General features: G+C 54.4%; 63 protein-coding genes (2 of these 63 cut by a window edge). 20 read left to right on the top strand and 43 right to left on the bottom strand.

Going from position 1 to position 56319, the window contains the following annotated elements; translation table 11 throughout:
• The 6 genes from ACXI0A_RS09805 to ACXI0A_RS09780 all read right to left on the bottom strand — a co-directional run.
• Positions 1 to 314, bottom strand: the 5' end (the start) of a protein-coding gene (locus ACXI0A_RS09805; protein WP_476149141.1) for a transketolase C-terminal domain-containing protein. Its footprint begins 631 nt before the window's first position; the window shows 314 of its 945 coding nt (coding positions 1–314); the start codon lies at positions 312 to 314; its stop codon lies beyond the left edge, outside the window.
• Entirely contained in the window at positions 307 to 1137 is an 831-nt protein-coding gene (locus ACXI0A_RS09800) for a transketolase (protein ID WP_224929102.1), read from the bottom strand. Before ACXI0A_RS09800 ends, ACXI0A_RS09805 begins: the two co-directional genes overlap by 8 nt.
• Positions 1138 to 1333: 196 nt before the next feature.
• Entirely contained in the window at positions 1334 to 2434 is a 1101-nt protein-coding gene (locus tag ACXI0A_RS09795; protein ID WP_224929105.1) for an ABC transporter permease, read from the bottom strand.
• Between the two features lie 2 nt (positions 2435 to 2436).
• A complete protein-coding gene (locus tag ACXI0A_RS09790; protein WP_224930284.1) occupies positions 2437 to 3951 on the bottom strand; it encodes a sugar ABC transporter ATP-binding protein in 1515 nt (504 codons plus the stop codon).
• Positions 3951 to 4562, bottom strand: a complete 612-nt coding sequence (locus ACXI0A_RS09785) for a DUF2291 family protein (RefSeq protein WP_476149143.1) — start codon at positions 4560 to 4562, stop codon at positions 3951 to 3953. The genes ACXI0A_RS09790 and ACXI0A_RS09785 overlap by 1 nt, the downstream gene beginning before the upstream one ends.
• A gap of 13 nt (positions 4563 to 4575) precedes the next feature.
• Positions 4576 to 5517, bottom strand: coding sequence for a substrate-binding domain-containing protein (locus ACXI0A_RS09780; protein ID WP_476149145.1), 942 nt, complete (start codon positions 5515 to 5517; stop codon positions 4576 to 4578).
• 184 nt (positions 5518 to 5701) lie between these two features.
• Here ACXI0A_RS09780 and ACXI0A_RS09775 point away from each other — a divergent pair, with 184 nt between their 5' ends.
• Entirely contained in the window at positions 5702 to 6649 is a 948-nt protein-coding gene (locus ACXI0A_RS09775; RefSeq protein WP_200571400.1) for a sugar-binding transcriptional regulator, read from the top strand.
• Positions 6650 to 6720: 71 nt separating this feature from the next.
• On the opposite strand, the gene emtA is transcribed toward ACXI0A_RS09775, so the two are convergent.
• Positions 6721 to 7350 (bottom strand): membrane-bound lytic murein transglycosylase EmtA, encoded by a 630-nt coding sequence (gene emtA, locus ACXI0A_RS09770; protein WP_224929113.1) that lies wholly within the window; start codon positions 7348 to 7350, stop codon positions 6721 to 6723.
• A gap of 163 nt (positions 7351 to 7513) precedes the next feature.
• Between emtA and ldcA the strand changes: the two genes are divergently transcribed.
• Both ldcA and ACXI0A_RS09760 read left to right on the top strand, forming a co-directional pair.
• The gene (gene ldcA / locus ACXI0A_RS09765; protein WP_224929116.1) at positions 7514 to 8437 is read left to right on the top strand and encodes a muramoyltetrapeptide carboxypeptidase; all 924 of its coding nucleotides are present in this window, start codon (positions 7514 to 7516) and stop codon (positions 8435 to 8437) included.
• A 23-nt stretch (positions 8438 to 8460) separates the two neighbouring features.
• Positions 8461 to 9123 carry an MBL fold metallo-hydrolase gene (locus ACXI0A_RS09760; RefSeq protein ID WP_224929119.1) on the top strand — a complete coding sequence of 221 codons (663 nt, stop codon included), beginning with the start codon at positions 8461 to 8463 and terminating at the stop codon, positions 9121 to 9123.
• Here the strand turns inward: ACXI0A_RS09760 and ACXI0A_RS09755 are convergent, their stop codons facing one another.
• The 4 genes from ACXI0A_RS09755 to ACXI0A_RS09740 form a co-directional block, all read right to left on the bottom strand.
• Complete coding sequence (locus ACXI0A_RS09755; RefSeq protein ID WP_224929122.1) at positions 9124 to 9537, bottom strand: GNAT family N-acetyltransferase; 414 nt, start codon at positions 9535 to 9537, stop codon at positions 9124 to 9126.
• Positions 9538 to 9559: 22 nt separating this feature from the next.
• Positions 9560 to 9943 (bottom strand): hypothetical protein, encoded by a 384-nt coding sequence (locus ACXI0A_RS09750; RefSeq protein ID WP_224929125.1) that lies wholly within the window; start codon positions 9941 to 9943, stop codon positions 9560 to 9562.
• A 132-nt stretch (positions 9944 to 10075) separates the two neighbouring features.
• Positions 10076 to 10297, bottom strand: coding sequence for a YgdI/YgdR family lipoprotein (locus ACXI0A_RS09745; RefSeq protein ID WP_038647524.1), 222 nt, complete (start codon positions 10295 to 10297; stop codon positions 10076 to 10078).
• A gap of 177 nt (positions 10298 to 10474) precedes the next feature.
• Positions 10475 to 10654: a hypothetical protein gene (locus ACXI0A_RS09740; protein WP_045813892.1), complete on the bottom strand. Its 180-nt coding sequence runs from the start codon at positions 10652 to 10654 to the stop codon at positions 10475 to 10477.
• Between the two features lie 202 nt (positions 10655 to 10856).
• On the opposite strand from ACXI0A_RS09740, the gene ACXI0A_RS09735 reads away from it, so the two are divergent.
• Both ACXI0A_RS09735 and ACXI0A_RS09730 read left to right on the top strand, forming a co-directional pair.
• Positions 10857 to 11186 carry a hypothetical protein gene (locus tag ACXI0A_RS09735; protein ID WP_034821995.1) on the top strand — a complete coding sequence of 110 codons (330 nt, stop codon included), beginning with the start codon at positions 10857 to 10859 and terminating at the stop codon, positions 11184 to 11186.
• A gap of 60 nt (positions 11187 to 11246) precedes the next feature.
• Positions 11247 to 11798, top strand: coding sequence for a hypothetical protein (locus tag ACXI0A_RS09730; RefSeq protein ID WP_476149149.1), 552 nt, complete (start codon positions 11247 to 11249; stop codon positions 11796 to 11798).
• Between the two features lie 25 nt (positions 11799 to 11823).
• Here the strand turns inward: ACXI0A_RS09730 and ACXI0A_RS09725 are convergent, their stop codons facing one another.
• Complete coding sequence (locus tag ACXI0A_RS09725; RefSeq protein ID WP_476149151.1) at positions 11824 to 12030, bottom strand: DUF2767 family protein; 207 nt, start codon at positions 12028 to 12030, stop codon at positions 11824 to 11826.
• A 184-nt stretch (positions 12031 to 12214) separates the two neighbouring features.
• Here ACXI0A_RS09725 and ACXI0A_RS09720 point away from each other — a divergent pair, with 184 nt between their 5' ends.
• Complete coding sequence (locus tag ACXI0A_RS09720; RefSeq protein ID WP_034822005.1) at positions 12215 to 12463, top strand: DUF883 family protein; 249 nt, start codon at positions 12215 to 12217, stop codon at positions 12461 to 12463.
• A gap of 64 nt (positions 12464 to 12527) precedes the next feature.
• Here ACXI0A_RS09720 and ACXI0A_RS09715 read toward each other — a convergent pair whose 3' ends face one another.
• Both ACXI0A_RS09715 and ACXI0A_RS09710 read right to left on the bottom strand, forming a co-directional pair.
• On the bottom strand, positions 12528 to 12725 hold the full coding sequence (locus ACXI0A_RS09715) for a hypothetical protein (RefSeq protein WP_476149153.1): 198 nt from the start codon (positions 12723 to 12725) through the stop codon (positions 12528 to 12530).
• A 100-nt stretch (positions 12726 to 12825) separates the two neighbouring features.
• On the bottom strand, positions 12826 to 13023 hold the full coding sequence (locus ACXI0A_RS09710) for a DUF6404 family protein (protein WP_414004067.1): 198 nt from the start codon (positions 13021 to 13023) through the stop codon (positions 12826 to 12828).
• Positions 13024 to 13228: 205 nt separating this feature from the next.
• On the opposite strand from ACXI0A_RS09710, the gene ACXI0A_RS09705 reads away from it, so the two are divergent.
• A complete protein-coding gene (locus tag ACXI0A_RS09705; RefSeq protein ID WP_476149154.1) occupies positions 13229 to 14485 on the top strand; it encodes a mechanosensitive ion channel domain-containing protein in 1257 nt (418 codons plus the stop codon).
• A 62-nt stretch (positions 14486 to 14547) separates the two neighbouring features.
• Here ACXI0A_RS09705 and icd read toward each other — a convergent pair whose 3' ends face one another.
• Entirely contained in the window at positions 14548 to 15798 is a 1251-nt protein-coding gene (gene icd, locus ACXI0A_RS09700; RefSeq protein WP_224929142.1) for an NADP-dependent isocitrate dehydrogenase, read from the bottom strand.
• Positions 15799 to 15899: 101 nt separating this feature from the next.
• Between icd and rluE the strand changes: the two genes are divergently transcribed.
• From rluE to ACXI0A_RS09660, 8 genes are all read left to right on the top strand, one after another.
• Entirely contained in the window at positions 15900 to 16568 is a 669-nt protein-coding gene (gene rluE, locus ACXI0A_RS09695) for a 23S rRNA pseudouridine(2457) synthase RluE (protein WP_476149156.1), read from the top strand.
• A 44-nt stretch (positions 16569 to 16612) separates the two neighbouring features.
• Positions 16613 to 17086, top strand: coding sequence for an NUDIX domain-containing protein (locus ACXI0A_RS09690; protein ID WP_476149158.1), 474 nt, complete (start codon positions 16613 to 16615; stop codon positions 17084 to 17086).
• A gap of 41 nt (positions 17087 to 17127) precedes the next feature.
• Positions 17128 to 18240, top strand: coding sequence for a tRNA 2-thiouridine(34) synthase MnmA (gene mnmA / locus ACXI0A_RS09685; protein ID WP_224929151.1), 1113 nt, complete (start codon positions 17128 to 17130; stop codon positions 18238 to 18240).
• Positions 18241 to 18275: 35 nt separating this feature from the next.
• Complete coding sequence (hflD, locus tag ACXI0A_RS09680; RefSeq protein WP_476149160.1) at positions 18276 to 18917, top strand: high frequency lysogenization protein HflD; 642 nt, start codon at positions 18276 to 18278, stop codon at positions 18915 to 18917.
• 44 nt (positions 18918 to 18961) lie between these two features.
• Positions 18962 to 20332, top strand: coding sequence for an adenylosuccinate lyase (purB, locus tag ACXI0A_RS09675; RefSeq protein ID WP_224929156.1), 1371 nt, complete (start codon positions 18962 to 18964; stop codon positions 20330 to 20332).
• Positions 20333 to 20563: 231 nt separating this feature from the next.
• The gene (gene phoP, locus ACXI0A_RS09670) at positions 20564 to 21232 is read left to right on the top strand and encodes a two-component system response regulator PhoP (protein ID WP_034822036.1); all 669 of its coding nucleotides are present in this window, start codon (positions 20564 to 20566) and stop codon (positions 21230 to 21232) included.
• A gap of 3 nt (positions 21233 to 21235) precedes the next feature.
• Positions 21236 to 22696 carry a two-component system sensor histidine kinase PhoQ gene (gene phoQ, locus ACXI0A_RS09665; RefSeq protein WP_224929159.1) on the top strand — a complete coding sequence of 487 codons (1461 nt, stop codon included), beginning with the start codon at positions 21236 to 21238 and terminating at the stop codon, positions 22694 to 22696.
• Between the two features lie 57 nt (positions 22697 to 22753).
• Positions 22754 to 23875, top strand: coding sequence for a ribosomal protein uL16 3-hydroxylase (locus ACXI0A_RS09660; protein WP_337023221.1), 1122 nt, complete (start codon positions 22754 to 22756; stop codon positions 23873 to 23875).
• 143 nt (positions 23876 to 24018) lie between these two features.
• Here ACXI0A_RS09660 and pepT read toward each other — a convergent pair whose 3' ends face one another.
• From pepT to lolC, 5 genes are all read right to left on the bottom strand, one after another.
• Positions 24019 to 25245: a peptidase T gene (gene pepT / locus ACXI0A_RS09655; RefSeq protein ID WP_476149162.1), complete on the bottom strand. Its 1227-nt coding sequence runs from the start codon at positions 25243 to 25245 to the stop codon at positions 24019 to 24021.
• A 119-nt stretch (positions 25246 to 25364) separates the two neighbouring features.
• Complete coding sequence (gene cobB, locus ACXI0A_RS09650) at positions 25365 to 26198, bottom strand: Sir2 family NAD+-dependent deacetylase (protein ID WP_476149164.1); 834 nt, start codon at positions 26196 to 26198, stop codon at positions 25365 to 25367.
• A 149-nt stretch (positions 26199 to 26347) separates the two neighbouring features.
• Positions 26348 to 27592 (bottom strand): lipoprotein-releasing ABC transporter permease subunit LolE, encoded by a 1245-nt coding sequence (gene lolE, locus ACXI0A_RS09645; protein WP_224929172.1) that lies wholly within the window; start codon positions 27590 to 27592, stop codon positions 26348 to 26350.
• On the bottom strand, positions 27592 to 28293 hold the full coding sequence (lolD, locus tag ACXI0A_RS09640; RefSeq protein WP_476149167.1) for a lipoprotein-releasing ABC transporter ATP-binding protein LolD: 702 nt from the start codon (positions 28291 to 28293) through the stop codon (positions 27592 to 27594). Before lolD ends, lolE begins: the two co-directional genes overlap by 1 nt.
• Positions 28286 to 29485, bottom strand: coding sequence for a lipoprotein-releasing ABC transporter permease subunit LolC (lolC, locus tag ACXI0A_RS09635; protein WP_476149169.1), 1200 nt, complete (start codon positions 29483 to 29485; stop codon positions 28286 to 28288). Before lolC ends, lolD begins: the two co-directional genes overlap by 8 nt.
• 240 nt (positions 29486 to 29725) lie before the next feature.
• On the opposite strand from lolC, the gene ACXI0A_RS09630 reads away from it, so the two are divergent.
• Together ACXI0A_RS09630 and mfd are read left to right on the top strand one after the other, a co-directional pair.
• Complete coding sequence (locus ACXI0A_RS09630) at positions 29726 to 29935, top strand: hypothetical protein (protein WP_476149170.1); 210 nt, start codon at positions 29726 to 29728, stop codon at positions 29933 to 29935.
• A 93-nt stretch (positions 29936 to 30028) separates the two neighbouring features.
• Positions 30029 to 33472, top strand: a complete 3444-nt coding sequence (mfd, locus tag ACXI0A_RS09625) for a transcription-repair coupling factor (protein WP_476149172.1) — start codon at positions 30029 to 30031, stop codon at positions 33470 to 33472.
• A 157-nt stretch (positions 33473 to 33629) separates the two neighbouring features.
• Here mfd and ACXI0A_RS09620 read toward each other — a convergent pair whose 3' ends face one another.
• The 8 genes from ACXI0A_RS09620 to hinT form a co-directional block, all read right to left on the bottom strand.
• Positions 33630 to 34172: a glycine zipper 2TM domain-containing protein gene (locus ACXI0A_RS09620; protein ID WP_224929186.1), complete on the bottom strand. Its 543-nt coding sequence runs from the start codon at positions 34170 to 34172 to the stop codon at positions 33630 to 33632.
• Between the two features lie 296 nt (positions 34173 to 34468).
• Positions 34469 to 35773, bottom strand: coding sequence for an NAD(P)/FAD-dependent oxidoreductase (locus ACXI0A_RS09615; protein WP_200571328.1), 1305 nt, complete (start codon positions 35771 to 35773; stop codon positions 34469 to 34471).
• A gap of 213 nt (positions 35774 to 35986) precedes the next feature.
• On the bottom strand, positions 35987 to 36529 hold the full coding sequence (gene ycfP, locus ACXI0A_RS09610; RefSeq protein WP_200571325.1) for an alpha/beta hydrolase YcfP: 543 nt from the start codon (positions 36527 to 36529) through the stop codon (positions 35987 to 35989).
• Positions 36530 to 36568: 39 nt separating this feature from the next.
• Positions 36569 to 37612 (bottom strand): beta-N-acetylhexosaminidase, encoded by a 1044-nt coding sequence (gene nagZ / locus ACXI0A_RS09605; RefSeq protein WP_476149175.1) that lies wholly within the window; start codon positions 37610 to 37612, stop codon positions 36569 to 36571.
• Positions 37613 to 37627: 15 nt separating this feature from the next.
• Complete coding sequence (gene thiK / locus ACXI0A_RS09600) at positions 37628 to 38443, bottom strand: thiamine kinase (protein WP_476149177.1); 816 nt, start codon at positions 38441 to 38443, stop codon at positions 37628 to 37630.
• Complete coding sequence (gene lpoB / locus ACXI0A_RS09595; RefSeq protein ID WP_034822075.1) at positions 38430 to 39026, bottom strand: penicillin-binding protein activator LpoB; 597 nt, start codon at positions 39024 to 39026, stop codon at positions 38430 to 38432. Before lpoB ends, thiK begins: the two co-directional genes overlap by 14 nt.
• Before the next feature lie 10 nt (positions 39027 to 39036).
• Positions 39037 to 39402 carry a DUF1425 domain-containing protein gene (locus ACXI0A_RS09590; protein ID WP_476149180.1) on the bottom strand — a complete coding sequence of 122 codons (366 nt, stop codon included), beginning with the start codon at positions 39400 to 39402 and terminating at the stop codon, positions 39037 to 39039.
• Positions 39403 to 39420: 18 nt separating this feature from the next.
• Positions 39421 to 39771 carry a purine nucleoside phosphoramidase gene (gene hinT / locus ACXI0A_RS09585; protein ID WP_224929195.1) on the bottom strand — a complete coding sequence of 117 codons (351 nt, stop codon included), beginning with the start codon at positions 39769 to 39771 and terminating at the stop codon, positions 39421 to 39423.
• Between the two features lie 357 nt (positions 39772 to 40128).
• Between hinT and ACXI0A_RS09580 the strand changes: the two genes are divergently transcribed.
• Entirely contained in the window at positions 40129 to 41733 is a 1605-nt protein-coding gene (locus ACXI0A_RS09580; protein WP_476149182.1) for an MFS transporter, read from the top strand.
• Complete coding sequence (gene bglB, locus ACXI0A_RS09575) at positions 41730 to 42869, top strand: beta-galactosidase BglB (RefSeq protein ID WP_479485252.1); 1140 nt, start codon at positions 41730 to 41732, stop codon at positions 42867 to 42869. Before ACXI0A_RS09580 ends, bglB begins: the two co-directional genes overlap by 4 nt.
• 370 nt (positions 42870 to 43239) lie before the next feature.
• On the opposite strand, the gene ptsG is transcribed toward bglB, so the two are convergent.
• From ptsG to yceD, 14 genes are all read right to left on the bottom strand, one after another.
• Positions 43240 to 44676: a PTS glucose transporter subunit IIBC gene (gene ptsG, locus ACXI0A_RS09570; RefSeq protein WP_224929204.1), complete on the bottom strand. Its 1437-nt coding sequence runs from the start codon at positions 44674 to 44676 to the stop codon at positions 43240 to 43242.
• 283 nt (positions 44677 to 44959) lie between these two features.
• On the bottom strand, positions 44960 to 45751 hold the full coding sequence (locus ACXI0A_RS09565; RefSeq protein ID WP_034830707.1) for a metal-dependent hydrolase: 792 nt from the start codon (positions 45749 to 45751) through the stop codon (positions 44960 to 44962).
• A gap of 17 nt (positions 45752 to 45768) precedes the next feature.
• The gene (gene holB, locus ACXI0A_RS09560) at positions 45769 to 46758 is read right to left on the bottom strand and encodes a DNA polymerase III subunit delta' (RefSeq protein ID WP_476151093.1); all 990 of its coding nucleotides are present in this window, start codon (positions 46756 to 46758) and stop codon (positions 45769 to 45771) included.
• The gene (gene tmk, locus ACXI0A_RS09555) at positions 46755 to 47390 is read right to left on the bottom strand and encodes a dTMP kinase (protein ID WP_476149186.1); all 636 of its coding nucleotides are present in this window, start codon (positions 47388 to 47390) and stop codon (positions 46755 to 46757) included. Before tmk ends, holB begins: the two co-directional genes overlap by 4 nt.
• Complete coding sequence (gene mltG, locus ACXI0A_RS09550) at positions 47380 to 48399, bottom strand: endolytic transglycosylase MltG (protein WP_476149188.1); 1020 nt, start codon at positions 48397 to 48399, stop codon at positions 47380 to 47382. Before mltG ends, tmk begins: the two co-directional genes overlap by 11 nt.
• Positions 48396 to 49208, bottom strand: a complete 813-nt coding sequence (gene pabC / locus ACXI0A_RS09545; RefSeq protein ID WP_476149190.1) for an aminodeoxychorismate lyase — start codon at positions 49206 to 49208, stop codon at positions 48396 to 48398. Before pabC ends, mltG begins: the two co-directional genes overlap by 4 nt.
• Before the next feature lie 122 nt (positions 49209 to 49330).
• The gene (gene fabF, locus ACXI0A_RS09540) at positions 49331 to 50572 is read right to left on the bottom strand and encodes a beta-ketoacyl-ACP synthase II (protein ID WP_476149192.1); all 1242 of its coding nucleotides are present in this window, start codon (positions 50570 to 50572) and stop codon (positions 49331 to 49333) included.
• Between the two features lie 86 nt (positions 50573 to 50658).
• Entirely contained in the window at positions 50659 to 50895 is a 237-nt protein-coding gene (acpP, locus tag ACXI0A_RS09535) for an acyl carrier protein (RefSeq protein ID WP_007885774.1), read from the bottom strand.
• A 153-nt stretch (positions 50896 to 51048) separates the two neighbouring features.
• The gene (gene fabG, locus ACXI0A_RS09530; protein WP_100702799.1) at positions 51049 to 51783 is read right to left on the bottom strand and encodes a 3-oxoacyl-ACP reductase FabG; all 735 of its coding nucleotides are present in this window, start codon (positions 51781 to 51783) and stop codon (positions 51049 to 51051) included.
• A 10-nt stretch (positions 51784 to 51793) separates the two neighbouring features.
• Positions 51794 to 52726, bottom strand: coding sequence for an ACP S-malonyltransferase (gene fabD / locus ACXI0A_RS09525; RefSeq protein WP_476149194.1), 933 nt, complete (start codon positions 52724 to 52726; stop codon positions 51794 to 51796).
• Positions 52727 to 52742: 16 nt separating this feature from the next.
• Complete coding sequence (locus ACXI0A_RS09520; protein WP_224929226.1) at positions 52743 to 53696, bottom strand: beta-ketoacyl-ACP synthase III; 954 nt, start codon at positions 53694 to 53696, stop codon at positions 52743 to 52745.
• Positions 53697 to 54737 carry a phosphate acyltransferase PlsX gene (plsX, locus tag ACXI0A_RS09515; RefSeq protein WP_224929228.1) on the bottom strand — a complete coding sequence of 347 codons (1041 nt, stop codon included), beginning with the start codon at positions 54735 to 54737 and terminating at the stop codon, positions 53697 to 53699.
• A 27-nt stretch (positions 54738 to 54764) separates the two neighbouring features.
• The gene (gene rpmF / locus ACXI0A_RS09510; RefSeq protein WP_007885783.1) at positions 54765 to 54935 is read right to left on the bottom strand and encodes a 50S ribosomal protein L32; all 171 of its coding nucleotides are present in this window, start codon (positions 54933 to 54935) and stop codon (positions 54765 to 54767) included.
• Between the two features lie 14 nt (positions 54936 to 54949).
• Positions 54950 to 55471, bottom strand: coding sequence for a 23S rRNA accumulation protein YceD (gene yceD / locus ACXI0A_RS09505; RefSeq protein WP_224929231.1), 522 nt, complete (start codon positions 55469 to 55471; stop codon positions 54950 to 54952).
• A 143-nt stretch (positions 55472 to 55614) separates the two neighbouring features.
• Here yceD and ACXI0A_RS09500 point away from each other — a divergent pair, with 143 nt between their 5' ends.
• A complete protein-coding gene (locus ACXI0A_RS09500; RefSeq protein ID WP_476149196.1) occupies positions 55615 to 56196 on the top strand; it encodes a Maf family nucleotide pyrophosphatase in 582 nt (193 codons plus the stop codon).
• An 11-nt stretch (positions 56197 to 56207) separates the two neighbouring features.
• On the opposite strand, the gene rluC is transcribed toward ACXI0A_RS09500, so the two are convergent.
• On the bottom strand, positions 56208 to 56319 hold the 3' portion of the coding sequence (gene rluC / locus ACXI0A_RS09495; RefSeq protein ID WP_224929236.1) for a 23S rRNA pseudouridine(955/2504/2580) synthase RluC. The gene runs 845 nt beyond the window's last position; the window shows 112 of its 957 coding nt (coding positions 846–957); its start codon lies beyond the right edge, outside the window — the gene reads right to left on this strand; its stop codon occupies positions 56208 to 56210.

The following is a 56319-nucleotide window of genomic DNA, read 5'->3' as shown; positions in this document are numbered from 1 at the left end:
CCAAACAGTTTGACGTTGGTGTTGTTGTAGCAGACATCCACTTTCACCTGCTCATTGGCGCGCGAAATCAGGAACGGTGCTGCATTACAGGTCACCGCCACTTTACCGCCAATCGCCAGACCGGCCGCCGTGCCCACCAGCGTTTGTTCCGCGATGCCGACGTTAATCAGGCGATCCGGGAACGCCTTGATAAAGGGCGATATTTTGGCCGTCGAAGTCGAATCCGCCACCACCGGCACCAGATCCACACCGCGATTCACGGCATCAATAAAGGCCTCCACCATCACCGTAGCCAGGTGTTTTGCATTACTCATCTTTCAATTCCTCCAGTGCCAGTTCGATCTCTTCCCCTTTCGGCACGCGGTGATGCCACTCTGGTTTGCCCTGAATAAAGGAGATGCCAAAGCCTTTCTCGGTATGCGCCACAATCACCTGCGGCTTGCCGTTGCGCGGCAGGTTTTCAATGGTTTCCACCACGGAAGCCATGTCATTGCCATTACACTCAGTGACTTCCAGACCGAAGGCGCGCCATTTGTCCGGCAGCGGATCGGTGTTCATGATGTCGCGCGTATGCCCCGCCAGCTGCAGTTTGTTCTTGTCGTTGATGATCACCAGGTTATCGAGGTTGTAGTGCGCCGCCACCAGCGCGGCCTCCCAGTTACTGCCCTCGGCCAGTTCACCGTCACCGGTGACCACAAAGATGCGGCGGTCGCTGTTGTCTTTCTTTGCCGCCAGCGCAATGCCGACCGCCACCGGTAAACCGTGGCCCAGCGCACCGGTGTTGAGTTCCACGCCCGGCGTTTTCTGCCGCACCGGATGACCCGGCAGATGCGAATCCGAATGCTGATAAGTCGGCAGCCATTCCGTCGGGAAGTAGCCCGCCTCTGCCAGCACACAGTAATAGCCGCCGACCGCGTGCCCTTTCGACTGGATATAGATGTCACGCTGCGGATCGTTAGTGCGATCCGGTGCGCAATTAAGGATGCGGAAATAGAGCGCCGTCAGGATTTCGACCTGAGAGAGATCGGCACCGGTGTGTCCACCCGCCGGGCTACCCGCATTCAGCTGGATGATGCGGCGACGCACGGCGCGCGCTTTCGCGGTCAGGTCCGCCACCGAGTATTTGAAAGGATTCATAGACACCTCTGCATTTTAAAGCGTTATTGAATATATATTCACAACAGATAAAAAATTTACCCAGATTTTTACCCTAAATAAGCTGAGTTGCGGGAAGGCGGTCAACTCGTAAATCCCCAGGAGCTTACTCAGGTAAGTGACTGGGGTGAGCGAGTGCAGCCAACGCACCTGCGGCTCGGCTTATGACGGGTAACGATTAACCTTTGGCCTCACCTTCCTGAATCATTGCCTTCTGTGCCACCACTGCGGCTTTCTGCTGCATGCGGCTTTGCATTTGATCGATGATCACCGCCACGATAATCACGATGCCTTTGATCACCATTTGCCAGAACTCGCTGACGCCCATCATGATCAGACCGTCCGCCAGGAAGCCAATAACAAAAGCCCCCACCAGCGTGCCCAAAATGGTACCACGCCCTCCGGCCAGTGAAGTGCCACCGAGCACCACCGCCGCAATCGCGTTCATCTCAAATGAAGTACCGTTGGCCGGATGGCTGGCCACCAGCTGCGAGGAAACCACAATGCCGGCAATCGCTGCACAGAAACCTGAAATGGTGTACACCCAGATTTTTACTGACTTCACTTTGACGCCGGAGAGTTCTGCCGCACGCTCGTTATCACCAATCGCATACACCTGACGGCCAAACGGCAGGCGGCGTGCCACATAGGCAATCACTAACGCCAGCACTACCATCATCCAGATCGCCCATGGCAAGCCAAGGAAATAGCCCGCGCCGATCTTGTCAAAACCCGTGTTACCGAGCTGTGGATTGCCCTGCAAGCCGGGAAACGTTTCGCCGCCAGAGGTCAGCATCGCTGCCCCGCGCAGGATGTACATGGTGCCCAGCGTGCAGATAAACGGGGCCACATTATATTTCGTGATGATCCAGCCATTCACTGCACCAATCAGTCCGCCCACCACTAGCACCACGGGCACAATTACCCAGACGCTGGGAAAGATGGCAATACCAAACATCGGCAGCACAATGCCTTTGGTGATCAACCATCCGGCAACCATGCCGCACAGGCCCAGCGTGGCACCGATGGAGAGATCAATCCCCGCCGTGATAATGACAAAGGTGATGCCGAGCGCCAGAAACGCATTGATGGCGATGTGTTTGACCATGATCACCATGCTGCCCACCGCGAGGAAATCCGGCACGGTGATGGCGAAGAAGCCAACAATGAGGAACAACGCGATAAAGGTGCGCAGCTTCAGCAGCAGCAGAATCATGCCTTCACGTGAGTTGAAAACCTTACCTGGCGAAGCGAGCGCCATTGCGCCATTGTTTTTCATGCTCAGAACCCCTGTGCACTTGCTTTAACCAGCGCTGCCTCTTCCGCTTCCGCGCGCGGCAGGTCAGCTGTCAACTTGCCGCCGGACATCACAAGAATGCGATCGGCGACAGCCATAATTTCTTTTAGATCGGAGGTGGAAAACACCACGGCAATGCCCTGCTCTGACAGTTTCACCATCATGCGGAACACTTCCGCTTTGGCACCGACGTCAATGCCGCGGCTTGGCTCATCCAGCAGCAATAAACGCGGGTTGGTGAGCAAGGAACGGCCAATCACCACTTTCTGCTGATTGCCGCCGCTCAGCGCACTGATCGCCACCTCGGGTGACGAGATTTTGATCGCCAGATTGCCTACCGTGCTGTTCACCGCTTCCCGCTCTGCCTGTTCCGAAATCACGGTGCGATGGGACAGACGACGCCATAAACTGGCAATGGTCAGATTGCTGGCCACGGAGGAGACCGGGAAAATACCGGCCCGTTTGCGATCTTCCGGCACCAGGCTCATGCCCATACGAATGCGTTCGGCGGTCGGCAAGCGCGTCGGCAGCGGTTTGCTGTCCAGCCACAGTTTGCCGAGATAATTGCGCTGGCTGCCGAGCAGGCACTCAAACAGCTCAGTGCGTCCCGCGCCCATCAGTCCATAAATGCCAACGATCTCCCCGGCGCGCACGTTAAAACTGACGTCGTCTACCAGCTTATTGCCATGGGCACTGACGCAGGTGATGTGCTCGGCTTCCAGCACCGCGGCGCCGAACTGACGATCGGGCGGCAGAAAGTTACTCACTGGCTCGCTGCCGAGCATTTCACGCACGATCCACGGCACATCGATGTCGCTGACCTTCGCTTCCGCCTGAAAGCGACCGTCGCGCAGAATGGTGATCACATCGCCAATCGCCATCAGCTCCTCGAGCCGATGCGAGATGTAGATGATGGAAACGCCCTGCCGCGTCAGTTCGCGGATCACACGGAACAGGATCTCCACTTCTGTTTTGCTCAGCGCCGACGTCGGTTCATCCAGAATTAAGATGTCGGCGTTCTCTGCCAGCGCTTTGGCGATTTCCACCAGTTGCTGCTGGCCCACTTTCAGGTTGCCGACGATCTCATCCGGCGAAATCGGCTGGTCGAGACGTTGCAATAACGCAGCGGTACGGCGCTTCTGTTCTGCTTCGTTAATTGGGCTAATGCCGCGCTGGATTTCTCGTCCCAGGAAGATGTTTTCCGCTACGCTCAGGTTTTCGAACAGGTTGAGTTCCTGATGCACCATGCCGATACCGTGGCGGGCGGCGTCTCGCGTACTGCTCAACACCACTTTTTCGCCGTTGAGGAACATTTCGCCACTGGTGGGCTGCTGTACCCCGGCGAGAATCTTCATTAACGTGGATTTCCCCGCCCCGTTTTCGCCGATGATGACGTTCACTTTGCCGCGCCAGACACGATAATCGACACGATCCAGCGCCAGAGTGCCCGGGAACAGCATCGACATTTGACTGGCCTGCAAGATGATTTCATCGCTCATCATGGATTCCCCTGCTGCAACTGAATCGCCACCACACCATCCACCTGATTCGGCTCCATGCTGACGGCTAACAGCGCCTGTACCGGTTTACCTACCCAGCTGGCATCGACCGGCGGAAGTTGCTTAACCGCATGCCGGTTCAACGCTTTGGTCAGCTGCGCGTATTGCACCTGGTTGGTGAACTCTTCAAAGCGATAGCCCGCCGCATCACGAATCGCATTACTGCGCAGCACCGGCCCAATCAACACCTTGACCGGTTTGCCATTGATGGTGACGGTCAGGCTGCGTTCCCGTTCATTGCTGTTATCAAAGGCGGTGACGGTGCCACCGGCACGCACAAACACGCTTTCGCTGCCCCCGGCCTTGACGGTATGACTTTTGGTTTCCATATCTGCCCAGCTCAGCGCCTGCTTCTCGGCAGGTTGCTGCACCCGGCTGGCCCAGCTCGACTCTGCGATCTGCTGCGGCGTTTGGTTGCTGTAACCGGGTTTGGCATTGGGATCTTTCGGCATGATGGGATTGCCGTTTGCATCGAGATCCACCACGGTGCAGGCGGTTAACATCAGCGATAAGAGCCCAACCATCAGCCCGGCTGCTGCTTTTCCCTTCATGCCGACCTCCGTCTTATTTCGCCAGATTGAAGTTTTTCAGCTTCGAGGCATTGCTGTCGTCGATCAGCACGCAATCCATCAGCTGCTTCTCTTCTTTTTGCGCTTTGCCGTTTTTCAGGTAGTAATCCACCTGCTCAACCGCCATCTGAGCCTGATCCCAGCCCGGCTGCAGCACCGTGGCTTTGATGTTGCCTTTATTGATGATGGAGTCACGGGTGTAGTCGCTGCCGTCAAAGCCGACCACAATCACGTTGGTTTTACCGGCGGCTTTCAGCGCCGCTTCCGCACCCAGCGCCATAGTGTCGTTTCCGGAGATCACCCCCACGATATTGGGATTCTTCTGCAGAATGGTTTCCATACGGCTGAAGGCTTCGGTCTGGCTCCAGTTGGCACTCTGCTGCGCCACCATCTTCATATCGGGATAGTCATCCAGCACGTCGTGATAGCCCTGCGAGCGCACACCCGCGTTGGTATCCGACTCTTTACCCAGCAGCTCGACATAGTCACCTTTGCCGTTCAGCAGCTTGGCGAACTTCTCTGCACCCAGCTGCGCGCCCTGGTAGTTATTGGAGACAATCTGCGCCACGGCGATACCGGTTTTATTGATTTCACGGTCAATCAGGAAAGTCGGGATTCCGGCATCTTTGGCTTTCTGCACCGGGCCGACGGTAGCGTCTGCGCCGGCGTTATCCAGGATGATCGCTTTGGCCTTACGCGCAATGGCGGTTTCGATCAGCTGGTTCTGCTTATTCACATCATCATCGTGCGAGGCCACCAGCGTGGTGTAGCCGAGCGCTTTGGCCTTCTCCTGCGCACCGTCGGCTTCGGCTTTAAAGAACGGGTTATCGTGAGACGGCGTGATAATGGCAATCAAACCTTTTTCTGCCGCCAGCGTTGCCGCTGAGGCCAACATCAGTGAAGCCAGTAGGGTCATTTTGAGGACAGAAGCTTTCATTGATTTTTCTCCGCTTGAATATATATTCAATTGCGATTTTATATGCATAATGACTATGCGCTGGCTTGTCGAACTCGTCCATCGCGCGATCCTGAAAAAGCGAAAACGATCACAAAATGTTCTGCGTTGTTATTTATGACTGGCTGATTAACAATACCAGGCAGGTTAAGAGAGAGAAAAAACCATGGCAAAACAGGATGAACAGCGGCTGATGGTGAAAATCGCCACGCTTTATTATGTGGAAGGCATGAAGCAGTCCGACATTGCCCAGCTGCTGAAGCTGTCGCAATCCTTTGTGTCACGCATCCTCAATCGCAGCGTGAAAGAAGGCGTGGTGAAGATCAGCGTGGTGCCGCCAGCCAATGTCTATCCCGAACTGGAGAAGGCGATTGAGCAGCAGTATCAGCTGCCACAGGTGATTGTGGTGGATGTGCCGGATCAGGCTTCCGCGCTGCAAATTAAACAGGCAATTGGTTCAGCGGCAGCGCACTATCTGGAAACTCGTTTGCGCGCCGATGAGCTGATCGGAATTTCATCATGGAGTGGCACCATTCGCGCGATGGTGGATGCATTACATCCGCTCACTGCGCCCTGCAAAGGCGTGATCCAACTGCTCGGCGGCGTGGGTGCTAACGGCAACGTGCAGGCTACCATCCTGACGCAAAATCTGGCGGCGCTGCTGGATTGTCCGGCCTGGCTGCTGCCGTCACAGTCGATTGAACATTCGGTACAGGATCGCCAACGCTTATCAGTGAACCCAGACGTGGCCGTGGTGCTGGAAAAGTTTGATCAGGTGGATCTGGCGATCGTCGGCATCGGCGATCTTGAGCCTTCGGCGCTGCTGCGCAACTCGGGTAACTACTATGACGGCGAGATGCTGCGCACGCTGGCAGAACGCGGTGCGGTGGGCGATATCTGCCTGCATTACTTTGACGCCGAGGGTAAACCGGTGCTGAGCGCTGAAGAAGATCCGGTGATTGGCATGGAGCTGGCGCAGGTCAAGCAGTGCGCACAAGTAGTTGCGCTGGCGGGCGGCAAAGAAAAAGCACAAGCGATTCGTGGGGCGTTACGCGGCGGGTATGTGAAAGTGCTGATTGTGGATTATCCAACGGCACGCTTGCTGATGGAATGATGTCATTGAAGCTGGCGCCATGAATGGCGCCTCTATCGGAGACGAGTGCACCGTTAAGGCACCGGAAGATATCAGCCAATGGTGCGATAAGCCGTGGTGACCTTCCATAAATAACGTGGAGCCTGTGCCGCCGGATGTTTGTTCTGAACATGCTGGTAAAACTCGTCTGGCGACATGGAATTGATCATCGCAATCGCCTGATCGCGATTACGTGAGAACGTGCGCAGCAGCGCACCGGCACCGTTGGCGTAGGAAACAATGGTGGCATAGCGCAGCGTCAGTGGATTTCTAATGCCGGCCAACTCAGAATCCTGCAGCAGCTTGAGGTAAGCCGCGCCGATATCGATATTTTTCGCCGGATCGCGCAATTCGGATGACGTCGGCTGACCGTGGCGTCCCTGGGTGCGATACACCGCACGACCCGCCGTTGAGGCTTTAATCTGCATCAACCCTACCGCGTTTGAACGGCTGGTAACGGTGGGATTACCTCCGGATTCGACACTAATAATGGCGCTGATTAACTTCTCATCAACGCCATAATGACTGGCGGCATCTTCGGTAAACAGTGACCATGCATCATTCACTTTCGACGGGGGTGCCTGGGTTAATGGCGTATTTTTCTCTGGCACGACCGTTTTTTCTGGCTCACTGGCACAGCCCGCGAGCAACAGCGCAGATAGCATAAGTAGTCGAATTTTCACTGATTTTTGGTTCCGCAATAGAGTTGGCGCAAGCTATCATACCTGGCGCAGCGCAATGCAAAATTACCGTTTATCCTAAATACGTAAAAAACCTTGTGCTACCGTGACTTCAGTAACGGATTTCGCCATCATCGGCAGGCCACTTTAAATCAGGATGAACGCTATGCTTTCCCCTCGCTCCATTCGTCTGATCGCCCCTTCCGGCTATTGCCATAATCAGGATGCGGCCCAACGCGCTGTGAGTCGTTTACTGGCACAGGGACATCAGTTGGACAACTTATCAGCGATTTCGCGCCGCTTCCAGCGTTTTGCGGGCGACGATGGGGAACGATTAAATGATGTGAATCAGTTGGCAACGTTGACCACCCTGCCCGATATCGTGCTGGCGGTGCGAGGCGGTTACGGTGCGTCACGATTACTGGATCAGATTGATTATGTGGGTTTGCAGCGCCAACTGCTCAACCAGCCGATTGCCCTGTGTGGCCACAGTGACTTCACCGCGATTCAGCTGGCGTTGCTGGCGCAAACCGGATTGGTGACCTTCAGCGGCCCAATGCTGGCAGGCAACTTCGGCGCAGAGGCATTATCCGAATTTACCCTGTCACACTTTTGGCAGGCGCTCTCTTCTCCTACAGTCAATATCAGCTGGCAGTCTCACAGCCCGGATGCAGGGCGCTGGCAAGGAACGTTGTGGGGCGGCAATCTGGCGATGATCTGTTCTCTGATAGGCACGCCGTGGATGCCACAGATTGAAAACGGCATTTTGGTGATCGAGGATGTGAATGAGCATCCTTTCCGCATTGAACGTATGCTGATTCAACTGCATCAGAGCGGTATTCTGGCGCGTCAGCAGGCGATTATCACTGGCAGTTTTACCAGCACCTCACTGTCTGCCTATGACAATGGTTTCGATTTTGCCAGCGTATGGCAACGCATCCGCGATGAATACCAAATTCCGGTCATCAGCGATCTGGCGTTTGGCCACGATGCCGATACCGTCACGCTGCCGCTGGGCGCCAGCGCGACCTTACAGCTTGAACAGGGCGAAGCACAGCTTGCCTTCACCGGCCACCCGACATTGCGCTAACGTTTTGCCGCAGGAGACCGACATTGAAGCCACTGTACGAAGATTTGTGGATCTCCACCCCGGAATTTCCCGCCGAAGAAACGGCGAATGATTTAATGATGCATGGCTTTATGCTGCGCCATCCGCGCGGCAATCTGGTCATCGGCCGTATCGAACATCCGCTCGATCATGAATTTCTCAATGATGCGGGCGGCGTGATTCGCCACTACTTCACCCACTGGCATGAAGCCGCGCCCGGTGCCGTGGCAATCCAACAGCGCTTTAACAGCGCGCTTTACTGCCACAGCCGTTCATTGGGGCCCGTAAGCCTTATCGTCGAACCCGATGAGACCTTCATCCAGCAGGAAACCCATTTTGGCGATTTCCATCTGCTGCCGACACCTGGACACACGCCAGGCAGCTGCAGTTATCTTTATCATTCCCCGCTGGGCCAGACTTATCTGTTCGTTGGCGATACCTTGACCTGTGATTACAACCGCTGGATCAGCGTGCTGGTGCCAGAGAGTAATCCGCAGGAATTGCAGCAATCGCTGGAGCTGTACCGCGCACTGCGTCCGGACGTCGTGCTAATGAGTACCACGCGCGGTCACCTGTCATGGGCGAAAGTCGATTTGCAGAGTTGGCTGGCGGCAATCGATGAGGCAGAACAGTCGCCGCTGGATTTGCGCCAGCAGCCACTGATGTAGCTACAGCGATTTACTGAGATAGTGACGCTGATGGTGACGCGGGTAATTATCGAGGCTGAAGCGTAAGCTGTAGCCCATCTTTTCATAGAAAGGGCGCGCCTGGAAACTGGCCGTATCAACCTGCGCATAGCGGCAACCACGGGCGCGGGCTTCTGTTTCGGCGGCCTGAATCAACTGTGTTCCGGCACCCTGCCCGCGTAACGCATCCCCTACCCACAGCAGGTCAATACGCAGCCAGTTGCCAAAGGTGGAACCGGTTAATCCGGCCAGCTTGCGGCCCGAAGCATCCTTAATGAATACCCCAATCGCCTGCATCTCACTGGGGTCGATAAAGCGGCTGTTATATTCGGTGAGGCCAAGACGGACGTCATCCAGATCTTGTGCGGTGACGGTGTCGGTTACGCTTAATTGCATCGTCTTCTCCATTGACTGGCAACTATGAATTGGGGCGCTGGCTGTCGTCGTAACGCTCCAGCGAAAGAATTTCTGTATCGCGTTTTTCGGTACGATTGCAGGGAATCAGCTTATCGCTATTGGCAAAGACAAAGAACGTATCGTCATTATTTTTGTTCACAATCAGCTGATCGCCATTACGAAAACGGGTGATCGCCACTTTGTCACCACCTTGCAAACGGGTGCGCTGTTGTCCTGCAGCAACCTGAAAATGTCGACTGGGCCACATCAGGGTGCTCAAACCATACCCCGCGCGCGACACCGTCATGGTCGGTCGTCCTGGGCAGGTAATTTGAAACTCGCTGTCGCTCCACGCTGGCGCGATTTGGCACGCCATTAAGCCAACGGCAATAGCTATCGCCTTCATTGGGTTCTCCGCTGAGGTTAGATGATGATTTCGTTGGAATTTATGCCGGGAAGCGTAACACAGAAAAAAGCGGGATGACGGATAATGGCCCGCTGAATGCGGGCCTGCAAAGATAGGAGATACTGGAAACGTCTAATTAACCGAGTTCATATCTTTGATTTGATTACGATTTATCTGCTGTTCTTTACCATCAATATCTTTGTAAGTAATCATGCCGGTATCTTCATCCACTTTGGGTTTGCCTTGCACCACAATGGTTTGTCCATCAGTGGTGTGCAGGACGTGATCGGATGCGCAGCCCGCCAGCAGTAGGCCAAGGCTAAAAGTACCAATTAAAAGCAGTGTCTTTTTCATCTCATCCTCCTTTTGGATTCAGTGTCAGGTTTAGCACAGCGCTCAGTCATGTGAACCAGGAGAAAGATTAATCTGTGAAGAACAATCGCTGCGCATCAGCCGGTAACGACTGAGCAGCAGCTATATTGCATGGATTTCCATCACAAACGGATGGGAGAAGGAACACACTGAAGGGAATTACTCTGCTGCGACCTGAGCGGCCACTAACATTAACGCCAGACCCGCATCTTCCGGATCGAAGCCTTGCATCACTTCTTGTATGGCCGCTACACAGTTCATAATCTGCTTTTTTTTGTCGGCTTCTAATTTGTCAATCGCGTGCTGAAGAATCATTAAACTGGCTTCTTCTTCTTTCATAGATTTGCCCTTGTTTTGCTTACCTGATGCGCAACGCTGGCAAGAATAACGTTTATCTGCTACCAAAGTCACCCCTTTACATTCTTACCGCTTAACGATTAAGCAAATGGCAAATGGGAAGCGGTGCCAGACCTGCTATGATCAGCATATCAGTGAGCATTAGCGGGCCACTGCAAACAAGGATACGAACCAGGACAGGATCATGTTGCGAATCACGGTAGTACTCACCCTCTTATTATTGGCTGGCTGCAGCTCAACACCCAAAGGTGTCGACTGCCCGGGCGAAGTCGCGACCATTTATGGGCAATCCATGGGGCAGACTCAGGCGCGCATTTTCGATTTAGTGAATGCTTTTACGGTCACGCGTGATGGCGTGGCGGTGAAAAGTGGCACCTTGCACTCCAGCGATCGTTTCCAGTATGTGCCGTCTGCCGTAACGCCTGAGGGCTTTACCGCTCAGCGACTGTCCGATAAGCAATTCCGTCTGATTAACCCTTATCAAAACACCATGATTACCTGGACGTGCCCTTAAACGTGCTTAGCCAGGCAAGATGGTTTATTGTCAGGCTTCCTCACGCTGCGGACCTGCATTATGGAAAAGAGTCTGGATAATAACGGCTACATCGATTTCCCCTTCCCCGCTTCCACCAACGCGGATGGCTCGGTAAATCCCTGTGGGTTCGACCTCACGCTGGAGACCGATCGCATCGACGAAATCTCGGCGGGTAAACATTCCGAAAATTTACGGCGTTTACTGGAAGAGGTGAATTTGCAGGATGGGGTGTTCATGACTTTAGCCTGTGACTGGCAGCAGCGTGATGATGGGGTGTGTGGATTTATCGATGTGGCATTACGCCCGGCACTCTCAAGTGGCAGCAGTGACGAAACGCAAAGTCTGGATCAGGCGTTTGAACTCTATCTGATCCGTCAGGAGAAGCAGCACAACATGCAGGCGGGCACGCTGGTGAATTATGCGCGTGCCGTGTTGGATTGGGGTTGGTCGCCTTTGCATCAGCGCCATATGCGCTATGAGAAAGTCACCATTCGCTATTACTGCCAGCAAGCCGATGATGCCGAGTGGTGTTTTGACCATTTACGCCACTTTTTTGTGACCTGGTATCCGGCTTATCGCGGCAACGCTTAGGGTGTCAGTGAACACCCTCTTGCACTTATGGCCTGACCAGGCGAATCGCATGTTCCAGCATCCGCTGTTCATCACGTTCGTCATGCGCGCGATGGTGGCGAGTACGCTGTAATAAATCGGCGATCTCGGCACGTTTGGTTTCATGACCACATTCAGACAGGACGATCACCGCGTCGCCAATGACCCGGCACACTTCATCGTAATCGTCTTCACTCAACACATCACGTTTCATCTCTCCTCCCGCTGTTGTCTGGCCTGAAAAACAGTGATGCAAAATGCACCTTTTCTCCATCAAGCCTGGACAGAATTCAGCATTCCTGCAAACCGCTGTTACAACCTCGTGGTTCTGCGGGTTGCTTGCCTGAAAATCTGTGACTACGCTGAATCGTAATATTCACAAACAGCAGGGAGTCATCATGACTGATAAAGCGGAAGCAAAATTGAACGAAGCAGCGGGCGCAGTAGAAGAAAAAATTGGGGAATGGACCGGCTCTCGCAAACATCAGGCTAAGGGTGCCGCGCGTCGTTATCCCGCACAAGCCAGTTATGCCGTGCAGGATGCAGCAGACTGCGTGGTCAAATCGGTACGTGATAACCCAGCGACGGGCCTGGCGGTTGCCGCCAGCATCGGTATCATTGTCGGATTCCTGCTCGGCAGGAAGTAATCGGTGATGGGGGGCCTGTGCGGCCCCAATACTCCGTGGTAATGACCAGCCTTATTCAACCTGACTAGTGCCGATGACCCGCCTCATCCAACCTTTCCTGAATATGTTCATCCGGCGTCTCCGCCACATCAGCCGTACTGTTATTCACATCCAAATGACGACCATGATGCACCGAAGAGTAGAGCGGCTCGTCAGGCAGCTGCGCACAGCTACCGAATGAAATTAACAGGAAAAACCACGCCGCGATCGCCTTCTTACCCATCCCAACGCCCATCCACACAGATTTAAGTCGGCTAAGATTGCCTGAGAGAGTGCAAATTAGCGTCAGCGACACGCAAAGCTGTGTGGGTAGATGTGAGCAATCAGGCTTGCGAGCGACGCGCTTTGTATCGTGCGACCATGGTGATCAGCGCCTGATAAATCAGACCGGCATACAAGCTTTTCACTATGACCATCGGAATCGCCTCCCCTTGCGCCTGCCACGACATAAACCACATGAAGATGCCCCACAGCAGGGAAAACAGCAGCCAGCCTTTAACGAATTTGATTACACCCTGCATACCACCTCCAAAATCAGAAGCGCTGAAGATAACGGGTTTAAAGTAAAAAGGCACGATGATGGATTCATGAATGCTAACTGTTTCAAAGTTTTTCGAAATGTATTGTCATGAGCGAACCTTCTCAATAAATTGCGCACTTGTCGCATACAGTATGATGGCAGTTTGTGATTGAATCCCCGCCAACGTAGTCAGGCTTGTGGTTAAGATGAAATATTTAAGTGATATCCAGAGATTTATCGAAAGTAATACCTTGTTATCCACCACGTTTAGCCTGTTGCTATTGGTGATTGCCGGTATGGTGACCCATCTAATCTGCAAATTCTTTGTGGTAAAGGTGGTGCGAAGAGTGTTCTTTAGTTCGCACAAGAATCAGGTGCCACTCGATAAAGATGTAAGGCTTTCTGAGAAGCTCTCTAACTTTATCCCGGTGATCACGGTCTTTTTCCTGCTGCAGTTTATGCCGGACTTGCCCGAGCATTTGCTGATCGCGATAAAGACCATCTGCGGCATTTTGTTCTTTGTCTATCTGTCGCTGTTCTTCACTGAAGTGCTGGAGATCGTTAATAACTCCTACTCCCGCAAGTCAAAGCGCAAGAATCACTCGATCAAAGGTTATATTCAGGTCGGCAAAATTCTGGTGCACATCATTTCGGCGATTATGATCCTGGCGATTATGTCGAATAAATCACCAGTCATTATTATCTCGAGTTTGGGTGCGGTTGCCGCGGTATTGATGTTGGTCTTTCAGCACACCTTAATGTCGCTGGTGGCGAATATTCAGGTGTCATCCAACGATGTGCTGCAACTTGGCGACTGGATTGAGATGCCGGATAAAGGTATTAGCGGCGAAGTGATAGATATTGCGCTGCACACCATTACGCTGCGCAACTGGGATAACACTTTGTCACGCATCCCGACGAAAAACTTCCTGACCGAAACATATACCAATTGGCAGTCGATGTTCTCCTCCGGCGCGCGCCGAATCATGCGTAGCTTTCACCTCGACCAAATGTCGATTCGCTTTCTCGATCACGAACTCATTCAGCAGATGAGTCAGATTCGCGGCGTCAGCGAGCAGCTTTCATTGTTAATGGATGGACGAGACAGCAATGCCGTGGGTGACCGCTGGTTTGCCGAAAACGGCATAACTAACTTGACGGTGTTCCGCAAATATCTCACCGCGTGGCTGTCGCAGCGTGATGACATTAAGCAGGATATGTATATCGTGGTGCGCGCCATGAAGCCTTCGCCGGAAGGTTTACCGGTAGAAGTCTATTGCTTCACCTCGTCGATATTTTGGGTTGAGTATGAGAATTCGCAATCAGCGATCTTCGAATATATTTATGCGATTGTCGGGCAGTTTGGGCTGCGCATGTATCAGCATCCAGGCGGCAATGATTTTTGGCGCTTGTCGCAGCAGCATGCATCAGCCTCCAAATCCGTTGAACAGCAAGCCGATTAATTTAGCGCATAAAAAAACGGGAGCCCATCGGGCTCCCGTTATGCATTCTGCCTGAGGGCAAATTACATGTTCGCGATGATCGCGTCACCAAACTCTGAACATTTCAGCAGTTTAGCGCCATCCATCAGACGCTCGAAGTCATAGGTCACGGTCTTAGCGGCGATTGCGCCTTCCATGCCTTTAACAATCAGGTCTGCGGCTTCGAACCACTCCATGTGGCGCAGCATCATTTCTGCGGACAGAATAACGGAACCTGGGTTCACTTTATCCTGACCAGCGTACTTAGGTGCAGTACCGTGGGTCGCTTCGAACAGTGCGCATTCGTCACCGATGTTTGCGCCAGGTGCGATACCGATACCGCCAACCTGTGCCGCCAGGGCGTCAGAGATGTAGTCACCGTTCAGGTTCATACAAGCGATAACGTCGTATTCGGCTGGACGCAACAGGATCTGCTGCAGGAAGGCGTCAGCGATCACGTCTTTCACGATGATCTCTTTGCCGGTGTTCGGGTTCTTGAACTTCATCCACGGACCGCCATCGATCAGCTCGCCGCCGAACTCTTCTTTCACCAACTGGTAGCCCCAGTCTTTGAAAGAGCCTTCGGTGAACTTCATGATGTTGCCTTTGTGAACCAGAGTCAGAGAATCACGATCGTTGGTGATAGTGTACTCAACCGCAGCACGCACCAGACGTTTAGTACCCGCTTCAGAGCACGGCTTAACGCCGATACCACACTGTTCTGGGAAGCGAATTTTCTTCACGCCCATCTCTTCGCGCAGGAACTTGATGACTTTATCCGCTTCTGGCGTGCCCGCTTTCCACTCGATACCAGCATAGATATCTTCTGAGTTTTCGCGGAAGATCACCATATCGGTCTCTTCTGGGCGTTTAACCGGGCTTGGGGTGCCGGTGTAGTAGCGAACCGGACGCAGACACACGTACAGATCCAGCTCCTGACGCAGCGCAACGTTCAGAGAACGAATACCGCCACCAACTGGGGTCGTCAGTGGGCCTTTGATGGCAACGCGGTACTCTTTGATTAAATCGAGGGTTTCTTGCGGCAGCCAGACATCCTGACCGTAAAGCTCTACTGATTTCTCACCAGTATAAATTTCCATCCAGGAAATTTTACGCTCACCGTTGTAGGCTTTCTTCACAGCGGCATCAACCACTTTCAGCATTACAGGGGAAACATCAACGCCGATGCCATCACCTTCAATGTAAGGAATGACTGGGTTATTCGGAACGTTCAGTTTGCCCTGATCCAGGGTGATTTTTTGACCTTCCGCCGGAACAACTACTTTGCTTTCCATCAACCTCTCCTTCGAGCGATTTTTTGTTAATGATTTGTAAGATGCGGGTCAATACTACTTGAATATTTCCGCTACGCCAATCACCGCAGTTTCGCGCTATAATGCGCCGATTGTTTCTGACTGCAAAGCCCATGCGAAAAACTTCTCAACGAATTCACCAGGATAAGCGTCCAAACACCGCAGCACGCCAGCCCGTGCGCCGTGACACACGTCCAAAAGGACCGCGACGCGTCATACTCTTTAACAAACCTTTCGATGTTTTACCGCAGTTCAGCGACGAGGCGGGACGCCGCACGCTCAAGGATTTCGTGCCGATTAGCGACGTTTATGCCGCAGGCCGCCTCGACCGCGACAGCGAAGGTTTGATGATTCTCACCAACGATGGCGCGCTGCAGGCGCAACTGACTCAGCCCGGTAAACGCACCGGAAAAATTTATTACGTTCAGGTTGAAGGCGCACCGCAGGAATCAGATTTATCCCTATTACGCAGTGGTGTCACACTCAACGATGGACCAACGCTGCCCGCAGGCATCGAGTTAGTCACCGAGCCAGAGTGGCTGTGGCCGCGCCAGCCGCCGATCCGCGAGCGGAAAGCCATCCCCACCAGCTGGTTGAAAATCACCTTGTATGAGGGGCGCAACCGTCAGGTGCGTCGCATGACGGCGCATATTGGGTTTCCCACATTACGCCTGATTCGCTTTGCCATGGGCAATTATCAACTCGACGATTTAGCCTTGGGTGAGTGGCGCGAAGTGAGTGCAGAAGCTTAAACAGGGCTTTTCGATAACTTTTAGTTAACAATTTCGGAGGAAGGATGTTTAAACCTCATGTAACCGTGGCTTGTATCGTGCAGGCACAAGGCGAATTGCTGGTGGTTGAAGAGCGTGTTCACGGCCGCATTACCTGGAATCAGCCGGCGGGTCATCTGGAGGCCGATGAAACGATCATCGAAGCGGCACAGCGCGAATTATTTGAAGAGACCGGCATTGACGCTCAACCCGAATATTTCCTCGGCGTGCAGCAGTGGATCGCGCCTGACGATACACCTTTTGTGCGTTTCCTGTTTGGTCTCGATCTGCCGGAAAAATGCGAGACATCGCCACACGATCGTGACATCGATTGCTGCTGGTGGCTGCCGCCAGAGCAGATTCTCACTGCGAATCGCCTGCGTTCACCGCTGGTCGCCGAAAGTGTACGATTGTGGCAACAAGGCGCACGTTATCCGCTGCAACTGGTGGCACCGTTCCAGTGGCCGTTTCATGAAGGTGCGCGCCCGGCTTCGGCATGATAGAATGCGCCGCCTGTTTTTATCGTAATTAAGAGTGCGTCATGTCTGACAACAGCCAGAAAAAAGTGATCGTCGGAATGTCCGGCGGCGTCGATTCTTCCGTATCCGCCTGGCTACTGCAACAGCAGGGCTATCAGGTTGAAGGCCTGTTCATGAAGAACTGGGAGGAAGACGACGGCGAGGAGTATTGTACCGCCGCTGACGATCTGGCTGACGCACAAGCCGTGTGTGACAAACTCGGCATGAAACTGCACAAAATCAACTTCGCGGCTGAGTACTGGGATAACGTGTTCGAACACTTCCTGGAAGAGTACAAAGCGGGCCGCACGCCAAATCCCGATATTCTGTGCAACAAAGAGATCAAGTTTAAAGCCTTCCTCGAATTTGCGGCTGAAGATCTCGGCGCTGACTTTATCGCCACCGGTCACTATGTGCGCCGCGCCGATGTGAATGGCACCAGCCAGTTACTGCGCGGCCTCGATGGCAATAAAGATCAAAGCTACTTCCTCTACACCCTAAGCCATGAGCAGATTGCACAAAGCCTGTTCCCGGTGGGCGAGTTGGAGAAACCCGAAGTCCGCCGCATCGCTGAAGAACTGGATTTGATCACCGCGAAGAAAAAAGACTCCACCGGTATCTGCTTTATCGGCGAGCGCAAATTCCGCGACTTCCTTGGCCGTTACTTACCGGCACAACCGGGTGAAATCGAAACCGTTGACGGTGAGATTGTCGGTGAACATCAGGGGCTGATGTATCACACGCTGGGTCAGCGTAAAGGGCTGGGTATTGGCGGTCGCAAAGAGAGCAACGACGATCCCTGGTATGTGGTCGATAAAGACGTGGCGCGCAATCGTCTGGTGGTGGCTCAGGGAGCGGAGCATCCTCGCCTGATGTCCGTTGGTCTGATTGCTCAGCAGCTGGATTGGGTCGATCGCCAAACGATGACGGCACCGCTGCGCTGCACGGTGAAAACCCGTTATCGCCAGACCGATATTCCATGCGAAATTATCCCGCTCGATGGCGAGCGTATTGAAGTGCGTTTTGACGAGCCGGTTGCGGCCGTCACGCCTGGCCAGTCGGCCGTATTTTATCTGGGTGATGTTTGCCTCGGCGGCGGCATTATTGAACAGCGCCTGCCACTGGCAGAAGCCTGAGGTCGGCACTGCCGACGCGATGACAGGAGTTAAGCGTGGCCAAGAACTATTATGAGATAACGCTCGCGCTGGCGGGCATTTGCCAGTCCGCGCATCTGGTGCAGCAATTAGCGCATCAGGGCACTTGCAACAATGCCGCATTAACTGTGTCGCTGCGCAGCCTGTTGGATCTGAACCCCGGCTCGACGCTGGCGGTCTTTGGCAATGATGAAGCGAATCTGCACCTCGGTCTGGAATCGCTGATGGCCGTGCTGAACAGCGGCAGCCGCCAGGGTGCGGGAGCTGAAATGACGCGCTACACCCTGAGCATGATGGTGCTGGAACGTAAACTGCACGGCAACAGCACGGCACTTAACACGCTCTCTCAGCGCATCGCGCAGCTTGACCGGCAATTAGCCCATTACGAGCTGGAATCAGAAACCATTACTGGTGCTATGGCGGGGATTTATGTCGATGTGATCAGTCCGCTGGGTCCGCGCATTCAGGTCACCGGTTCGCCGCAGGTATTACAGAATTCTCAGGTACAGAGCAAAGTACGCGCCACTTTACTGGCAGGTATTCGTGCTGCTGTGCTGTGGCAGCAGGTTGGCGGTGGCCGCCTGCAACTGATGTTCTCGCGACAGCGTTTGCTGCGTGAAGCCAAAACCATTTTATCCCGGCTGGGCCCGGCGTATTAAGCGCCGCCCTGCCCTAATTTGTTAACGATTCAGGAGTTGCACTGATGGAATTATCCTCTCTGACCGCCGTCTCACCTGTCGATGGCCGTTATGGCGATAAAGTCAGCCCGCTGCGCGCCATTTTCAGCGAATACGGTTTGCTGAAATTCCGCGTTGAGGTTGAAGTTCGCTGGTTACAGAAACTGGCTACGACCGCAGAGATCAAGGAAGTTCCTGCATTTGATGCTGACGCAAACGCTTTCCTTGATGCAATTGTCGCCAATTTCAGCGAAGAAGACGCGGCGCGCATCAAAACCATCGAACGCACCACCAACCACGACGTTAAAGCGGTTGAGTACTTCCTGAAAGAGAAAGTGGCCGATATCCCTGCGCTGCATGCGGTATCAGAGTTCATCCACTTCGCCTGTACTTCTGAAGATATCAACAACCTGTCGCACGCGCTGATGCTGGAAACCGCTCGCCGTGATGTGATTGTGCCTTTCTGGAACAAAATCATCGATGCGGTGAAAGGTCTGGCGCAGGAATATCGTGATATCCCGCTGCTGTCGCGTACTCATGGCCAGCCTGCTACGCCATCCACCATGGGTAAAGAGATGGCTAACGTCGCTTACCGTATGGAACGTCAGCTGCGCCAGTTAAGTAAAATCGAAGTGCTGGGCAAAATCAACGGCGCGGTCGGTAACTACAACGCCCACATTGCTGCGTATCCGGAAGTGGACTGGCATCAGCTGAGCGAGCAGTTTGTCACCTCACTGGGCATCACCTGGAACCCGTACACCACTCAGATCGAACCGCATGATTACATCGCGGAGCTGTTTGATTGTATGGCGCGTTTCAACACCATTCTGATCGACTTTGACCGTGATATCTGGGGCTACGTTGCCCTGAATCACTTCAAGCAGAAGACTATCGCGGGCGAAATCGGCTCTTCCACCATGCCGCATAAAGTGAACCCGATTGACTTCGAGAACTCCGAAGGCAACCTCGGTCTGGCGAATGCGATGATGCAGCATCTGGCGAGCAAACTGCCGGTTTCACGCTGGCAGCGCGATCTGACTGACTCCACCGTATTGCGTAACCTTGGCGTGGGCGTGGGCTATGCGCTGATCGCTTATCAGGCGACGCTGAAAGGTATCTCTAAGCTGGAAGTGAATCGCGATCGTCTGCTGGATGAACTGGATCATAACTGGGAAGTGCTGGCCGAGCCGATCCAGACCGTGATGCGCCGCTATGGCATTGAAAAGCCATACGAGAAGCTAAAAGAGCTGACGCGCGGCAAACGTGTGGATGCAGCCGGTATGCAGGCCTTTATCGACAGCCTCGAACTGCCGGAAGAAGAGAAAGTGCGTCTGAAGCAGATGACACCGGCCAATTACCTCGGCCGTGCGATTCAGATGGTTGATGATTTAAAATAAGTATTAACGGTGTGCCTGCGGGCACACCCTTTTTCCCCCAGACGTCCGAGCAGCAGCAAATCGGCAAATGTATTCATCCATAGTCCCCAGTAGCAGTCAGTGACCGGAATGCATTCACACAGTTTTTTGCCGCCGTCGTTCAAACGATGACAGGCAAGTGTTGTTCTCTTGTTTAGCTCGCTTAACATATACTCTTGCCATCATCACTGAGTTTGAAGGTAAGGAAATTCTATGCGTGTTCTGGTTGTGGAAGATAATGCACTGCTGCGTCATCACCTCGCCGTGCAGTTACGTGAAATGGGTCATCAGGTGGATGCTGCCGAAGATGCCAAAGAAGCCGACTATTTCCTGCAGGAACACATTCCCGACATTGCGCTGGTCGATTTAGGCTTGCCCGATGAAGATGGCATGTCGCTGATCCGCCGCTGGCGCGGTGATGCTGTGCGTCAACCGATTCTGGTGTTGACGGCACGCGAAGGCTGGCAGGCCAAAGTGGAAGCCCTCGAAGCCGGCGCCGATGACTACGTCACCAAACCTTTCCATATCGAAGAAGTCGCCGCACGTTTGCAGGCGCTGATGCGTCGCAACAGTGGACATGCTTCGCAGATTATTGCCATGCCGCCGTTCCAGGTTGATCTTTCGCGCCGTGAAGTCACCGTCAATGATGCGCCCGTCAAGCTCACCGCTTTTGAATACACCATCGTGGAAACGCTGATCCGCAACGCCGGAAAAGTGGTCAGTAAGGATTCGCTGATGCTACAGCTCTATCCCGATGCCGAACTGCGTGAAAGCCACACCATTGATGTTTTGATGGGTCGCCTGCGTAAAAAAATTCTTGCGCTCCATCCGACCGAAGTGATTAACACCGTGCGCGGCCAGGGCTATCGCTTTGATCTCTGATTTATGAACTGGTTAAACCGCTTACGTCCTTTCTCGTTACGCGCCCGGTTTTTACTGGCGACCGCCGCTATTGTCCTGTTTTTGTCGCTCTCCTACGGCATGGTTGCCGTAGTGGGCTATGTGGTGAGCTTCGATAAAAACACCTATCGCGTGATGCGTGGCGAGAGCAACCTGTTCTTCACCCTGGCGCAGTGGCAAAACAATAAACTAACCATTGCCCAGCCAGAGCGTATGACGCTCAATTTCCCGACGCTGGTGTTTATCTACGATGAACACGGCAAGTTGCTGTGGCAACAGCGCGATGTGCCGGACATCCGCAAAAACATTCGCCGGGAATGGCTGCTCAAGCCCGATTTTTATGAAATCGACACCACGAATCGTACCAGCCTGGCCGCCATCGGCAACAACTCCGAGGTCAAAGAGCGCTTGCATCAACTGGATAGCGACAACAACGACACCTTTACCCACTCGGTCGCCGTCAACCGCTACGATGCCACCACCAACCTGCCGGCGCTGACGATTGTGGTGGTGGATTCCATTCCTCAGGAACTGCAGCACTCAGATGTGGTGTGGTCATGGTTTAGCTATGTACTGGCGGCGAACCTGCTGCTGGTGATTCCACTCCTGTGGCTGGCGGCGCACTGGAGTCTGCGCCCGATTGGTCATTTGACCGCGCAGGTGCGTGAACTGGAAACGGGTCACCGGGAGAATCTGGATGACTATCCGCCGCAGGAGTTACGCAGCCTGGTGCGCAATCTCAACCTGCTGCTGACCAATGAACGCCAGCGCTACACGCGCTATCGCACCACTCTGTCGGACTTAACACACAGCCTGAAAACGCCGCTGGCGGTGCTGCAGAGTACCTTACGTTCCTTACGCAGCGGCAAGGATCTCACCGTCGAACAGGCCGAGCCGGTGATGCTGGAGCAGATCAGCCGCATTTCGCAGCAAATCGGCTATTACCTGCATCGTGCCAGCATGCAGGCCGACCATAATCCGCTGCAGCGCGATCTGCATTCGGTGTCGGCGCTGCTGGATAGTTTGTGCTCGGCGCTGAATAAGGTTTATCAGCGTAAAGGCGTCGAAATCACGCTGGATATCTCCCCCGAGCTAACCTTCATCGGCGATCAAAATGACTTTATGGAAGTGCTGGGTAACGTGCTGGATAACGCCTGCAAATACTGCCTGGAATTTATAGAGGTCAGCGCACGGCAAACCGATAAGGCACTGCATCTGTTTATTGATGATGACGGTCCCGGCATTCCTGAAAGTAAACGCGATCTGATCTTCGTGCGTGGTCAGCGTGCCGATACGTTACGTCCCGGACAGGGCCTTGGCTTAGCCGTGGTACGCGATATCCTCGAACAATACGCCGGTCAGGTGATCGCCAGTACCAGCCCGCTGGGCGGCGCACGCATGGAAGTGATTTTCCAGCGTCAGGAAGTTGAACATCACCGCGAGTAGAAAGGCCTGCGGGCTGTTATACTTGCCTGCATTCATGGCCCTAACCGGAACACTCGTATGGACTATCAGCTCGATATTAACTGGCCCGACTTTATTCAGCGCTACTGGCAAAAACGCCCGGTGGTGCTCAAGCGTGGTTTTAAAAACTTCATTGATCCCATTTCTCCTGATGAGCTGGCGGGTCTGGCAATGGAAAATGAGGTGGATAGCCGCCTGGTGAGCCATAACAACGGTAAATGGCAGGTTAGTCATGGACCGTTTGAAAGCTATGATCATCTCGGTGAGAGTAACTGGTCGCTGCTGGTGCAGGCGGTCAATCACTGGCATGAACCTTCTGCCGCGCTGATGCGTCCGTTCCGCTTCCTGCCTGACTGGCGTATGGACGATCTGATGATCTCCTTTGCCGTACCGGGCGGCGGCGTAGGCCCGCACTTCGACCAGTATGATGTGTTTATCATTCAGGGCACCGGTCGTCGTCGCTGGCGCGTAGGCGAAAAAGTGCCGATGAAACAGCACTGCCCTCATCCCGATTTGCTGCAGGTTGAGCCGTTTGACGCCATCATCGATGAAGAGATGGAGCCGGGCGATATCCTGTACATCCCGCCGGGATTCCCGCACGAAGGCTATTCACTGGAAAATGCCATCAACTATTCGGTCGGCTTCCGTGCACCTAACGGTCGTGAATTAATCAGTGGCTTCGCTGATTACATGCTGGCGCACGAATTAGGTAGCTATCGTTTCAGTGATCCGGATGTGCCATCGCGCGATTGCCCGTCACAGATTTTGCCTTCTGAAGTGGAAGGGATTCGTCAGGTGATGCTGGATGTGATTAATCAGCCAGAACAGTTTAATCAGTGGTTTGGTGAGTTTATCTCACAGACACGTCACGAACTGGATATCGCGCCACCAGAACCGCCTTACCAGCCCGATGAGATTTATGATGCGTTGCAGCAAGGCGATGCGTTGACGCGTCTTGGTGGCCTGCGCGTGTTAACGCTGGGTGATGCAGTGTTTGTGAATGGCGAGCGCGTGGCGTGCAGCCACCCGGAAGTGCTGGCGGCACTGGCACACAATCAGGTATTAACACTGGAAGATTTCGGCGATGCGCTGGACGATCCGTCGCTGCTGGCACAGCTTGCGGCGCTGGTGAACAGTGGCTACTGGTTCTTTGGTGAGTAATCCGCTGGGCTAAAATCGCGCATCCTGGTAGCGGCGCGATTTTTTACACTGACAGCAGCCCAATTGGCGCTGACAGATACCAAAGGGACTGCGCCGCAACAAGAGATGTTGATGAAAGGCCTGCTTAGCAGGCCTTTTTCATGCTATTTCTTCTCTGCTGCCAGCGCAGACAAGCGCACAATCACGTCCACCGCCTGCGACATCACATTCAGTGACGCGAACTCGTGTTTACCGTGATAGTTATAGCCGCCGGTGAACAGGTTCGGGCATGGCAAACCTTTCCACGATAACGCGGAACCGTCGGTGCCACCGCGAATCGGCTTCACCACCGGTTCAATTCCGCAATCGCGAATCGCCTGCAGCGCCAGCTCAATAATCTGCGGATGCGGCTCAACTTTTTCACGCATATTGCGGTAGCTGTCGCTGATTTCCACTTTCACCGAGCATTCAGCCTGCAGCCCTTTACCGACGCGATCAGCAATCTCTTCCAATAGCTTTTTACGCTGTTCGTAGCTGTCGGCGTCGAAATCACGAATCAGATACATCAGCTCGGCGTGCTCAACCGTGCCTTTGATGGTGTGCAGATGGAAAAAGCCTTCATAACCGTCAGTGAACTGCGGTTTTTCTTTTGCTGGCAGCTCGGAGTGGAAACGCATTGCCAGATCCAGCGCGTTCACCATCACGTTTTTTGCACTGCCAGGGTGCACGTTATTGCCGGTGATTTTCACCATCGCGGTGGCCGCATTGAAGTTTTCGAACTCGAACTCGCCGAGATCGCTGCCATCGATGGTATACGCCCAGTCCGCTGCAAAACCTTCCACATCGAAATGTGAGGCTCCGCGACCAATCTCTTCATCAGGGGTAAACGCCACGCGAATCGCGCCGTGCGGAATATCCTCTTTCACCAGTCGCGCCATCGCCGTCATGATTTCAGCGATGCCCGCTTTATCATCTGCGCCCAGCAAGGTTTTGCCATCGGTGGTGATCAGCGTGTGGCCAATCAACTTGTGCAGGATCGGGAACATCACCGGCGAAAGGATTTCATCGCCGTTGCCGAGCGCAATATCGCCGCCACGGTAATTTTCGATAATCTGCGGATTGACGTTTTTGGCGGTGAAATCCGGTGACGTATCCATATGCGAGATAAAGCCAATCACCGGGGTTGGCCAGTCCACGTTGGCCGGCAAAGTGCCCATCACGCAACAATGATCGCTCAGGGACACATCAACAAATCCCAGTGCAATCAGCTCTTCCTGTAACTGACGCGCCAGCGCCCACTGCCCTTCACTGCTGGGCACCTGGCGCGCCTGCGGTTTTGACTGAGTTTCTACTGCCACATAACTGAGAAAACGCTCAAGTAATTGATCCATTTGTCATCCCTCTAAAGAACCTGCGTTATTATCATGGCGCGTGAGGCGCGCCATGTTGCGTCAAATCATTATCCTTCAGGTTAGCGTTCTCAGCGCAAAGTGCTTAACCAGATATCGCCTTACTTATACAACCCGCGCAAAAAGGTGTGCACAAAATCCGGCACCACTTCACTGGCTAAACCATACTGGCTCTCCGCGAACTCATTCCCGACCTGGCTCGGCTCCAGATTGAGTTCAACGGTATGCGCACCCTGCAACTTCGCTTCATGGACAAAGCCGGCGGCTGGATAGACATGTCCGGAGGTGCCAATGGCGATAAACAGATTGGCTTTCTCGATCGCCTGATAAATTTCTTCCATGCCGAGCGGCATTTCACCAAACCACACCACATGTGGACGCAGTCGTGACGGGAACTGGCAGCAGGTGCAGCGATCGTCCGGCTTGACATCTTCCGTCCATTCCAGCACCTGACCACTGCTTTCACAGCGCACTTTCAGCAGTTCACCATGCATATGCAGCACGCGCTGGCTGCCTGCTCGTTCATGCAGATTGTCGATGTTTTGCGTCACCAGCAGGAAGTTGTCACCCAATACCTGCTCCAGCTCGGCCAGCGCTTCGTGCGCGGCGTTCGGCTGAATCTCTGGTTGTTGCAGTTGACGACGGCGCGCATTGTAGAACCCTTGCACCAGGTCGGTATTGCGATGAAAACCTTCTGGCGTGGCGACATCTTCAACCCGATGCTCTTCCCATAATCCGTCTGCAGCGCGGAAAGTTTGAATACCCGACTCGGCGGAGATGCCTGCACCGGTCAGTACCACTACGCGCGGTTGCGGATGCGCAGCCAGTTCGGCTTTGCGATCGCGTTCAAAGATGCGCTGGCGAAAGCGCTGATGCACTTTGCGGCGATTTTTCTTGTCGCGGGCGAGTCGTAGGCGGCGGCGCGGTATGCGCATAAAGGCTCCTTATGTTGCGGTGGTTTTCACCGCATGTCGGGTGTTTGGCTCGGGTTAATGGTTCCCGATAATAGCGGTTGCGCATGACGGCTGCATGCCACAGTCGCTGAAAATGTGCGCAGCCGCGAAGGCGGCTGCGTTTTTTATCATTACTGTCCGCTGAGTACGCGAGCCGGATCGATACGGCTGGCGCGCCGTGCCGGATACCAGCTGGCAATCAGGCTGAGCAGGATAGCGGTCACCAGCACCGAAATCACATCAATCCAGTGCAGCTCCGAAGGCAGGAAGTCGATAAAGTAGATATCGCCTGCCAGCAGCTGATGGCCGGTAACATGCTCAAGTCCACGGATGATCGGTGTCAGGTTGAGCGCCACCAGCACGCCCACTACCACACCGCTGATGCTGCCGAGCAATCCGGCCAGCAAGCCATACCAGATAAAGATGGCGCGGATCAGGCCATCTTTGGCACCCAGCGTGCGCAGCACCGCAATATCACTGCTCTTGTCTTTCACCGCCATCACCAGCGTGGAGACGATATTGAAACAGGCCACGCCAATCACCAGCACCATCGCCAGATACATGATGGCGCGAATCATCTGGATATCGCGATACATGTAACCGTAAGTGCCAATCCAGCTCTTAATATAGACGTAGGAGTGAGTGGCTTCACCGGCATCGCGTACCAGTTTCTGCGCCTGGAAGGGGTCGCTCATTTTCAGCGCGATACCGCTCACGCTGTCACCCATGTCGAGATATTTTTGCGCATCCGCCAGAGGCACCAACGCCAGGCTGTGGTCCAGCATCCCGCTGAGTTGCAGAATGCCCGATACCTGCAGGCGAATACGCTTCGGCTGCAGCAGCTTATTTTCACCGTCGTTATTCGGGATCATGATGGTGATCCAATCGCCCTGCTTCACGTTGAGCGATTTGGCAATGCCGCCACCGAGGATGATCTGCTGTTTATCCGCGCCGAACTGCTGCCACGCATCGCCATCGACAAAGCTCGGCAAAGCGCTCAGGCGTGATTCCTGTTGCGGATCGACACCTTTTACCTGCAGCGCCTGCATCTTCGCACCGCTCTCAATCAGGCCGGTGAAGTTAACATAAGGCGCCGCTGCCGCGATGCCCGGCACCTTTTCAATCGGTGCGATCATCGGCTGCCAGTTGCGGAAAGGCTGATTCACTGGCTCAATTTCACCGTGAGGCACCACGGCGAGAATGCGCTTGTTCAACTCGCGCTCAAAACCGTTCATCGCGCTCAGGCCAATGATCAATACGGCGACACCGAGGGCGATGCCGATGGTTGAGATGATGGAGATCAGTGAGACCATGCCACCGCGCCGCCGACCGCGACTAAAGCGCAGCCCAAGCAGCAGGGATAATGATGAACCCATCAGATGGCTCCCAGCGTCAGATGCTCGCTCAGTTGGCCGTCACGCATCTCCATCTGGCGATTAAGACGTTTAGCCAGACTCAGATCGTGCGTCACCACCAGAAATGCGGTGCCCTGCTGCTGATTCAGCTCACCCAGCAGTTTGAAAATCGCATCGGCGTTACGCGCATCCAGGTTACCGGTCGGTTCATCGGCCATCACCAGACGCGGACGGTTCACCAGCGCACGCGCGATTGCCACACGCTGACGTTCACCGCCTGACAGCTCAGACGGCCGATGTGCGGCGCGTTTTTCCAGTCCTACCGCTGCCAGCATTTCCAGCGCGCGCGCGGCGGCTTCGGCTTTTGCGGTTTTGCCAATCAGTAATGGCATCGCCACATTCTCCAGCGCGGTGAAGTCTGGCAATAAATGGTGGAACTGATAGATAAAGCCCAGTTCGCGGTTGCGCAATTCGGCTTTGGCAGCAGAGGACATGTCATTCAGTGATTTGCCATCGAACACCACGTCACCCGAGGTGGGCGCATCGAGGCCGCCGAGCAGATGCAGTAAGGTACTTTTACCCGAGCCGGAGCTACCAACGATGGCCGTCAGTTCGCCTGGCTGCAGGCTAAAAGCCACATTGCGCAGCACATCGGTCTGCACGCTGCCTTCCTGATAGCGTTTGCACAGGTCACGACACTGCAACAAAGGGGTATTACTCATAACGTAAAGCCTCAGCGGGTTGAACGGCGGCAGCGCGCCATGACGGATAAAGGGTAGAAAGCAGCGCAACGATCATTGAGACCAGCGCAATCGTGACCACCTGCCACACGTTGATGTCGACCGGCAGCGCCGCGCCATCAAGGAACAGGCCAATCACTGGCATCAGATTGTTAAGCTGGCTGGCGAGCAATACGCCAAGCAGCGTGCCGAGCAAGGTGCCGATAATGCCGGCACTTGCGCCCTGCACCATAAACACCGCGACAATCTGTCGACGGGTTAAGCCCTGCGTTTGCAAAATCGCCACTTCGCCCTGCTTTTCCATGATCAGCAGACCGAGTGAAGTAATGATATTGAACGCCGCCACCGCGATGATCAGGCTAAGCAGCAGTCCCATCATGTTTTTTTCCATACGCACCGCCTGGAACAGATCGCCCTTGCGCTCGCGCCAGTCTTTTAGCGTCAGGCCATCAGGCAGTTTCTGTTCGCTGAACGCATCAACATTCAACGGTTTCTCCAGCCACAAACGCCAGCCGGTAATGTTCCCCAGCGGATAGCGCATCACGCGTGAGGCATCCTGCTGATTGACCAAAATCTGATAGGCATCGACTTCACTGTTGGCGGCATAGGTGCCTGCGACCGTGAAGATACGCTGGCTGGGCAAACGCCCGACCGGCGTGAACTGACTGACCGTCGGCACCATCAGACGCAGCTGATCGCCGCGTTTGACACCCAGCTGTGACGCCAGCTGCTCGCCAAGAATTACGTTGTATTGGCCCGGTTGCAGTACGCTTTGTTGGGTATTGACGAGGTACGGCGTCAGCGGATCCTGCTCATCGGGATTGATGCCCAGCATCACGCCCACGGAAACGTTGCGCGCGCTTTGTAGCACCACATCCGCGGTGGTGAGCGGTGCGACACGCGTGACACCCTGCAATTTGAGGCTATCCGCTGATACCTGCTGCGGATTGATGCTGCCTTTGTCGCTGGTGACCAGCGCTTGCGGCATCAGGCCGAGGATATTGCCTTCCAGCTCGCGCTCGAAGCCGTTCATGACGGACAGCACGGTCACTAACGCCAGCACGCCGAGCGTGATACCGATGGTGGAAAGCCAGGAGACGAAGCGACCAAAGCGGTCTGAAGCACGTCCACGCATGTAGCGTAAACCGATGAATAACGCGACTGGTTGATACATGAGATCCGTCTTGGCAGTTGCCTGAAAATAAGTAGGAGGATGATAAAGGAGCCGTCCTGTTTATGAAACCTCTAACCCTCTGAGTCTGCGGCAAAGTTGCATCCAAATACGTCGCAATCTGCGTCAATGCATAAAATTGCGACAGAACAATGATACTAATTGTGCGTTTATTGGTCATTACCTGGCGTAGACTGAGCTTGAAGTCTTTTGAAAGTTCCAGGCAGGCACAGAGGTACCCATATGTTCAAATATCCCAAGGGCAGTATCGTTAAGCACAAATCGGGAGAAATTAGAGGCGAGATCGTCAACGTCTTTGAACAGGGAGATGCGCCAACCGGCTATTACGTGAAGTGGGACGACGGCAATCACAGCTATCATCTGGAAAATGAGCTGTCGTGGGCCAACGTCGATCGTCCGCGTATGCACTACACACAGCAATCGAGTAAGTAACAAAACCGAGAAATAGCACCGCGACAGATGATCCTCAGGGCGGATTATGGAATGATGACGCCCTGGAATCCAAGGAGAGAATGTCGAGTCCTTATGTCGGAACAGAGTCGTTATACCCTGCCTGCGAAAGCGGGCGACCATCGTCAGCTCGGCGAACTAATTGGTGCCGCGCAGGCGGTTGAGTGCGCCAGTATCACTGAACGCCACCCGGGTCCGGTGCTGATGATTACGCCGGATATGCAATCTGCCCTGCGCCTGCAGGAGGAGATTCGCCAGTTCACCGATCTGCCGGTCACTAATCTCGCCGACTGGGAAACGCTGCCTTACGACAGCTTCTCGCCGCATCAGGACATTATCTCCGCCCGTCTTTCCACTCTCTATCAACTGCCCAATCTGACTCGCGGTATGCTGATTATGCCGGTCAACACGCTGATGCAGCGCGTCTGTCCGCACAGCTTCCTGCACGGCCATGCGTTGGTGATGAAGCAGGGGCAAAAGCTGTCGCGCGATGCTCTGCGCGATCAGCTGGAACAGGCCGGTTATCGCCATGTCGATCAGGTGATGGAACACGGCGAGTACGCCACGCGCGGCGCCCTGTTGGATCTGTTCCCGATGGGCAGCGATCAGCCCTATCGCATCGACTTCTTTGATGACGAAATTGACAGCCTGCGCCTGTTCGATGTGGACAGCCAGCGCACGCTCGAAGCAGTTGAGGCCATCAATCTGTTGCCTGCGCATGAATTCCCAACGGATAAGGCGGCAATTGAGCTATTCCGCAGCCGCTGGCGCGAGCTGTTTGATGTGCGCCGCGAGCCGGAACACGTCTATCAGCAAGTGAGCAAAGGCACGTTACCTGCCGGGATCGAGTACTGGCAGCCGCTGTTCTTTGAGCAGGAGTTGCCCACGCTGTTCAGCTATCTGCCCGCCAACACGCTGGTGCTCAACAGTGGCGATCTGCACGGCAGCGCAGATCGCTTCTGGCAGGATGCTAACGCCCGTTTCGAAAATCGCCGCATCGATCCCATGCGTCCACTGCTGGAGCCCGCAACCTTGTGGCTGCGCCCGGATGCCTTGCTGGGTGAACTGAAAGCCTGGCCGCGCATGCAGCTCAGCAGCGAAACGCTGCCAGAAAAAGCCGCCAATACTAACCTCGGCTATCAACCGCTGCCGGAACTGACGGTGCAGGCACAGGCCAAAGCGCCACTCGATCTGCTGCGCCAGTTCATGGAGCAGTTTGATGGACAGATTATTTTCTCGGTGGAAAGTGAAGGCCGTCGTGAGAGCCTGCAGGAGCTGCTGGCGCGCATCAAACTGCGCCCGCATCCGATTGAGCGCTTTGAAGACGCCGCCAGACAGCCACACAGTTTGATGATCGGTGCCAGCGAGCGCGGGTTCATTGATAGCGCAGGCCATCGTGCGCTGATTTGTGAAAGCGATCTGTTGGGCGAACGCGTGAGCCGTCGTCGCCAGGACAATCGCCGCACCATCAATCCTGATGTCCTGATTCGCAACCTTGCTGAACTGCATCCCGGCCAGCCGGTGGTGCATCTGGAACATGGCGTGGGCCGCTATATCGGCCTGACCACGCTGGAAGCCGGCGGCATTGTCGCGGAATATCTGATGCTCTCTTATGCGGGTGACGCCAAGCTGTATGTGCCGGTTTCGTCGCTGCACCTGATTAGCCGCTACGCCGGCGGCGCCGATGAAAATGCACCGCTGCACAAACTCGGCAGTGATGCCTGGTCACGCGCGCGCCAAAAAGCGGCGGAGAAAGTGCGTGATGTGGCAGCCGAACTGCTGGATATCTACGCCCAGCGCGCAGCCAAAACCGGCTTCGCCTTTAAGCACGATCGCGATCAATACCAGCTGTTCTGCGAAGGCTTCCCGTTTGAAACCACACCGGATCAAGGCCAGGCGATCAATGCCGTGCTGAGCGATATGTGCCAGCCGCTGGCGATGGATCGTCTGGTGTGCGGTGATGTGGGCTTTGGTAAAACCGAAGTCGCGATGCGCGCCGCCTTCCTCGCGGTTGAGAACGCCAAACAAATCGCCGTGCTGGTGCCCACCACCTTGCTGGCACAGCAGCATTACGACAACTTCCGCGACCGTTTCGCCAACTGGCCGGTACGCATTGAGATGCTGTCACGCTTCCGCAGCGCCAAAGAGCAGAGCCAGGTGCTGGAACAGGCGCGTGAAGGCAAAGTGGATATTTTGATTGGCACGCATAAGTTGCTGTCAAACGATCTGAAGTGGCATGACCTCGGCCTGCTGATTGTCGATGAAGAGCACCGCTTTGGCGTGCGTCACAAAGAGCGTATCAAAGCGATGCGCGCTGATGTCGATATCCTGACCCTCACCGCCACACCGATCCCACGTACGCTGAATATGGCGATGAGCGGCATGCGCGATCTGTCGATTATTGCCACACCACCCGCGCGACGTCTGGCGGTGAAAACCTTTGTGCGCGAATACGACAGCCTGGTGGTGCGCGAAGCGCTGCTGCGTGAAATCTTGCGTGGCGGTCAGGTTTACTACCTGTACAACGATGTCGAGAACATCGAAAAAGCCGCGCAGCGTTTGGCGGAGCTGGTGCCGGAAGCGCGCATCGCCATCGGTCACGGCCAGATGCGCGAGCGCGATCTGGAACGTGTGATGAATGACTTCCACCACCAGCGCTTTAACGTGCTGGTGTGTACCACCATCATCGAAACCGGTATTGATGTGCCGAGCGCCAACACCATTATTATTGAACGCGCCGATCACTTCGGCCTGGCGCAGCTGCACCAGCTGCGTGGTCGCGTCGGGCGCTCGCATCATCAGGCTTATGCATGGCTGTTAACGCCGCATCCCAAAGCGATGACCACGGATGCGCAGAAGCGTCTGGAAGCCATTGCCTCGCTGGAAGATTTGGGCGCCGGCTTTGCGCTGGCGACGCACGATCTTGAGATTCGCGGGGCCGGTGAGTTGCTGGGTGAAGATCAGAGCGGCCAGATGGAGACTATTGGCTTCACGCTGTATATGGAGCTGCTGGAAAACGCCGTCGATGCGCTAAAAGCGGGCCGCGAGCCGTCGCTGGAAGACCTCACCAGCAATCAGACCGAAATCGAGCTGCGCATGCCTGCCCTGCTGCCGGATGATTTCATCCCGGATGTGAACACGCGTTTGTCGCTGTATAAGCGCGTGGCGTCAGCGAGCGATGAACAAGAGCTGGCAGAATTGAAAGTTGAGATGATTGATCGCTTCGGCAAATTGCCAGATGCGGCACGCAACCTGCTGGATGTCGCCGGCCTGCGCCTGGTCGCGCGAGCACTTGGCGTGCGTAAAATCGAAGCCAGTGATAAAGGCGGATTCTTCGAGTTTGCGCCGCAAAATCAGGTCGATCCCGGCTGGCTGATTGGCCTGCTGCAGAAAGATCCCAAACAGTGGAAGCTGGATGGCCCAACGCGTCTCAAATTCACCCGTGAATTGGAAGATCGTAAAGTCCGTATGGAGTGGGTGCAGGGCTTTATTGCTGAACTGGCGAAAAACCGGATTTAAGCCGCGCTATCGTCACGGCATCATGGATTGCGCTGCGATCAGCACAGAATGGTTTCTGCTTAGCGCAATCCCTCCCGCCGTAACGATGTTTAAGCCATAAAAAAAGCGCCTTACGGCGCTTTTTTCGTTACTGCTGCTGTGACGTGTCTTTGCCCAATCAGGCCTGATTCGAATTCAGGATCAGCTGACCATTACGGTCGAGTTGAATGCGGGTGCCAGGGTCATTTTCCATGCGGATTTTGCCCTGCTGGTCGCCTATTTTATAGGTCACATCATAACCCAGCATTTTTTCCTGTTTGTCATAAACGGTTTTGCAACGCTGCTCGTTGGTGGTGTAGGTATCACGATCCTGCATGGCACCCTGCACCTGATTACCACCGTAACCGCCCGCCAGCGCGCCCGCTACCGTTGCGACATCGCGCCCACGACCGCCACCAAACTGGTGACCGAGCACGCCGCCCGCCACTGCACCCAGTACTGAACCGGCGATGCGGTTCTCATCCTGTACCGGACGACGATGCGTTAACGTCACATTGCGACACTCCTGTCGCGGTTGTTTGATGCTCTCTTTGATCGGCGTAGCCGAGAGAACCTGTGCATACTGCGGGCCGCGATCAAAGACATCCATGCTGGCGACTGCGGCAACGCCTAACGCTGCTGCCACGCCGATACCGATACCCGCTAACATTGATTTATTCACAGGAATGTCCTCCTGAATGTTGTTATCGCGCATTCCTGCCGCTACGAAATCCTGCGTAGCCGAGGCATAACCGGCGTGCGCGCCGCGCCGTGTTTGTGGATATAAGTTTTACAGATGGTCCGTAATTGCAACATCAGATTAATGGAGGAAACGCAGCGGAAACCCGTCAGGGCCAGTTTTTCGGAGAGTTCTGAGAGAAGCTGAAATACCGCCGTAACCTTAAGCTGAGCTGTCGTTTATCAGCGGGTTACGGCAGACGAAGCGGCATCGGGCGGCAGTTTGCCGCCCGCAAATCATCAGTGCAGCTTGAGGCGAGGACGCAGTACGCGGTTCAGGCTACCGACCAGCATCATCAGGCCGGTTTTGAAGTATCCATGGAGCGCAATCTGGTGCATACGATATAGAGAGATGTAGACGAAACGCGCAATGCGCCCTTCTACCATCATCGACCCACGCATCAGGTTACCCATCAGGCTGCCCACGGTTGTGAAGCGTGACAGAGACACCAGTGAACCGTGATCTTTATACACATAGGCTTTCAGTGGCTTGCCTTTGCGCTGCGCCAGAATGTTTTCCAGCGCGCGTGACGCCATCTGGTGTGCAGACTGCGCACGCGGTGGCACAAAGCCGCCGCCTGGCAACGCGCAGGACGCGCAGTCGCCAATCGCGTAGATGTCATCATCCAGCGTGGTTTGCAGCGTGTCTTTTACCACCAGCTGATTGATGCGGTTGGTTTCCAGCCCGCCAATCTCTTTCATAAAGTCCGGTGCTTTGATACCCGCAGCCCACACCATCAGGTCGGCATTGATGAATTCGCCGCCTTTGGTATTCAGCCCTTCTTCTGTTGCGCTGGTGACCATGGTTTGCGTCAGCACACGCACACCCAGCTTGGTCAGTTCCTGATGCGCCGCTGCAGAAATGCGCGGAGGTAAGGCAGGCAAAATACGCTCACCGGCTTCCACCAGCGTCACGTTCAGTGATGAGCTATCAAGACCTTTGTAGCCATAGCTGTGCAGTTGCTTCACCGCATTATACAGCTCAGCCGACAATTCAACGCCGGTTGCGCCGCCGCCGACAATCGCAATGTTCACTTTTTCCAGGCTGCCTTCACTGGCTGAGAAGCGCAGGAAAAGATTCAGCATTTCATTGTGGAAACGACGGGCCTGATGCGGGTTATCCAGGAAGATGCAGTGATCTTTTACGCCCGGTGTACCAAAGTCATTGGAGGTACTGCCCAGCGCCATCACCAGACGGTCATAAGCCATCTCGCGCTGCGGCACCAGCAACTCACCGTTCGCATCGCGGATTTCCGCCAGCTCGATGGTTTTAGTTTCACGATTGATTTGCGTCAGCGATCCCAGCTGGAACTGGAAACCATGATTACGCGCGTGCGCCAGATAGCTCAGCGCATCAATCCCTTCGTCCATCGAACCGGTGGCCACTTCATGCAGCAACGGCTTCCACAGATGGCTGTGGTTGCGATCGACGAGAATAATCTCGGCTTTCTTGTTCCGTCCCAGCTTATGACCGAGCTGTGTTGCCAGCTCTAAGCCGCCAGCACCACCGCCAATAATGACGATTTTTTCCATAGATGTAGTCAACAAAGACCCCCTCAAAGTTGTAAACCAATAGTTAATTAATGGTTACTAAAAACCTTAATAAACATAGGGTTGGCGACGTTTAAATCGCGAGCTGAGGGCAGAATATCACGGCGCTAACGACATATCATAAGAAAATTGATGTACATCAATCTTTCAACAGCATTATCAGAATGTTACACATTTTGTGCGCCGCATCACGCGGCGCGAGGTGGCTCAGGCAAGGGATTTAAAGGCTTTGATGCGTTGTAAATGCGGCGAGATGTTCTTGAATTTATGGCTGGCCTGTTCGTCCCACACAATTTCATAGAAGGGATGCAGCTGCGCCGCCGTACGCTGATTATCCAGCGCTTCGTCATGACGAGACAAAATGGTCAGGCAGCGGTCGCGGTTTTTCTCGCGGAAATCACTGACGCACTTAGTGGCGATATCCAGATACTCTTCCGGGCGATCAATCTTGCCTTCCATGTTCTCAAACGGAAACAGATTGGGGTTGAAAATCACCTGACGCATACCGCAAAGAAAACCGATGCGCTCGGCCCAGTAACCTCCCAGCCCCACCCCGCAAATTAAGGGGTGCGCATCACCGCCCTGCTGCAGCAATTTATCGCACTCTTTCAGCAGAAACTGCATGTCATGTTTGGGATGCAGCGTGCTGTAACTGATCAGTCTGACGTCCGGGTCGATAAACTGCAGCTGCAGCACTTTTTCGTGGTTGCCCGGACTGTTGGAATCAAAACCGTGCAGATAGATGATCATGATTATCCTCAGCGTGGAATGACATCCGGGCAGCGACGCTTATCTGCCCGACGCTTTATGCTCCAGCCAGCGATCCTGTAGCACGCTAAGCTGGTGATGATTCTGCTTCCAGCGTTCACTGGATTGCAGTGATTCTCGGGTGTAACGTCCCTGATGGTATAACTGTGTAACACGCTCCGCCTGGATCGGCGTCAAGTTATCCAGCACACTTACCGCACCAGCACGCTGATTACACACCAGGATCATATCGCAGCCCGCATTGAGCGACTGCTGCGCTCGCTCAGCATAACTGCCCATCACCGCAGCGCCTTCCATCGACAGGTCGTCGGAGAAAATCACCCCGTTAAAACCGAGTTCTTTACGCAGCACGGTTTGCAGCCAATAAGGTGAGCCGCTGGCAGGTAACGGATCGATCTCAGTATAGATAACATGCGCCGGCATCACGGCATCCAGCAGTTGCTCATCAATTAACTGCTTAAAAATCGCCATATCATGCTGGCGCAGCGTGGCGACATCACGCGGGTCACGCGGTGTCTCTTTATGTGAATCAGCACTCACCGCACCGTGGCCGGGGAAATGCTTGCCGGTGGTTTTCATGCCCGCTTCGTGCATGCCGTTGATAAAACGGCGGGCGATTTGCAGTGCAATCGCCGGATCTTCGTGGAATGAACGGTCGCCAATCGCCGCGCTGATGTGGCCGATATCCAGCACCGGCGCAAAGCTGATATCGATATCCATGGCGATCATTTCCGCGGCCATCTGCCAGCCCGCTTGCTGCGCCACTTCACCCGCCGTGGCGATATCGTGCAAGGCCGCAAAAGATTGCATTGCCGGGAGTTTGGTAAAGCCTTCACGGAAACGCTGCACGCGCCCGCCTTCCTGATCCACCGCAACCACTAAGCGATTACGCGAGGCCGCGCGAATCTGGCGCACCAGTTCTGCCAGCTGATCGACATCGTGGAAATTGCGGGCAAACAGAATCAGTCCGCCCACCAGCGGATGTTGCAGAATATCGCGCTCTTCGGCATCGAGTTCATAGCTTTCAACATCCAGCATCAGTGGGCCGGGGGTATTCATGGTCATGGTTACAATCCTGAGTTAAAGATCCTGCCAGCTGGCCTGCGCCAGCTGTTGCAAATGAGGGTCACCGCTCTGTTCTGCGCGCAGCTGATACCAGCTCGCCATAAGCAGATGGAGCCACGGCTGCCAGCGCCGCATGTGGCGCTTGAGTATCGCTTCGTCAAGCTGGCTGCGCTGCGCGTATCCGGCAGTCCAGTCGCTTTGATGTTCTCCATCGACCGCGCATAACGCAGCGACTTCTAGCGCAACATCGCCATCGGCAGCATATTCCCAGTCGATGAGACGTAATCCATCTGGCGTCGCAATCACATTGCCGGCGTGAACATCCATATGAATGGGTACGAGGCGCAACGGCTGGGGTTCACCTTGCTTGATGAGGCGCTGCAGTTGATGCTGCCAGCGCCAGTGGCGTTGCTGACAAAGCTGCCAGTAGTGTTGCAATAGCGGCGTCAGTCGCAGTCGATAGCCCAGCAGCGGCTGCTGATGTAAACGATGCAGCAAGGCAAGCACCGCGTCGTGCTGTTGATTGAACTGCGCAGGTGTCAGCACCTCGCCGGGCAACCAGCTCTGTAAAAGCCAGGGATGGTGCCAGTCCAGCGGTGCCGGCCCGAGTTGCGCCGCACGCATTTTACGTAATACCCGATATTCGCGCTGACGATCAACAAACGGGATCGGATGCGGCGGTGAACGGCGAGCCAGCAGCTCGCCCTGTTCGGTTTTCACCCGCACGCTGTTGCCACTTAATCCCGGCAGCGCGAAAAAATGACCGGCAGCTTGCGCCGTCGGCCATTGTTGCTGTATCCGTTGCTGCAGTTGCGGATCAGGGTTGAGCAATACCATTTCCTGACCAGATAATTTCACCGGTTTGCACCAGCATCAGCTGCATCTGTAACGTCGGCGCTTTGACATCGCCCTGCGCGCTGCTGTACAGCACATACTGCGCGTTGACGTTACGCGCCAGGCCAATGGCTTTACTGCGCGAGTTAAGGCTGTCATCGGCTGACAAGCCCAGCGTCTGTTTCGCCTGTGCCAGCTGTTCTGGCGTCACCAAAGTGAATTTGCCGTTGTTCGCCAGCGCATTCTGAATAGCGTCGGTGGCTTTATCGCTCTGCAACGATCCGTTGGTGCTGTTCTTGATGCGATCCACCAGCAGCACGCTGCCTGGATTCACACCGGCAGACTGCACCATATTCCCGACTAACGGCTGCACGCTGGCATTCCAGTTAATGGTTTTCAGTTTTGGCGGCTGCGGCACCGTTTCTGGCGGCGGCACCGGTTGTACAGGTGGCTGCTCCGGTTGAGTTGGCGTCGTCGGCTGGGTCGGTTCAACCGGCGCTGGGGTTTGCTGTTTCACCACACAACCGGTGAGCATCAACGCAAATAACAGCGCGCTGGAACGTTTTACACTGCGAATCACAGGTTACTCCTCAGAGATAAAGATAGAGACGCACCTTACTGGCGGTCAGGTTACCGATTTGCGAGACAACTTCTGTGCTGCCATGCGCCGGGACGATTTGGGTCTGAGCCGGTTCTTCCGGGGTAATCTCCAGTCCCTTCTCGTCATACCAATAAAAACGATAATGCACGGTCACCGGCGTTTCCCGCTGATTATAGAGCACGCTTGAGGCACGCATCTGTCCATCACGGCTGGCCAGCGCAGGTTCGTCGGTGATGATGCCCGCAGAGAGCACGGAAGATTCCATCACCAGCGATTGCGACGTGTTGATCATCGGTTTGTCACTGCTGCACCCGACAAGGGTCAGCAACAGCATGCCACTCAGCCATTGACGCATCACTAGGTCCGCCTGAGGTTAAATAGACAGCATCGGACCCAGTGGCTGACCGCCGACCAGGTGCATATGAATATGATAAACCTCCTGACCACCATGCTGATTACAGTTCATGATCAGACGGTAGCCATCCTCGGCAATCCCTTCCGCTTTCGCGATTTTCGCCGCCACGGTAATCATACGGCCCAGCGCATGCTCGTGCGCTTCTTGCACGTCATTGGCTGTCGGGATCAATACATTAGGGATAATCAGAATGTGCGTCGGCGCTTTAGGCGCAATATCGCGGAAGGCGGTGACCAGTTCGTCCTGATAAACCACGTCGGCGGGGATTTCGCGACGAATGATTTTACTGAAAATCGTTTCTTCAGCCATGGTGCATTTCCTTAAGCCTGAGTTCAGTCAGGCAGTATGCGTGAGGAATTCGATTCCTTTCAACCTCAGGACTGCTTTTCTTGTATTAAATGGCTGCCTTTGCGCCATTTATCGCCTTCGTCGCATCTGTGTGCGGCACCTCGCATTTCTCAACGCTCAATCAACACAAAAATGAAACGCTGTTTTATAAATTAGAGATATCACGCCAGTTTCTTTGTGTTTTTGCCACTCAACCGACAACCCTTGCCAAATCACGAAGGCTTGCCGTTGCGCGGCGCTCTACTTTCTATCCAATCCGGGCAAGCAGTACGGAGTAATGAGGGATGTGTCATCCGTCGATTTCAAGGAGAACCTGCCATGCAGTCTCGTAAGATTGGTCTGGGCCATTATCTGGCTTACGGTTCCGGGGATTTCCTCGGCGCCGGCACCACGGCGCTTACCGCCGCCTGGTTGCTCTATTTCTACACCACCTTCTGTGGGCTTTCGCCGATTGAAGCCACCTTTATTTTTGCTGCTGCCCGCGTGCTGGATGCAGTCGTCAGCCCGCTGATGGGCTTTCTCACCGATAACTTCGGATCCACCTGGCTCGGCAAGCGCTTTGGTCGCCGCAAGTTCTTTATCCTGCTCGGTATCCCGTGTGTATTCAGCTACAGCCTGATGTGGATCGGTGACATGAGCTTTTGGTGGTATCTGCTGACCTATCTGCTGTTCGATATGGTCTACACCATGATTCTGGTGCCCTACGAAACGCTGGTGCCGGAGATGACCGATGACTTTAAACAAAAGACCCGCTTCTCCGGCGCGCGCATTGCGCTGGCGCAGCTCTCCTCGATTCTGGCTGCCTTCCTGCCGGGCATTTTGATTGGCTGGTTTGGCAAAGAGAATCCCATCTCCTTCTTCTATGCCAGCCTGGTGTTCTCGGTAATCTGTGCGCTGGTGCTGACGCTGGTGTGGCGCTTTACCTGGGAACGCGCACCAGAAGATTTTTCCGCCGAATCGCGCCGGGCAGAAGAGGAGAAGGCGCAACTCACGCTGTTCCAAAGCCTGAAGCGCCTGTATATCGAACTGGCCTCGACGCTGCGCATCCGCATCTTCCGTCAGCATCTTGGCATGTATTTGGGCGGTTACATCGCTCAGGACGTATTTAATGCTGTGTTTACCTGGTATGTGGTGTTTGTGCTGATGCAGAGCGCGCAAATCGCATCCAATCTGATGGGAACGATGGCGGTGCTGCAATTTATTGCAGTGATGGCGATGATCCCGCTGTGCATTCGCATCGGACCCGCTCCGGCCTATCGCATGGTGGTGATGCTGTTTGGCCTCAGCGCCCTCTCCTACGCCGGACTGTGGTACAGCGGGATGAACGATAACTTCGCGCTGCTAGTGCTGATCTCCGCCTTCGCTGGATTAGGACGTGGCGGCATCAACTACGTGCCGTGGAATACCTACACCTATATCGCCGATGTCGATGAAGTGATCACCGGACAACGCCGCGAAGGCATCTTCGCCGGGATCATGACGTTGACGCGTAAAGCCTCGCAGGCCGGTGCCGTGATGATCGTTGGCATCATGTTGCAGCTGGCCGGTTTCACCTCCGGTAAAGCTGAACAGGTTCCTGCGGTGGGCCACACCATTTTGCTGATCCTCAGCGTCGGCACCGTCGGCGTACTGATCTGCGGCTTCATTGTGTCGCTGCGCTTCAAACTTAATCTGCATACCCACACCGTTCTGCGCGAAGAGACGCTGAAGATGCGTGAAGCAGGACGTGTGGTCCCGGAACGTATTACACCGCAGGCGCGCGCCATCGTCGAAACCCTGGCGGGGATGCCGTATGAAAACTTATGGGGCAATAACAATGTCGGTTACCTCAACCGCAATAAGCCCGCAGCGCCCGCGCTGACCTCACAACGCGACTCGCTTCACCCTCTCCCTACCCTGATTAACGATAGGAATGAACCATGACTGTATTTCCTGTGAAACACAGCGCCTTGTTGCGCCAGCCTGAATACCTGTTGCCACGCAGTGAGTTAGTGCAGCTGATTCACAAACTCACTGACAATCTGGTGAATATCACCGACCACAGCGGCGAGTTTTTACTGCGGCTGGACGACGGCCGCGTCATTGATACCAAAGGCTGGGCCGGCTGGGAATGGACGCACGGTATCGGGCTGTACGGCATGCTGCATTACACCCAGCAGACGGGCGATCAGGCGACCCTCAAGATTATCGATAACTGGTTTAGCGCACGCTTAGCAGAAGGCACACCGACAAAGAACGTGAACACCGTATGTCCGTTCCTGACGCTGGCTTATCGCTATGAAGAGACCGGTAACGCAGCATGGCGTCCGGTGCTGGAACGCTGGGCAGAATGGGTCATGTATGAAATGCCGCGCACCGAGCAAGGAGGTTTACAGCACATCGTTTACAACAACGAAAATACCCAGCAACTGTGGGACGACACCCTAATGATGAGCGTGATGGCGCTGGCGAAGATCGGCCAGTTACTGGACCGCCCCGAGTTTGTCGAAGAAGCCAGCTATCAGTTTCTGATCCACACCCAATACCTGATGGATCGCCAAACTGGTTTGTGGTTCCACGGCTGGACCTTCGATGGCCGACACAATTTTGCCAACGCCCGCTGGGCTCGCGGCAACAGCTGGCTAACCATTGTGATCCCTGATTTCCTCGAAATGATGAACTGGCCGGAACAACACGCCACACGTCGCTTCCTGCAGCAGGTGCTGACCAGCCAGGTGAAGGCGTTGGCCGCTTGCCAGCACAGCAGCGGTCTCTGGCATACCCTGCTCGACGATCCACAAAGCTACCCGGAAGCGTCTGCCACCGCAGGCTTCGCTTATGGGATTCTCAAAGCGGTGCGTAAGCGTTATTTGTCCGATGAATATCGCCCGATGGCGGAAAAAGCTCTGCGCGGCGTGATCGCCAATATTGATGAGGACGGAGAGTTAAAACAGGTATCGTTTGGCACCGCGATGGGCAGCGATCTGGAGTATTACCGCCAGGTGCCGCTCACTTCAATGCCCTATGGCCAGGCGATGGCGTTGTTGTGTCTGACAGAGTATTTGCGGGTTTATCTGTAATCGCATTCACGTTGAAGTGGGAGAAAGCGGTGGCAGACGTGTAAAGCTTAACGAGTCAGGAACCTTAGGCAGTGAAACCTAGGGTGATCACCCAATGCCGCCAACACCGATGCCCTAATTTCTGGCGATAAGTCTGTTAAGCTCTATGAATTAAGCAGGTTTTTTCCATCACCGCACCTAAGGTGAGGTGCGAGGAAGCGGCGGCAGAGGAGTAAAGCGTCCCGCGACAGGGATGTCGCGGGCCGAGCCCCAGGGATGGTTTATGGCGTCTTTACGATCTGCCGCCGCTTCATCGCACAGGCTCGGCCTCTGCCTTGACCTTGACCTTAGCCTTGACCTCAGACCGAGCCCAAAGCCCAAGCCCAATCCTTTACATATTACGAATATAATCATCCATCTCAGTTTTCAGGTTATCGGACTTGGTGCCGAAAATCGCCTGAACACCGGAACCGGCCACCACCACGCCACGTGCGCCGAGGTTTTTCAGTTCAGCTTGATTCACTTTCGCCACATCCGCGACGCTCACACGCAAACGCGTAATACAGGCATCAAGATTAGTGATGTTCTCTTTACCACCAAATGCGGTAACCAGCTTACCTGCCATCTCGCTACCCGTGGTGGCGCTGCTCTGCTCCATTGCGGTGTCCTCACGTCCAGGTGTTTTCAGATTCAATTTCACAATCAGCACACGGAAAACGGTGTAATAAATTAAGCCGTAAATAATACCGACAATCGGGAACAACCAAATCTTGCTGCTGTTACCACTCAATACCACAAAGTCGATCAAACCGTGTGAGAAGCTGGTGCCATCACGCATGCCAAGCAGAATACAGATTGGGAAGGCCAGACCCGCCAGAATTGCATGGATCACATACAAAATCGGTGCAACGAACATGAACGAAAACTCGATCGGTTCGGTGATACCGGTCAGGAACGAGGTCAGCGCGGCGGAAATCATGATGCCGCCCACTTTGGCGCGGTTTTCCGGTTTAGCCGAGTGCCAGATAGCAATCGCAGCAGCAGGCAGACCGTACATTTTGAACAGGAAGCCGCCAGAGAGTTTACCCGCGGTTGGATCGCCCGCCATATAGCGCGGAATATCACCGTGGAACACCTGACCTGCGGCGTTGGTGAACTCACCAATCTGCATCTGGAAAGGCACGTTCCAGATATGATGCAGACCAAACGGCACCAGCGCACGCTCAACCACACCGTAGATACCGAATGCCACGACCGGGTTCTGATAGGCCGCCCACTGGGAGAAATCCTGAATGGCCGAACCGATCGGTGGCCAGATAAAGGACAACACGATACCGGTGAAAATCGCAGTCAGGCCGGAGATGATCGGCACAAAGCGCTTACCCGCAAAGAAGCCGAGATACTCAGGCAACTTGATGCGGTAAAAACGGTTGAACATGTACGCGGCGATCGAGCCAGCTATGATGCCGCCGAGCACCCCGGTATCAGCAAGGTGTTTCGCCTCAATTTCTGCTGGCGGTAAATGCAATACCAGCGGAGCCACCACCGCCATGGTCTTCACCATAATGCCGTAAGCCACCACAGAAGCCAGTGCCGATACACCGTCGTTATTGGTAAAACCGAGCGCCACGCCAATCGCAAAGATCAGCGGCATATTGGCAAATACGGAACCACCCGCCTCCGCCATCACATGAGAAACCACAGCCGGCAACCAGCTGAAGTTAGCCGAACCAACACCTAACAAAATACCGGCAATCGGCAAAACCGATACCGGTAACATCAGCGATTTACCTACTTTTTGCAGGTTCGCAAATGCGTTCTTGAACATAGAAACTCCTGAGTATGAGTGCATATTTGCGCAGTGCGCTGGCGAAGGGGGAGGATCCTTCACCGGGGTGACGCTGAGCGTCTTTTGATTTATTACGAAGGGTAAAATAAATCGATATTTGTTACTTTGACGGCTATCACGTTTCGCTCATGACAAGCGCTTGCTTTCTGTTATTTTTGACTGACTTGCCTGGATAAACAGCAACAAATCACTGCCCGTGCTGCGTTAAACGCCGCACAGGTCAATGATTATGGAATTATTACAGAGTTTAAAATAAAGCGGATTAGCCGCCGAGACGGCTCATCGGGACATGGAAAAGACGCGAGAAGTTTTCGGTGGTGGCCGCGGCCAGTGTTTCGATATCCACACCTTTCAGTACCGCCATATAATCCGCGACATCGCGCGTAAAGGCAGGCTGGTTTTCTTTGCCACGATGCGGGACCGGAGCCAGATACGGTGAGTCGGTCTCTACCAGCATGCGATCCAGCGGCACATAACGCGCGGCATCACGAATCTGCTCGGCATTGCGGAAGGTCAAAATGCCGGAGAAAGAGATATAAAAGCCCATATCCAGCAACTGCGCTGCAGTCTCTTTATCTTCAGTAAAGCAGTGCAACACGCCGCCGCACTTTTCCACCTGCTCTTCACGCAGAATCGCCAGCGTATCTTCACGCGCATCACGGGTGTGCACGATGATCGGCTTATTCAGCGCGATGCCGGTGCGGATGTGTTCACGGAACGAGGCTTGCTGCTGCGCTTTAGTTTCCTGCTGATAGAAGTAATCCAGCCCGGTTTCCCCCAGCGCAATCACCTGCTCTTCGGCGGCCAGGCGACGGAACTCTTCAACATCATACGGCGCTTCCTGATTCAACGGATGCACACCGCACGCCAGGGCGATGTTTTCCCTGTCTCCAACCAGCTGTTTGATTTTGTAGTAATCGGGCAACGTAGTGGCAATCGCCAGCATAAATTTCACGTCACGCGCTGCGGCTTTAGCGATCACATCGTCCAGATCGCGGTGCTGCTTCTCATAATCCAGGCCATCAAGGTGGCAGTGCGAATCAACAATAAACATACTTCTCTCTTTTACGCTTAGCCGACCGCCGTGGGCGACATTAAGCGTCCCCAGGCTAACAGGCGATCGGTCAGGATAAGTTCACGGTTCAGTGCGGCGACATGCAGCAGTTGCTCACGACACTGCATCCACTGCTGGACACTGGCGTTCAGCGCGCTGCTGTTAAGCTGCTGAGCCAGCTGTGAAACTACTTCGGGATGATCGCCGTTGCTCAGCCAGTTGCTGGCGCCCTGCTGCACTTTCATGGCATCCACCAGCAGTGAAATCAGCCAGCTTAAGCGCTCTGCCACATCGTCGCTGTTCAGCGCGGGCAGCAGTTGCAGCACATCGCTGTTCAACGCGCCGAGCAAGGTTTCACACAGCTTCTCACGTGCCTGCCAGCGCTCTGGTTGCAGCAGCGCCAAGGCTGCAGCAGGCGCGCCGTTGCTCAAGCGAAGAGCAGCACGCAGAACCGCCTCGGATTGCGGCGACTGTTTTTGCAGCCACTGCAAACTGGGCAGCTCTTCCGGTGGGGAAAGATGCCACGTCATGCAACGGCTGCGCAAGGTTGCCAGCAAACGTGACGGTTCACGAACGCTAAGGAAAAACCAGCAGTTGGCCGGAGGCTCTTCAAGGGTTTTCAGCAATGCATTGGCGGCGGCTTCAGTGAGCTGCGCCGCATCCGGCAACCAGACAATCTTCGCTCCGCCCTGCTGAGCAAAATGGTAGAGCTTCTCGGTCACGTCACGTACTGCATCAATACCCAGCGAAGACTTGCCCTTTTCTGCCTCCAGACGATACCAGTCAGGATGAGTCTGCGCCTGCATCAGATGACAGCCGTGGCAATGCCCGCAGCTTTTTAATCCTTCCGGATGTTGGCACATTAACCAGCGGCTCACACCCCACACCAATGCATCGTCATCCATGCCATTGATGGCCTGTATCAGCAAGGCATGATGAGCCTGTCCGCTTTGATGACGGGTGATGATCTGCCGATAGGGCTGATTCAGCCACGGATACCAGTTCATGCCGCCTGACCTGCCAGCCATTTCTGCAATGCTGATTTAAGTGACAATGTCACTTCTTCAATGTTTTGAGTGGCATCAATGGTTAAAATGGTGTCATCGGAGGCCGCCAGCGCCAGATAACGCTCGCGTGTGCGTTCAAAGAAACGCAGTGACTCTTGCTCAATGCGGTCGAGTTCCCCGCGAGCACGCGCGCGTTGCAAACCGATTTCAGGCGTGACATCCAGATAAAGGGTCAGGTCAGGACGAAAGTCGCCCAGTACCGCATCGCGCAGCGTGGTCATCAACTGCGCATCCAGACCACGACCACCACCCTGATAAGCCTGGGATGAGAGATCGTGACGATCGCCAATCACCCACGCGCCGCGCGCTAACGCGGGCTTAATCACGTTCTCAACCAGTTGCACACGGGCGGCATACAGCATCAGCAGCTCGGCTTTGTCAGTGACCTGTTCGCCATCAATCCCCTGCTTCACCAGCACGCGCAACTGTTCTGCAAGCGGCGTGCCGCCGGGCTCACGGGTGAACACCACATCTTCGATACCCTGCTCATGCAGCACCGCCACGATGGCTTCACGCGCAGTGGTTTTGCCCGCGCCTTCAAGGCCTTCAATGACGATAAACTTACTTTTCATTTTTTTCCTTCATAGCCAGCCGATAGACCTGCACCGCTTTATTATGGCTGGCGAGATTGGTGGTAAAGGTGTGTCCACCTTTGCCATCCGCGACAAAGTAGAGATAGTTGGTTTTTTCCGGGTGCGCTGCCGCTTCCAGCGAGGCGCGACCTGGCATCGCAATAGGGCCAGGCGGCAAACCCGTAATGGTATAGGTATTGTAATCGGTCGGCGTTTCGAGGTCTTTACGCGTAATGGTGCCAGTATAGTTATCGCCCATACCGTAAATCACCGTAGGGTCGGTTTGCAGCTTCATTCCGGTGCGCAAGCGATTAATAAACACTGAGGCAACGCGCGCGCGCTCTTCCGTCACGCCGGTCTCTTTTTCGATAATCGACGCCATGGTGACCAGATCCTGCTCTTTTTTATAAGGCAGATTATCCATTCGCCCCTGCCAGATCTCATCCACCAGTTTATTCATGCGCGTATGCGCGCGTTCCAGCAGCGAAACATCACTGGTGTTGGCGGTGTACAGATAGGTGTCGGGGTAGAATGCGCCCTCCAGCTGGTCCGCATCCATCTTCAGTGCAGTCGCTACCGTCGCAAACTGATCGTCAGTCAGCGTGTGTTTGAGGTAAGGTGCCTTACGCAGTTCGGTCAACCACTCCTTCAGGCGTGAACCCTCGACAAAACGCACCGGGAACTGTGCTTCTTTACCGCTGGCCAGCAGCTGCAGCAGCTGGCGTACCGTCATATTACTTTCAAGTCGGTAGGTTCCGGCTTTGAACTTTGCCAGCTCGGGCTCAAGTTTCAATAGCGATCCAAACCAGATACTTTCAGGAATGATGTGCTCGCTTTCCAGCTGGGCTTCCAGCACAACCCGACCGCTGCCGGCGGGCAATGTGTAGATCGTTTCCTGATTAATGGTCAACGGTGTATCGGCGAAACGTTCAATCTGCCAATAACTAAATGCAGCCGCGAGGCCGGCTATCGCCACAGCGCTGGCGAGTATTTTTTTCATTCGGGTCATGATGCTTCCATCTTTTGGCAACTGGCATACAGCTGCTGGTACAGCGTGCGTGCGGTGAACGAAACATCGTCAATTTTTCGCACAGGTAAAACTGGCATTAGGGCGTTGCAGATCACCACTTCGTCGGCACTCAGCACATCCTCCCTGCTTCCCTCAATTAACTGACAAGCCTGGCCTTCCGACGCCATCTGCGCCATCAGATAACGGCGCATAATGCCATCGACACCCGCTTGCTCAAGACGCGGCGTGGATACCTGATCGCCTTTGCGCCAGAATAAATTAGCCGCACAGCATTCCACCACCGCCCCTGCAGTGTCAAGCACCAGCGCTTCGTCAGCATCGGTGTGGTCGAGATGCTGACGAATCAGCACCTGCTCAAGGCGGTTGAGATGTTTGAGGCCGGCGAGCAGAGGATTGCGCGCCAGTCTCACGGGGCTGGTTACAAGCGTTGCGCCCTGCTGCTGCAAGGTTTTGTAGTGTTGCGGCCACGGGGAAAGCGAAAGGATGCGTGTTGGGGTTGTGCAACCGGTTCGGCTGTATCCTCGGCCACCGGCGCCAGGCGTCAGAATCACTTTTAAAACCGCCTCGGCTTGACCGTTGGCGGCATGCTGCATCTCCGCAGCCAACTGCGCCCTATCCGGTAAGGGGATGTATAAACGTTCACAGCTTTCCTGCAACCGCTGCAAATGGGCGTTTAACAGTTGTACCTTTCCAGCCACCACCGCAGCAGTGGTAAAACAGCCATCACCAAACTGCACCGCGCGATCGCGTGCAGAAAGTTCGATCTGCTCGACGCCGTTTATCCACATTCCGATCACCTCTGGCTACCCTGCCAGTCTGAATACCACTGACAGCGGTGAGAATCCATGCCACTGCGTGACAAAATATAAAAAAGGCCCGCATTGCGGGCCTCTGTTTGGCTGGGTAAGACTTATACCTTGCGGAAGATCAGCGAGCCGTTGGTGCCGCCAAATCCGAAGGAGTTACACAATGTGTACTCCAGCCCGCTCACCTGACGTGCCGTGTGAGGCACGAAGTCGAGGTCACAACCTTCATCTGGATTATCCAGGTTAATGGTTGGCGGAACCGCCTGGTCGCGCAGCGCCAGAATCGAATAGATCGCTTCTACCGCGCCCGCTGCACCCAGCAGATGGCCGGTCATGGATTTGGTAGAGCTGACCATCACACTGTGAGCCGCTGCACCAAATACCGACTTAACCGCCTGAGCTTCAGCTTTGTCACCGGCTGGCGTCGAAGTGCCATGCGCGTTAACGTAACCAATCTGCTCAACATTCAGTTGCGCATCACGCAGTGCATTCACCATCGCGGCGGCTGCACCTGAACCATCTTCCGGTGGAGACGTCATGTGGTAAGCATCGCTGCTCATGCCGAAACCAATGATTTCAGCATAAATTTTCGCACCGCGCTTTTTGGCATGCTCGTACTCTTCCAGCACCACAATGCCTGCACCATCGCCCAACACAAAACCATCACGATCTTTATCCCACGGACGGCTTGCCGCCTGCGGATTATCGTTATTGGTAGAGAGCGCACGTGCTGCACCGAAGCCACCGACACCCAGAGGGGTACTGGCTTTTTCTGCACCACCTGCCAGCATCACGTCAGCATCGTTATACGCAATGATACGTGCTGCATGGCCAATATTATGCACACCAGAAGTACAAGCAGTCGCAATCGAGATGCTTGGACCTTTCAGGCCATACATAATAGTCAGGTGACCTGCCACCATGTTAACAATGGTAGAAGGAACGAAGAACGGGCTGATTTTGCGCGGACCGCCGTTGACCAGTGAGCTGTGGTTATCTTCAATCAAACCCAGTCCGCCGATGCCGGAACCGATAGCTGCGCCGATGCGACCGGCATTTTCGTCAGTTACGACCAGACCGGAGTCCGCCATAGCCTGAATACCGGCAACAATGCCGTATTGGATGAAGTCATCCATCTTGCGCTGATCTTTGCGCGAGATGAATTCATCGCAATTAAAATCTCTTACTAAGCCCGCAAAGCGCGTTGCGTAGGCACTAGTATCAAAATGGTCGATCAGGCTGATGCCGCTCTGACCGGCAAGGAGAGCACTCCAGGTAGACTCTACGGTATTGCCGACAGGAGACAACATGCCAAGACCAGTCACAACTACACGACGCATAGACACGTACGTCCTCCAGGGAGGGAAAAAATAACGCTATGTGGGGCAAACATAAAACTCAGGCGGTCGAGGTGACCGCCTGAAGATATTCATTAGCCTTGGTGGCTATTGATGTAATCGATCGCTGCCTGAACGGTAGTGATTTTCTCAGCTTCTTCGTCTGGAATTTCAGTATCAAACTCTTCTTCCAGAGCCATTACCAGCTCAACGGTGTCAAGAGAATCTGCACCCAGGTCTTCAACGAAAGAAGCAGTGTTAATCACTTCGTCTTCTTTAACACCCAGCTGCTCAGCTACGATTTTCTTAACGCGTTGTTCGATATCGCTCATACTATTTAATTTCCTATCAAAACTCGCTTTCGCGATGGTTTTCGTAGTGTATAAAATGTTGAAAAAGATGCAACAAAATCCCGGCTGGTCGAACCACGATTTTGCGCTATTCTGCGGTGTTTACCGCAGATAATGCAAATGATTTCGTGATTATCAGACCATGTACATGCCGCCATTGACGTGGAGCGTCTCACCCGTGATGTAAGAGGCTTCGTCAGAGGCTAAGAATGCAACAGCATTGGCAATCTCCTGCGGGTCGCCTAAACGACCTGCCGGCACTTCTGCCAAAATGCCCGAGCGCTGATCTTCGTTCAGTGCACGCGTCATGTCCGTCTCAATAAAGCCCGGAGCTACGACGTTTACGGTAATGCCACGTGACGCAATTTCTCGCGCCAGTGATTTGCTAAAGCCAATCAAACCTGCTTTTGCTGCCGCATAGTTTGCCTGACCCGCGTTACCCATGGTTCCAACAACAGAACCGATGGTAATGATACGGCCCACGCGTTTTTTCATCATGGCACGCAATACCGCCTTAGAAAGACGGAAGACTGATGTCAGGTTGGTATCGAGGATATCCGCCCATTCATCGTCCTTCATGCGCATCAACAGATTGTCACGCGTAATGCCTGCATTATTGACTAAAATGTCCACTTCGCCAAATTCGGCGCGAACTTTCTCGAGCACGCTCTCAATAGAGGCTGCATCGGTGACGTTCAACAGCAGACCTTTGCCGTTATTGCCGAGGTAAGCACTGATTGCTTCCGCACCGCTTTCGCTGGTGGCGGTTCCCACCACTTTCGCACCGCGTGCAACCAGCGTTTCCGCTATTGCACGGCCAATGCCGCGGCTTGCGCCAGTAACCAGCGCTACTTTACCTTCAAAGCTCATGTTTTTCCTCTTATTCCTGTGTAAGCGCAGCAGAGAGTGAAGCAGAATCGTTCACGGCTGCAGCGGTCAGGCTATCCACAATACGTTTGGTCAGGCCGGTCAGGACTTTACCTGGACCGATCTCAAGCAACTGGCCAACGCCTTGGGTGGCAACAAATTCAACCGCTTCGGTCCAACGCACTGGGCTGTAAAGCTGGCGAACCAGTGCACTGCGGATCGCAGCAGCATCGGTTTCACACTTGACGTCAACATTATTGACGACAGGCACGGCAGGTGCGTTGAAAGTGATGCTTTCCAGTGCCACAGCCAGTTTATCTGCTGCCGGTTTCATCAAAGCACAGTGTGAAGGCACGCTCACAGGCAATGGCAGTGCACGTTTGGCACCCGCTGCTTTACATGCTGCTCCAGCACGCTCCACCGCTTCTTTGTTACCCGCGATAACCACCTGGCCCGGCGAGTTAAAGTTGACGGGTGAAACCACCTGACCTTGCGCGCTCTCTTCACAGGCTTTACGGATTGATTCATCATCAAGTCCAATAATCGCCTGCATGGCGCCCGTACCTTCTGGTACCGCTTCCTGCATCAGTTTGCCGCGTAACTCGACTAACTTGATCGCATCAGCGAAGTTCAGTACGCCAGCGCACACCAGCGCAGAATATTCACCCAGGCTATGGCCAGCCATCAGCGTAGGCTGCGGGCCATTTTTGCTCTGCCAGACGCGATAAATCGCGACGGAAGCCGCCAGCAACGCAGGTTGCGTCTGCCAGGTCTTATTCAGTTCTTCAGCTGGACCTTGTTGCACCAACTGCCATAAGTCGTATCCCAATGCATCAGAAGCTTCACGGAAAGTGGCTTCAACCTGCGGGTTTTCCACAGCCAGATCGGCCAGCATGCCGACGGTCTGTGAGCCCTGTCCTGGGAAAACAAAAGCAAATTGTGTCATCTGTCTTTCCTGTCAATCAAAAGCGAACCAGCGCAGAACCCCAGGTGAAACCACCACCAAAGGCTTCCAGCAAAATCAGTTGGCCAGGCTTGATACGGCCATCTCGCACCGCTTCATCCAGTGCGCTAGGAACCGATGCCGCCGACGTGTTGCCGTGACGGTCAAGGGTAACCACCACTTTATCCATGCCCATGCCGAGCTTTTTGGCGGTGGCACTGATAATGCGCAAGTTAGCCTGATGCGGCACCAGCCAGTCGAGCATCTCACGATCAAGATTATTGGCTTGCAGCGTTTCATCAACGATGTGCGCCAGTTCAGTGACTGCAACCTTAAACACTTCGTTACCGGCCATGGTGAGATAGGCAGGTTGATCCTGATGCTCGCGATCCTGATACGGCAGCGTCAACAGCTTGCTGTAACGTCCATCGGCATGCAGGTGAGTGGACAGGATACCTGGCTCTTCGCTCTGGCCGAGAACCACCGCACCCGCGCCATCGCCAAACAGAATGATGGTGCCACGATCGTTAGGATCCAGTGTGCGAGCTAATACATCTGCACCGATCACCAACGCGTGTTTCACCACACCGTTTTTGATGTACTGATCGGCCACGCTTAACGCATAGGTGAAGCCCGCACAAGCAGCAGCCAAATCGAAAGCCGCACAGTCGTCAATTTCCAGCATCTGCTGGATCATGCACGCTGAGCTTGGGAAGGCGTGGCTGGAAGAGGTGGTCGCCACGATAATCAGGCCAACATCGCTGGCCGCAACGCCTGCCATTTCCAGCGCGCGCTGAGCGGCGGTGAAGCCCATAGTGGCAACAGATTCATCCGGCGCAGCAATGCGACGCTCACGGATGCCGGTACGGCTGACAATCCACTCGTCCGAAGTCTCCACCATTTTTTCCAGATCCGCATTGGAGCGAACCTGCTCAGGCAAATAGCTGCCCGTACCGATAATTTTGGTAAACATCTACGCTTTGTCACTCCTGGCTAATACAGCGTCAAGGCGCGCCGCAATCCTCTCTGGGACTTGCCTGCGCACCGCCTGCTCTGCCTGCTCTATCGCCACGGCAAACGCACGTTGATTCGCCGCACCGTGGCTTTTGATCACTGTTCCGCGCAATCCTAACAGACAAGCGCCGTTGTACTGGTCGGGGTTGAGATGACCGAAACGTTTAGCCAGGCGCTTTTGCAACCAGCGCCCTACCCATTTCAGCCACCAGGCCCGTTTTTTTCCATCCTCTGACGACTTGAGCAGAGAAAGAAACATTCTTACCACGCCTTCCATGGTTTTAAGCGTGACGTTTCCCACGAAGCCATCACAAACCAGCACATCCGTCTTGCCGGTGAGGAGATCGTTCCCCTCAAGATAACCAATATAGTTGATTTGCGGCGTGTCCCGCAGCACCGCAGATGCTGTGCGAATCGTTTCCAGGCCCTTAGTCTCTTCCTGCCCAATGTTGAGCAGCGCGACGCGCGGTCTGTCAATTTCCAGCACTTCCTCGGCCATGACAGCGCCCATGATGGCAAACTGCACCAGCATATCGCTATCCGATTCTACATTTGCGCCAAGATCCAGCACCACTGTTTTGCCCTGTTGTTGATGCGGCAACACCGTCATCAGCGCAGGTCGCTCAATACCTTCCAGCGGCTTCAACAACATTTTAGCCAAGCCCATTAACGCACCGGTATTACCGGCACTGACACAGGCTTGTGCTTGTCCCTCTTTCACCAACTCTAACGCCACGCGCATTGAGCTGCCGCGACTGTTTCGAATGGCTTGTGAAGGTTTAGCATCACTTGCAATAACCGATTCGGCAGGAATAACCTGCACACGCCCCAGTAATGAGGAATCCGCTTTGGCAAGAAATGACGAGATGATGTCGGGATCACCGACCAGAAGAAGAACCAGATGCGTATGAGAGGCCAGTGCCTGCAAGGATGCAGGCACTGTCACGCAGGGACCGAAATCCCCGCCCATGGCATCAACTGCCAGGGTCAAACGTGTCAAGGTATCGCCTTGCGTAACCGCAAAGAATTACTTGGTGATAACCTTGCGACCGCGGTAGTAACCATCCGCAGTGATATGGTGACGCAGATGAGTTTCACCAGAAACTTTATCTACTGACAGAGCTGCGGTGGTCAGCGCATCGTGCGAACGACGCATACCACGCTTAGAACGGGTTGGTTTATTCTGTTGTACGGCCATGGACCTTACTCCTATTACTTACGCTTTAAACTGGCTAATACGGCAAATGGATTCGGTTTTTCTGCCTCTGCAGGCAACTTACCAAATACCATGTCCGCGTCGGACACTTCACAGTGTTCAGAATCATGCACCGGAACTACAGGCAGCGCGAGGATGAGTTCATCTTCGATAACTGCCAGCAAGTCGATTTCGCCGAAATCATTGATATCAACTGGCTCGTAAGCTTCCGGCAGTGCCTCGGCCTGCTCATCAGAAGAGACAGGACTGAAGCAATAGCTTACGTGAACAGCATGAGGGAATGACTGGTTGCAGCGTTGACAAGACAATGTCACCTGCGCATCAGCTGTTCCTTGCAGAACGGCTAAGCGCTGGTTGTCAATCGCAAACGACATGGTGCATTCCACATCACTGTCCACACTCACGACCGTGTCGGCCAGGCGCGCCACCAATTCAGGTGCATACACACCTTGGTAATCAAGGCGCTTTTGCGCGGCGCGGGCCACATCGATCGTCAGGGGTAATTTTACCTTTTGCATAGGGCGCGCATATTAACTTTGTAACGTCATAGAGTCAAAGAAAAAGGCCGGTTTACAGCATCTTTCACCCGTTAGTCGCATCCAGTGCGGCGCATAGTTTAAAATGCCTGTCATCTTTACGCTATCAATTCTGAAAAAAAATCATGACACCGTTAATTCTAGCCTCCACTTCCCCGTTCCGTCAGGCATTGCTGAGCAAGCTTGGCCTGCCTTTTATCGCCGTTGCGCCTGATTGCGATGAAACGCCGCAACCGAATGAAACTGCTCCGCAGTTAGTGCAACGCTTAGCGCTGGCAAAAGCACAGGCGCTCGCCGCGCTGCACCCACAGAGCTGGATCATTGGTTCCGATCAGGTCTGTGTGCTCGACGGCAATATCACCGGAAAACCGCATACGGTGGAGAATGCTTGCCGGCAATTGGCTTCTGCCAGTGGCAAAGCGATCACGTTTTATACCGGGCTCGCACTGATTCAGCCGCAAACGGCACAACAACAGGTGATTTGTGAACCGTTCAATGTACATTTTCGGCACTTAAACCCGGAAGAAATCCGTCACTATGTCGAAAAAGAGCAGCCGTTAAATTGTGCGGGCAGCTTTAAAAGCGAAGGCATGGGAATCTGCTTGTTTGAGCGGCTGGAGGGGCGCGATCCCAATACGTTGATTGGATTACCGCTGATGGCTTTAAATGAGATGCTGATAAAAGTGGGCATCAACGCATTGGGTTGATGCCCGCAAAATTAAGCTTTTTTCTGACGCAACTGCGCCAGGCAGTGTTTCAGCGCGTTATCCAGTGGCGCTTCCATCCGCAGGACTTCGCCGGTATTGGGATGGGTAAACGTCAGCGCTGCA

The organism is Pantoea sp. C1E2 (assembly GCF_056491465.1).
This window is presented reverse-complemented; position numbering and strand designations above follow the sequence as displayed.

Coding starts and splice junctions, on each gene's coding strand:
- ACXI0A_RS09800 (WP_224929102.1), bottom strand. CDS start 1,137: ATGAATCCTTTCAAATACTCGGTGGCGGACCTGACCGCGAAAGCGCGC.
- ACXI0A_RS09795 (WP_224929105.1), bottom strand. CDS start 2,434: ATGAAAAACAATGGCGCAATGGCGCTCGCTTCGCCAGGTAAGGTTTTC.
- ACXI0A_RS09790 (WP_224930284.1), bottom strand. CDS start 3,951: ATGAGCGATGAAATCATCTTGCAGGCCAGTCAAATGTCGATGCTGTTC.
- ACXI0A_RS09785 (WP_476149143.1), bottom strand. CDS start 4,562: ATGAAGGGAAAAGCAGCAGCCGGGCTGATGGTTGGGCTCTTATCGCTG.
- ACXI0A_RS09780 (WP_476149145.1), bottom strand. CDS start 5,517: ATGAAAGCTTCTGTCCTCAAAATGACCCTACTGGCTTCACTGATGTTG.
- ACXI0A_RS09775 (WP_200571400.1), top strand. CDS start 5,702: ATGGCAAAACAGGATGAACAGCGGCTGATGGTGAAAATCGCCACGCTT.
- ldcA (WP_224929116.1), top strand. CDS start 7,514: ATGCTTTCCCCTCGCTCCATTCGTCTGATCGCCCCTTCCGGCTATTGC.
- ACXI0A_RS09755 (WP_224929122.1), bottom strand. CDS start 9,537: ATGCAATTAAGCGTAACCGACACCGTCACCGCACAAGATCTGGATGAC.
- ACXI0A_RS09750 (WP_224929125.1), bottom strand. CDS start 9,943: ATGAAGGCGATAGCTATTGCCGTTGGCTTAATGGCGTGCCAAATCGCG.
- ACXI0A_RS09745 (WP_038647524.1), bottom strand. CDS start 10,297: ATGAAAAAGACACTGCTTTTAATTGGTACTTTTAGCCTTGGCCTACTG.
- ACXI0A_RS09740 (WP_045813892.1), bottom strand. CDS start 10,654: ATGAAAGAAGAAGAAGCCAGTTTAATGATTCTTCAGCACGCGATTGAC.
- ACXI0A_RS09735 (WP_034821995.1), top strand. CDS start 10,857: ATGTTGCGAATCACGGTAGTACTCACCCTCTTATTATTGGCTGGCTGC.
- ACXI0A_RS09730 (WP_476149149.1), top strand. CDS start 11,247: ATGGAAAAGAGTCTGGATAATAACGGCTACATCGATTTCCCCTTCCCC.
- ACXI0A_RS09725 (WP_476149151.1), bottom strand. CDS start 12,030: ATGAAACGTGATGTGTTGAGTGAAGACGATTACGATGAAGTGTGCCGG.
- ACXI0A_RS09720 (WP_034822005.1), top strand. CDS start 12,215: ATGACTGATAAAGCGGAAGCAAAATTGAACGAAGCAGCGGGCGCAGTA.
- ACXI0A_RS09715 (WP_476149153.1), bottom strand. CDS start 12,725: ATGGGTAAGAAGGCGATCGCGGCGTGGTTTTTCCTGTTAATTTCATTC.
- ACXI0A_RS09710 (WP_414004067.1), bottom strand. CDS start 13,023: ATGCAGGGTGTAATCAAATTCGTTAAAGGCTGGCTGCTGTTTTCCCTG.
- ACXI0A_RS09705 (WP_476149154.1), top strand. CDS start 13,229: ATGAAATATTTAAGTGATATCCAGAGATTTATCGAAAGTAATACCTTG.
- icd (WP_224929142.1), bottom strand. CDS start 15,798: ATGGAAAGCAAAGTAGTTGTTCCGGCGGAAGGTCAAAAAATCACCCTG.
- rluE (WP_476149156.1), top strand. CDS start 15,900: ATGCGCCGATTGTTTCTGACTGCAAAGCCCATGCGAAAAACTTCTCAA.
- ACXI0A_RS09690 (WP_476149158.1), top strand. CDS start 16,613: ATGTTTAAACCTCATGTAACCGTGGCTTGTATCGTGCAGGCACAAGGC.
- mnmA (WP_224929151.1), top strand. CDS start 17,128: ATGTCTGACAACAGCCAGAAAAAAGTGATCGTCGGAATGTCCGGCGGC.
- purB (WP_224929156.1), top strand. CDS start 18,962: ATGGAATTATCCTCTCTGACCGCCGTCTCACCTGTCGATGGCCGTTAT.
- phoP (WP_034822036.1), top strand. CDS start 20,564: ATGCGTGTTCTGGTTGTGGAAGATAATGCACTGCTGCGTCATCACCTC.
- phoQ (WP_224929159.1), top strand. CDS start 21,236: ATGAACTGGTTAAACCGCTTACGTCCTTTCTCGTTACGCGCCCGGTTT.
- ACXI0A_RS09660 (WP_337023221.1), top strand. CDS start 22,754: ATGGACTATCAGCTCGATATTAACTGGCCCGACTTTATTCAGCGCTAC.
- pepT (WP_476149162.1), bottom strand. CDS start 25,245: ATGGATCAATTACTTGAGCGTTTTCTCAGTTATGTGGCAGTAGAAACT.
- cobB (WP_476149164.1), bottom strand. CDS start 26,198: ATGCGCATACCGCGCCGCCGCCTACGACTCGCCCGCGACAAGAAAAAT.
- lolE (WP_224929172.1), bottom strand. CDS start 27,592: ATGGGTTCATCATTATCCCTGCTGCTTGGGCTGCGCTTTAGTCGCGGT.
- lolD (WP_476149167.1), bottom strand. CDS start 28,293: ATGAGTAATACCCCTTTGTTGCAGTGTCGTGACCTGTGCAAACGCTAT.
- lolC (WP_476149169.1), bottom strand. CDS start 29,485: ATGTATCAACCAGTCGCGTTATTCATCGGTTTACGCTACATGCGTGGA.
- ACXI0A_RS09630 (WP_476149170.1), top strand. CDS start 29,726: ATGTTCAAATATCCCAAGGGCAGTATCGTTAAGCACAAATCGGGAGAA.
- mfd (WP_476149172.1), top strand. CDS start 30,029: ATGTCGGAACAGAGTCGTTATACCCTGCCTGCGAAAGCGGGCGACCAT.
- ycfP (WP_200571325.1), bottom strand. CDS start 36,529: ATGATCATCTATCTGCACGGTTTTGATTCCAACAGTCCGGGCAACCAC.
- nagZ (WP_476149175.1), bottom strand. CDS start 37,612: ATGACCATGAATACCCCCGGCCCACTGATGCTGGATGTTGAAAGCTAT.
- ACXI0A_RS09590 (WP_476149180.1), bottom strand. CDS start 39,402: ATGCGTCAATGGCTGAGTGGCATGCTGTTGCTGACCCTTGTCGGGTGC.
- hinT (WP_224929195.1), bottom strand. CDS start 39,771: ATGGCTGAAGAAACGATTTTCAGTAAAATCATTCGTCGCGAAATCCCC.
- ACXI0A_RS09580 (WP_476149182.1), top strand. CDS start 40,129: ATGCAGTCTCGTAAGATTGGTCTGGGCCATTATCTGGCTTACGGTTCC.
- bglB (WP_479485252.1), top strand. CDS start 41,730: ATGACTGTATTTCCTGTGAAACACAGCGCCTTGTTGCGCCAGCCTGAA.
- ptsG (WP_224929204.1), bottom strand. CDS start 44,676: ATGTTCAAGAACGCATTTGCGAACCTGCAAAAAGTAGGTAAATCGCTG.
- ACXI0A_RS09565 (WP_034830707.1), bottom strand. CDS start 45,751: ATGTTTATTGTTGATTCGCACTGCCACCTTGATGGCCTGGATTATGAG.
- holB (WP_476151093.1), bottom strand. CDS start 46,758: ATGAACTGGTATCCGTGGCTGAATCAGCCCTATCGGCAGATCATCACC.
- tmk (WP_476149186.1), bottom strand. CDS start 47,390: ATGAAAAGTAAGTTTATCGTCATTGAAGGCCTTGAAGGCGCGGGCAAA.
- mltG (WP_476149188.1), bottom strand. CDS start 48,399: ATGACCCGAATGAAAAAAATACTCGCCAGCGCTGTGGCGATAGCCGGC.
- pabC (WP_476149190.1), bottom strand. CDS start 49,208: ATGTGGATAAACGGCGTCGAGCAGATCGAACTTTCTGCACGCGATCGC.
- acpP (WP_007885774.1), bottom strand. CDS start 50,895: ATGAGCGATATCGAACAACGCGTTAAGAAAATCGTAGCTGAGCAGCTG.
- fabG (WP_100702799.1), bottom strand. CDS start 51,783: ATGAGCTTTGAAGGTAAAGTAGCGCTGGTTACTGGCGCAAGCCGCGGC.
- fabD (WP_476149194.1), bottom strand. CDS start 52,726: ATGACACAATTTGCTTTTGTTTTCCCAGGACAGGGCTCACAGACCGTC.
- ACXI0A_RS09520 (WP_224929226.1), bottom strand. CDS start 53,696: ATGTTTACCAAAATTATCGGTACGGGCAGCTATTTGCCTGAGCAGGTT.
- rpmF (WP_007885783.1), bottom strand. CDS start 54,935: ATGGCCGTACAACAGAATAAACCAACCCGTTCTAAGCGTGGTATGCGT.
- yceD (WP_224929231.1), bottom strand. CDS start 55,471: ATGCAAAAGGTAAAATTACCCCTGACGATCGATGTGGCCCGCGCCGCG.
- ACXI0A_RS09500 (WP_476149196.1), top strand. CDS start 55,615: ATGACACCGTTAATTCTAGCCTCCACTTCCCCGTTCCGTCAGGCATTG.